This is a genomic window from Gordonia otitidis (genome assembly GCF_020735545.1).
Classification (GTDB): Bacteria; Actinomycetota; Actinomycetes; order Mycobacteriales; family Mycobacteriaceae; genus Gordonia; species Gordonia otitidis.
In genome coordinates this window covers 1,557,001-1,613,281 of the sequence record NZ_CP085974.1, presented here as the reverse complement: position 1 = coordinate 1,613,281, position 56,281 = coordinate 1,557,001, and the positions used below count along the sequence as shown (strand labels likewise).

The 56,281-nt window shown below is 65.9% G+C and carries 57 protein-coding genes, 4 tRNA genes and 1 other RNA gene (2 of these 62 running past the window's edge); 41 read left to right on the top strand and 21 right to left on the bottom strand.

The annotated features are described in order from the left end of the window. Window positions 1–300, bottom strand: the 5' portion of a protein-coding gene (locus LK459_RS07380; RefSeq protein ID WP_227922426.1) for a hypothetical protein. The gene continues 198 nt to the left of window position 1, outside the view; 300 of the gene's 498 nt are visible here — the first part of the coding sequence; its start codon is at window positions 298–300; its stop codon lies off the left edge, out of view. 142 nt (window positions 301–442) lie between these two features. On the opposite strand from LK459_RS07380, the gene LK459_RS07375 reads away from it, so the two are divergent. Beyond that, window positions 443–1,819 (top strand): IS1380-like element ISGbr1 family transposase, encoded by a 1,377-nt coding sequence (locus LK459_RS07375; RefSeq protein ID WP_064862420.1) that lies wholly within the window; start codon window positions 443–445, stop codon window positions 1,817–1,819. A gap of 1,095 nt (window positions 1,820–2,914) precedes the next feature. On the opposite strand, the gene LK459_RS07370 is transcribed toward LK459_RS07375, so the two are convergent. Further along, window positions 2,915–3,400 (bottom strand): SRPBCC family protein, encoded by a 486-nt coding sequence (locus LK459_RS07370; protein ID WP_227922424.1) that lies wholly within the window; start codon window positions 3,398–3,400, stop codon window positions 2,915–2,917. 2 nt (window positions 3,401–3,402) lie between these two features. Further along, the gene (locus tag LK459_RS07365; RefSeq protein ID WP_227922423.1) at window positions 3,403–3,759 is read right to left on the bottom strand and encodes an ArsR/SmtB family transcription factor; all 357 of its coding nucleotides are present in this window, start codon (window positions 3,757–3,759) and stop codon (window positions 3,403–3,405) included. A gap of 52 nt (window positions 3,760–3,811) precedes the next feature. Between LK459_RS07365 and LK459_RS07360 the strand changes: the two genes are divergently transcribed. After that, on the top strand, window positions 3,812–4,324 hold the full coding sequence (locus LK459_RS07360) for an Rv2732c family membrane protein (protein ID WP_227922421.1): 513 nt from the start codon (window positions 3,812–3,814) through the stop codon (window positions 4,322–4,324). Here the strand turns inward: LK459_RS07360 and LK459_RS23225 are convergent. Continuing rightward, window positions 4,312–4,944, bottom strand: a complete 633-nt coding sequence (locus LK459_RS23225; RefSeq protein ID WP_322590816.1) for a hypothetical protein — start codon at window positions 4,942–4,944, stop codon at window positions 4,312–4,314. The two genes, LK459_RS07360 and LK459_RS23225, sit on opposite strands and share 13 nt — an antisense overlap. A gap of 157 nt (window positions 4,945–5,101) precedes the next feature. Between LK459_RS23225 and LK459_RS07350 the strand changes: the two genes are divergently transcribed. After that, the gene (locus tag LK459_RS07350) at window positions 5,102–5,452 is read left to right on the top strand and encodes a hypothetical protein (protein ID WP_227922420.1); all 351 of its coding nucleotides are present in this window, start codon (window positions 5,102–5,104) and stop codon (window positions 5,450–5,452) included. A 188-nt stretch (window positions 5,453–5,640) separates the two neighbouring features. On the opposite strand, the gene LK459_RS07345 is transcribed toward LK459_RS07350, so the two are convergent. Together LK459_RS07345 and LK459_RS07340 are read right to left on the bottom strand one after the other, a co-directional pair. Then, on the bottom strand, window positions 5,641–6,258 hold the full coding sequence (locus LK459_RS07345) for a hypothetical protein (protein ID WP_227922418.1): 618 nt from the start codon (window positions 6,256–6,258) through the stop codon (window positions 5,641–5,643). Between the two features lie 68 nt (window positions 6,259–6,326). Next, entirely contained in the window at window positions 6,327–7,406 is a 1,080-nt protein-coding gene (locus LK459_RS07340) for a magnesium transporter CorA family protein (RefSeq protein ID WP_227922416.1), read from the bottom strand. Window positions 7,407–7,475: 69 nt separating this feature from the next. Between LK459_RS07340 and LK459_RS07335 the strand changes: the two genes are divergently transcribed. Continuing rightward, a complete protein-coding gene (locus LK459_RS07335) occupies window positions 7,476–8,597 on the top strand; it encodes an acyltransferase family protein (RefSeq protein ID WP_227923608.1) in 1,122 nt (373 codons plus the stop codon). A gap of 82 nt (window positions 8,598–8,679) precedes the next feature. Further along, entirely contained in the window at window positions 8,680–9,924 is a 1,245-nt protein-coding gene (locus LK459_RS07330; RefSeq protein WP_007236510.1) for a hypothetical protein, read from the top strand. Between the two features lie 33 nt (window positions 9,925–9,957). Here LK459_RS07330 and LK459_RS07325 read toward each other — a convergent pair whose 3' ends face one another. Further along, window positions 9,958–10,473, bottom strand: a complete 516-nt coding sequence (locus tag LK459_RS07325; protein ID WP_407648785.1) for an acyl-CoA thioesterase — start codon at window positions 10,471–10,473, stop codon at window positions 9,958–9,960. A 211-nt stretch (window positions 10,474–10,684) separates the two neighbouring features. Here LK459_RS07325 and LK459_RS07320 point away from each other — a divergent pair, with 211 nt between their 5' ends. Beyond that, window positions 10,685–11,731: an alpha/beta hydrolase gene (locus tag LK459_RS07320; RefSeq protein WP_227922414.1), complete on the top strand. Its 1,047-nt coding sequence runs from the start codon at window positions 10,685–10,687 to the stop codon at window positions 11,729–11,731. Between the two features lie 142 nt (window positions 11,732–11,873). Here the strand turns inward: LK459_RS07320 and hisC are convergent, their stop codons facing one another. Then, window positions 11,874–12,947, bottom strand: coding sequence for a histidinol-phosphate transaminase (hisC, locus tag LK459_RS07315; RefSeq protein WP_227922412.1), 1,074 nt, complete (start codon window positions 12,945–12,947; stop codon window positions 11,874–11,876). 202 nt (window positions 12,948–13,149) lie between these two features. Here hisC and LK459_RS07310 point away from each other — a divergent pair. From LK459_RS07310 to LK459_RS07290, 5 genes are all read left to right on the top strand, one after another. Then, a tRNA-Ser gene (locus LK459_RS07310) sits at window positions 13,150–13,241 on the top strand. Window positions 13,242–13,279: 38 nt separating this feature from the next. Continuing rightward, window positions 13,280–13,352 (top strand) — tRNA-Arg (locus LK459_RS07305). A 336-nt stretch (window positions 13,353–13,688) separates the two neighbouring features. Next, a complete protein-coding gene (gene aqpZ, locus LK459_RS07300) occupies window positions 13,689–14,450 on the top strand; it encodes an aquaporin Z (protein ID WP_007236506.1) in 762 nt (253 codons plus the stop codon). Window positions 14,451–14,625: 175 nt separating this feature from the next. Further along, window positions 14,626–15,402, top strand: a complete 777-nt coding sequence (locus LK459_RS07295; protein ID WP_227922410.1) for a hypothetical protein — start codon at window positions 14,626–14,628, stop codon at window positions 15,400–15,402. 151 nt (window positions 15,403–15,553) lie between these two features. Next, entirely contained in the window at window positions 15,554–16,102 is a 549-nt protein-coding gene (locus LK459_RS07290) for a putative glycolipid-binding domain-containing protein (RefSeq protein ID WP_227923605.1), read from the top strand. 92 nt (window positions 16,103–16,194) lie between these two features. On the opposite strand, the gene LK459_RS07285 is transcribed toward LK459_RS07290, so the two are convergent. Continuing rightward, window positions 16,195–17,199 carry a prephenate dehydrogenase gene (locus LK459_RS07285; RefSeq protein ID WP_227922409.1) on the bottom strand — a complete coding sequence of 335 codons (1,005 nt, stop codon included), beginning with the start codon at window positions 17,197–17,199 and terminating at the stop codon, window positions 16,195–16,197. A gap of 110 nt (window positions 17,200–17,309) precedes the next feature. Between LK459_RS07285 and LK459_RS07280 the strand changes: the two genes are divergently transcribed. Both LK459_RS07280 and LK459_RS07275 read left to right on the top strand, forming a co-directional pair. After that, window positions 17,310–17,852, top strand: a complete 543-nt coding sequence (locus LK459_RS07280) for a tRNA adenosine deaminase-associated protein (RefSeq protein ID WP_039992988.1) — start codon at window positions 17,310–17,312, stop codon at window positions 17,850–17,852. A 27-nt stretch (window positions 17,853–17,879) separates the two neighbouring features. Further along, entirely contained in the window at window positions 17,880–18,371 is a 492-nt protein-coding gene (locus LK459_RS07275; protein ID WP_007236501.1) for a nucleoside deaminase, read from the top strand. Between the two features lie 57 nt (window positions 18,372–18,428). On the opposite strand, the gene LK459_RS07270 is transcribed toward LK459_RS07275, so the two are convergent. After that, window positions 18,429–19,388, bottom strand: a complete 960-nt coding sequence (locus LK459_RS07270; protein WP_227922406.1) for a zinc-binding alcohol dehydrogenase family protein — start codon at window positions 19,386–19,388, stop codon at window positions 18,429–18,431. A gap of 70 nt (window positions 19,389–19,458) precedes the next feature. On the opposite strand from LK459_RS07270, the gene LK459_RS07265 reads away from it, so the two are divergent. The 4 genes from LK459_RS07265 to LK459_RS07250 all read left to right on the top strand — a co-directional run bounded on the left by LK459_RS07265 (window position 19,459) and on the right by LK459_RS07250 (window position 21,037). Then, entirely contained in the window at window positions 19,459–20,094 is a 636-nt protein-coding gene (locus tag LK459_RS07265; RefSeq protein WP_227922404.1) for a TetR/AcrR family transcriptional regulator C-terminal domain-containing protein, read from the top strand. Window positions 20,095–20,212: 118 nt separating this feature from the next. Beyond that, complete coding sequence (locus LK459_RS07260; protein ID WP_007236498.1) at window positions 20,213–20,482, top strand: hypothetical protein; 270 nt, start codon at window positions 20,213–20,215, stop codon at window positions 20,480–20,482. Window positions 20,483–20,659: 177 nt separating this feature from the next. Further along, window positions 20,660–20,869: a CsbD family protein gene (locus LK459_RS07255; protein ID WP_005178602.1), complete on the top strand. Its 210-nt coding sequence runs from the start codon at window positions 20,660–20,662 to the stop codon at window positions 20,867–20,869. Window positions 20,870–20,946: 77 nt separating this feature from the next. Continuing rightward, window positions 20,947–21,037 (top strand) — tRNA-Ser (locus tag LK459_RS07250). Window positions 21,038–21,378: 341 nt separating this feature from the next. Here LK459_RS07250 and LK459_RS07245 read toward each other — a convergent pair. Continuing rightward, on the bottom strand, window positions 21,379–22,455 hold the full coding sequence (locus LK459_RS07245) for a D-alanine--D-alanine ligase family protein (RefSeq protein WP_227922402.1): 1,077 nt from the start codon (window positions 22,453–22,455) through the stop codon (window positions 21,379–21,381). Window positions 22,456–22,540: 85 nt separating this feature from the next. On the opposite strand from LK459_RS07245, the gene LK459_RS07240 reads away from it, so the two are divergent. Next, complete coding sequence (locus tag LK459_RS07240) at window positions 22,541–23,851, top strand: UDP-N-acetylmuramoyl-tripeptide--D-alanyl-D-alanine ligase (RefSeq protein ID WP_007239059.1); 1,311 nt, start codon at window positions 22,541–22,543, stop codon at window positions 23,849–23,851. A gap of 2 nt (window positions 23,852–23,853) precedes the next feature. On the opposite strand, the gene LK459_RS07235 is transcribed toward LK459_RS07240, so the two are convergent. Together LK459_RS07235 and LK459_RS07230 are read right to left on the bottom strand one after the other, a co-directional pair. Then, window positions 23,854–24,636: a MerR family transcriptional regulator gene (locus LK459_RS07235; protein ID WP_227922400.1), complete on the bottom strand. Its 783-nt coding sequence runs from the start codon at window positions 24,634–24,636 to the stop codon at window positions 23,854–23,856. A gap of 51 nt (window positions 24,637–24,687) precedes the next feature. Continuing rightward, complete coding sequence (locus LK459_RS07230) at window positions 24,688–25,140, bottom strand: hypothetical protein (protein WP_007239057.1); 453 nt, start codon at window positions 25,138–25,140, stop codon at window positions 24,688–24,690. Between the two features lie 91 nt (window positions 25,141–25,231). Here LK459_RS07230 and tgt point away from each other — a divergent pair, with 91 nt between their 5' ends. The 3 genes from tgt (at window position 25,232) to LK459_RS07215 (ending at window position 29,131) form a co-directional block, all read left to right on the top strand. Next, window positions 25,232–26,524 (top strand): tRNA guanosine(34) transglycosylase Tgt, encoded by a 1,293-nt coding sequence (gene tgt / locus LK459_RS07225; RefSeq protein WP_227922398.1) that lies wholly within the window; start codon window positions 25,232–25,234, stop codon window positions 26,522–26,524. 236 nt (window positions 26,525–26,760) lie between these two features. After that, entirely contained in the window at window positions 26,761–28,110 is a 1,350-nt protein-coding gene (locus tag LK459_RS07220; RefSeq protein ID WP_227922395.1) for a hemolysin family protein, read from the top strand. Then, entirely contained in the window at window positions 28,103–29,131 is a 1,029-nt protein-coding gene (locus tag LK459_RS07215) for a hemolysin family protein (protein WP_007239713.1), read from the top strand. The genes LK459_RS07220 and LK459_RS07215 overlap by 8 nt, the downstream gene beginning before the upstream one ends. Window positions 29,132–29,155: 24 nt before the next feature. Here LK459_RS07215 and gluQRS read toward each other — a convergent pair whose 3' ends face one another. Then, window positions 29,156–30,091 (bottom strand): tRNA glutamyl-Q(34) synthetase GluQRS, encoded by a 936-nt coding sequence (gene gluQRS / locus LK459_RS07210; protein ID WP_007239714.1) that lies wholly within the window; start codon window positions 30,089–30,091, stop codon window positions 29,156–29,158. Window positions 30,092–30,215: 124 nt separating this feature from the next. On the opposite strand from gluQRS, the gene LK459_RS07205 reads away from it, so the two are divergent. Genes LK459_RS07205 through LK459_RS07195 form a run of 3 tightly spaced genes read left to right on the top strand, consistent with a single transcriptional unit; the run spans window position 30,216 to window position 33,297 of the window. Then, entirely contained in the window at window positions 30,216–31,277 is a 1,062-nt protein-coding gene (locus tag LK459_RS07205; protein ID WP_227922392.1) for an ATP-dependent DNA ligase, read from the top strand. A gap of 1 nt (window position 31,278) precedes the next feature. Continuing rightward, window positions 31,279–32,364 (top strand): DNA polymerase domain-containing protein, encoded by a 1,086-nt coding sequence (locus LK459_RS07200; protein ID WP_227922390.1) that lies wholly within the window; start codon window positions 31,279–31,281, stop codon window positions 32,362–32,364. Between the two features lie 39 nt (window positions 32,365–32,403). After that, entirely contained in the window at window positions 32,404–33,297 is an 894-nt protein-coding gene (locus tag LK459_RS07195) for a DUF5996 family protein (protein ID WP_007238210.1), read from the top strand. Between the two features lie 78 nt (window positions 33,298–33,375). Here LK459_RS07195 and LK459_RS07190 read toward each other — a convergent pair whose 3' ends face one another. Further along, the gene (locus LK459_RS07190; RefSeq protein WP_007238209.1) at window positions 33,376–34,224 is read right to left on the bottom strand and encodes an NmrA/HSCARG family protein; all 849 of its coding nucleotides are present in this window, start codon (window positions 34,222–34,224) and stop codon (window positions 33,376–33,378) included. A 112-nt stretch (window positions 34,225–34,336) separates the two neighbouring features. Between LK459_RS07190 and LK459_RS07185 the strand changes: the two genes are divergently transcribed. The 8 genes from LK459_RS07185 to LK459_RS07150 all read left to right on the top strand — a co-directional run bounded on the left by LK459_RS07185 (window position 34,337) and on the right by LK459_RS07150 (window position 42,947). Then, window positions 34,337–34,421: transfer RNA gene (locus tag LK459_RS07185), tRNA-Ser, on the top strand. 281 nt (window positions 34,422–34,702) lie between these two features. Beyond that, on the top strand, window positions 34,703–35,341 hold the full coding sequence (locus LK459_RS07180) for a hypothetical protein (RefSeq protein WP_227923603.1): 639 nt from the start codon (window positions 34,703–34,705) through the stop codon (window positions 35,339–35,341). A 147-nt stretch (window positions 35,342–35,488) separates the two neighbouring features. After that, window positions 35,489–35,583, top strand: an RNA gene (gene ffs, locus LK459_RS07175) — signal recognition particle sRNA small type. Between the two features lie 68 nt (window positions 35,584–35,651). After that, window positions 35,652–36,938: an aminotransferase class I/II-fold pyridoxal phosphate-dependent enzyme gene (locus tag LK459_RS07170; protein ID WP_227922388.1), complete on the top strand. Its 1,287-nt coding sequence runs from the start codon at window positions 35,652–35,654 to the stop codon at window positions 36,936–36,938. Between the two features lie 29 nt (window positions 36,939–36,967). After that, window positions 36,968–38,269, top strand: coding sequence for a glycosyltransferase 87 family protein (locus LK459_RS07165; RefSeq protein ID WP_227922386.1), 1,302 nt, complete (start codon window positions 36,968–36,970; stop codon window positions 38,267–38,269). A gap of 81 nt (window positions 38,270–38,350) precedes the next feature. Further along, entirely contained in the window at window positions 38,351–38,812 is a 462-nt protein-coding gene (locus tag LK459_RS07160) for a hypothetical protein (protein ID WP_227922384.1), read from the top strand. A gap of 111 nt (window positions 38,813–38,923) precedes the next feature. After that, window positions 38,924–40,492: an acyl-CoA synthetase gene (locus tag LK459_RS07155; protein WP_227922382.1), complete on the top strand. Its 1,569-nt coding sequence runs from the start codon at window positions 38,924–38,926 to the stop codon at window positions 40,490–40,492. Between the two features lie 166 nt (window positions 40,493–40,658). Then, window positions 40,659–42,947, top strand: coding sequence for a DNA polymerase III subunit gamma and tau (locus LK459_RS07150; protein ID WP_227922379.1), 2,289 nt, complete (start codon window positions 40,659–40,661; stop codon window positions 42,945–42,947). A gap of 76 nt (window positions 42,948–43,023) precedes the next feature. Here the strand turns inward: LK459_RS07150 and LK459_RS07145 are convergent, their stop codons facing one another. Continuing rightward, window positions 43,024–44,349 (bottom strand): class I SAM-dependent methyltransferase, encoded by a 1,326-nt coding sequence (locus LK459_RS07145; RefSeq protein ID WP_227922377.1) that lies wholly within the window; start codon window positions 44,347–44,349, stop codon window positions 43,024–43,026. Continuing rightward, window positions 44,346–45,737 (bottom strand): FAD-binding oxidoreductase, encoded by a 1,392-nt coding sequence (locus LK459_RS07140; protein WP_227923598.1) that lies wholly within the window; start codon window positions 45,735–45,737, stop codon window positions 44,346–44,348. Before LK459_RS07140 ends, LK459_RS07145 begins: the two co-directional genes overlap by 4 nt. Before the next feature lie 80 nt (window positions 45,738–45,817). Between LK459_RS07140 and LK459_RS07135 the strand changes: the two genes are divergently transcribed. From LK459_RS07135 to LK459_RS07105, 7 genes are all read left to right on the top strand, one after another. Beyond that, window positions 45,818–46,258 carry an SRPBCC family protein gene (locus LK459_RS07135; RefSeq protein WP_007238116.1) on the top strand — a complete coding sequence of 147 codons (441 nt, stop codon included), beginning with the start codon at window positions 45,818–45,820 and terminating at the stop codon, window positions 46,256–46,258. Window positions 46,259–46,301: 43 nt separating this feature from the next. After that, window positions 46,302–47,270 (top strand): pseudouridine synthase, encoded by a 969-nt coding sequence (locus tag LK459_RS07130; RefSeq protein ID WP_083835875.1) that lies wholly within the window; start codon window positions 46,302–46,304, stop codon window positions 47,268–47,270. A gap of 159 nt (window positions 47,271–47,429) precedes the next feature. Beyond that, window positions 47,430–47,768 carry a hypothetical protein gene (locus tag LK459_RS07125; protein ID WP_007238114.1) on the top strand — a complete coding sequence of 113 codons (339 nt, stop codon included), beginning with the start codon at window positions 47,430–47,432 and terminating at the stop codon, window positions 47,766–47,768. 23 nt (window positions 47,769–47,791) lie between these two features. Continuing rightward, the gene (locus tag LK459_RS07120; RefSeq protein WP_007238113.1) at window positions 47,792–48,160 is read left to right on the top strand and encodes a YbaB/EbfC family nucleoid-associated protein; all 369 of its coding nucleotides are present in this window, start codon (window positions 47,792–47,794) and stop codon (window positions 48,158–48,160) included. A gap of 6 nt (window positions 48,161–48,166) precedes the next feature. Next, window positions 48,167–48,778: a recombination mediator RecR gene (gene recR / locus LK459_RS07115; protein WP_005171392.1), complete on the top strand. Its 612-nt coding sequence runs from the start codon at window positions 48,167–48,169 to the stop codon at window positions 48,776–48,778. A gap of 85 nt (window positions 48,779–48,863) precedes the next feature. Further along, window positions 48,864–49,361: a uridine kinase family protein gene (locus LK459_RS07110; RefSeq protein WP_227923596.1), complete on the top strand. Its 498-nt coding sequence runs from the start codon at window positions 48,864–48,866 to the stop codon at window positions 49,359–49,361. Window positions 49,362–49,379: 18 nt separating this feature from the next. Continuing rightward, window positions 49,380–50,099: a uracil-DNA glycosylase gene (locus LK459_RS07105; RefSeq protein WP_007238111.1), complete on the top strand. Its 720-nt coding sequence runs from the start codon at window positions 49,380–49,382 to the stop codon at window positions 50,097–50,099. Window positions 50,100–50,404: 305 nt separating this feature from the next. Here the strand turns inward: LK459_RS07105 and LK459_RS07100 are convergent, their stop codons facing one another. Together LK459_RS07100 and LK459_RS07095 are read right to left on the bottom strand one after the other, a co-directional pair. Continuing rightward, window positions 50,405–51,127, bottom strand: coding sequence for a type 1 glutamine amidotransferase (locus LK459_RS07100; RefSeq protein WP_007238110.1), 723 nt, complete (start codon window positions 51,125–51,127; stop codon window positions 50,405–50,407). Further along, on the bottom strand, window positions 51,124–52,449 hold the full coding sequence (locus LK459_RS07095; protein WP_007238109.1) for a Mur ligase family protein: 1,326 nt from the start codon (window positions 52,447–52,449) through the stop codon (window positions 51,124–51,126). Before LK459_RS07095 ends, LK459_RS07100 begins: the two co-directional genes overlap by 4 nt. A gap of 81 nt (window positions 52,450–52,530) precedes the next feature. On the opposite strand from LK459_RS07095, the gene LK459_RS07090 reads away from it, so the two are divergent. After that, window positions 52,531–53,589: an alpha/beta hydrolase gene (locus tag LK459_RS07090; protein ID WP_227922375.1), complete on the top strand. Its 1,059-nt coding sequence runs from the start codon at window positions 52,531–52,533 to the stop codon at window positions 53,587–53,589. Window positions 53,590–53,661: 72 nt separating this feature from the next. Continuing rightward, a complete protein-coding gene (locus LK459_RS07085; protein ID WP_227922373.1) occupies window positions 53,662–54,072 on the top strand; it encodes a DUF732 domain-containing protein in 411 nt (136 codons plus the stop codon). Window positions 54,073–54,074: 2 nt separating this feature from the next. Here LK459_RS07085 and LK459_RS07080 read toward each other — a convergent pair whose 3' ends face one another. Together LK459_RS07080 and LK459_RS07075 are read right to left on the bottom strand one after the other, a co-directional pair. Beyond that, window positions 54,075–55,808, bottom strand: coding sequence for a MinD/ParA family ATP-binding protein (locus LK459_RS07080; protein WP_373279012.1), 1,734 nt, complete (start codon window positions 55,806–55,808; stop codon window positions 54,075–54,077). A gap of 105 nt (window positions 55,809–55,913) precedes the next feature. Then, on the bottom strand, window positions 55,914–56,281 hold the 3' portion of the coding sequence (locus LK459_RS07075) for a hypothetical protein (protein WP_039993317.1). It continues 163 nt past the right edge of the window; 368 of the gene's 531 nt are visible here — the last part of the coding sequence; the start codon falls outside the window, past its right edge — the gene reads right to left on this strand; it ends in the stop codon at window positions 55,914–55,916.

Sequence of the window (56,281 nt, the reverse complement as noted above, 5' to 3'; positions counted from 1 at the left end):
GAGCTCGTGGGCTTGGCGGCGCAGCAGGCCGTAACCGGCGGCGGCCAGGGTGCGGGCGGCGGCATCGCGGACGAGTGGGACGCGGTCGGGAGCGATGAGGGCGAGCTCGGAGACCAGGACGCCCAGGTGCGGCGATTGGAGCGGCCACGCGAACAGCTGCTCGATGGTCGCCGCAGGGTCGTCGGCGTCGGCGATCTGCCGGGCGGCGTGGGCGATGAGAGGTGCCGCGCCGGTCACGGCGAGCTCGGCGGGGTCGTCGTCGGTCTGCTCGATCAGCGTGTCGACTCGCTGCCGGATCAAGTAGGCGAGCGGGGGTGTTTTAGCCTCGATCCACCGATTTGCTTGTGATCGGTCGGTGAGGGATAAACGAAATGCCCTGTCTGAGTGACAGAATGGGACTTCTCTAGGGTTCCATCCACACACACAGGAGGGCATGTCGTAGATGCGATTGTCTCACACTCACCCGGTCCGGTCTGCATCCTGTGACGATCCGAATCTCCTCGCCGCTGCGGGGGTGGTGCCGGTGATGGCGCTGGCCGAACGCGCCAGCCTGTCGGAGTTGGCCCGCGAGCATCTGAGCGTGCCCACCGACAAGGGCGCCCATCCGGATCGGAAAATGTTTTCCCTGGTGGCGGGGATGGTGGCGGGCGCCGACAGCATCGACGACATGGCCGTGTTGCGACACGGCGCGATGGGCAAGGTGTTCGACCATCCTTACGCCCCGTCGACGTTGGGATCGTTTCTTCGCGAGTTCCGGTTCGGGCATGTCCGCCAAGCCGATGCGATCGCCACCCGGCTGTTGGCGGGACTGGCTCGCCATACTCCGGTGCTGGCGGGGATCGACGGGCCGGTGATGATCGATATCGACGACTCGATCATCGAGGTCCACGGCCCGGCCAAGCAGGGCGTCGGATTCGGCTACACCCGAGTGCGTGGGCTGAACTCGGCGATCACCACCCTCACCTGTGGTGACGGTGCGCCGGTGATCGCCGCTCAACGCCTGCGCAAAGGGGCGTGTAACTCCGCGCGCGGGGCGCATCGGTTGATCGCCGACACCCTGGCCACCGTGCGGCGGCTACGGTCGTCCGATGCGTCGGGACCGATACTGCTGCGAGCGGATTCAGCGTTCTACGGCCATCGCGCGATCACCACCGCGCTCCGGGCCGGTGCGCAGGTGTCGGTCACCGTGCGTCAGGATTCCCACGTCCGAGCAGCGATCAGCGAGGTACCGGCAGATGCATGGACGCCGATCGAGTACACCGACGCCGTCTTCGACGAAGACAGCGGCCAGTGGGTCTCGCGGGCCGAGGTCGCCGAAGTACCGTTCACCGCGTTCACCTCCAAAGCCAAGCGCCTGCAGGTATCCGGACGGCTGGTGGTGCGCCGTATCCCTGACTTCGCAGCCGAGGGAGACGGCTTGTTCGACGTGTGGCGGTTTCATGCGTTCTTCACCACCAGCGACCTGGACACCGTGACCGCCGACAAGACTCACCGCGGTCATGCGATCATCGAGCAAGTCCACGCCGACCTCAAAGCCTCCGCATTGGCGCATCTGCCCTCGGGAAAGTTCTGCGCGAACGCCGCATGGCTGGTGTGTGCGGTCATCGCGTTCAACCTGACCCGCGCCGCAGCCTGTCTCGGTGGACAGCGTCTGGCGAAGGCGACTACCTCCACCATCCGACGCACCCTGATCTGCATACCCGCTCGAATCGCGTCCTCAGCGCGGCGCATCACGATGCATCTACCCGCCCGATGGCCGTGGGAACGCGAGTGGAACCTGTTGTTCAACAACACGATCAAACGACAACACTCAGCCTGACCCCTAACCATCGGCCAGAACCGGCCCCGACACGAAACCCAGTGAAACACGCCGACACCAGAGATCGGCGACTCACCCACGCCCACCGCCACCCCGAACATACACAACACATTTCACGAGACATCAAAAAGCCGATCGGTGGATCGAGGTTTAGGCGGGGGCGTTTCGGGCACGGTGAAGCTCCAGTGGTGGCGGAGTGACGGTCTGCAAGCGTCACGGTGGTGCGCCAGATCCATGCCCTTGGGCTGTGCAGGATGCGGGGTCCGGCGAATATCGCGGTCGGGCCGCCCCTCGGCGACACCTGACACAAATCTGACACGCATGACTCTGCCATAGAGCTGCGACTCCGTCGCTCAGACGTGAGAAACTAGCTGACCAGCGAAATTACTGCCTCGAAAATGCGTTATATGCCGCGCTCGTCTTGAAAGCGAGCGTGGGTAAAACCACCGGGGGTTCAAATCCCTCCGCTTCCGCAGCAGGCACTCACTTGTCCACACGGGTGAGAGCTTTGCGCGCACGATCAGCGGCTGACACCGAGGTCGTGGTCGAGGCTTGAGCTCCTCGATGACAACCGAGGTGCGCAGGATCGCCAACGCTTCGTCAGAGGTGCGCGCTACTGTCCACCTGTCGTCGGGTGGGTCGCGGAGATCATCGACAAACAGGCGCACGCGTGGCAGGTTACGGGCAGTGCGTGACGGCGCTCCACCGAATCTCGGCCATGAGGCTCACGCCGCCCTCACGGACAGTCAGGAGCGAACTCGTTGCGAACCAGACCGCAGGAAAACTCGAAGGCGTTCTCGATGCTCCGCATCGCGGCGGGGCTATTCATAGTTCTATACCCGATCAATAACTGGACGGCGCTGTTGCGTGGGACAATTGACGCTTCGGTCCTCGCCGTGACGTACTTGATGACGACTCTCGTCGTCGGAATATGGCTTGTGGCGCTCGGGTTCTAGGAGTCCGCAGGTCCAAAAGAACTGGGTAGCCGACGTCTGGCACGAGTTCGCTCCGTGAAGACGCTGATGGCAAGTGCGTTGATCGGTAGGTACGAGTGCGTCGACATGGGGGAGGGCGTATTCGCTGAGTCAATCGTGGTCAGCTCGTCAGGAACTCGTCGATCTGGTTGATCGACTGGGTAGCTCCCTCTTCGACTCCCATCTCGATGACCTTCTCGAGTGCCTCGAGGGTTTCGTAGGTGCTCACGTAGGTTGCTACGGTTCGTGTGTCCTTCTCGACGAAGGAATACGCGTTGTGCGACAACGGGAGTGACTCGATGGGAGTGAAGTCCTCATTGGCGAAGCCGTCGCGGAACGTGAAGCTGTTCGGTTCGTCGACGGAATCGACGAGCCAGTAGCCCGCGTACTTTTCGCCCTCGGGCCCGGTCATGTAGTAGGTGACACGACCGCCCGGTGATAGTTCGTGGTCGACGAACGTGGCGGGATACTCCGGTGGCCCCCAGATCTTTTCGAGTTGGCGTGGGTCTGCGTAGATCTGCCAGATCCGCTCGACGGGAGCCGCGAACTCGGCTGTGATGGTGAGGGATCGGTCGTCCAGATCCTTGGTGACGTCGATGACGGGCATGTTCACTTCTCCTGATTGGTTCTCGGGTGCGGCGAGTCCGCGGCGATCAGTTCGTCGATTCGGTCGATACGGCTGCGCCAGATTTGTTCCAGGTCGGTGAGCAGCTGTGCCACCGCGTGCACCGCAGTCACCTCGCCCGACGCCAACTGTTCGCGGCCGTGGCGCCGCTTGGTTAGCAGTCCGGCCTGCTCGAGCACGGCGACATGCTTCTGGACGGCAGCAAAACTCATGTCGTATCCGGCCGCCAATGTCGACACCGAATGCTCCTCGGTCAGGACTCGGCGCATGATGTCGCGCCTCGTCCGGTCGGCGAGGGCGTGGAAGAAGGCGTCTGCCTGATCCTCTGTGGTGGCGATCACGTTCCAAACGTACAACCAATCAGTTGTATGTGTCCAGGGCTCGACTACCGACATGACCCGCGTGGTCGCACTTTCGGTGCGTCGGAGGACACTGGACGTCGTGCTCGACGATCGGAGAAAGGTGCCGCGACCCGAACTGGACCCCACATTGGCGAGTTCGCTGCGCAAGATCGAGCGCAGAGTGCTCGCCGAAGTCCCCCTGCGCAGACGTTCGGTTCTCGTGATCTGGGTGGCGATGCTGGTCTTGGCATGCATGAGCATCGTCACAGCCTTCACAGGGGCGTCGACGCCGCTCTCCGCACTGGCCGAGGCCTTCGGCGTTGCCGCCGTGGTGTTTTCGCTGGTGGCGGTTCGTCTACGACGCTTCGGAGCGTGCTGGCTCGCGGCGGCGACAAGTGCTGTCGGCACCCCGATTTCGATCCTGGGCTACTGGTCGGATCAGACCGCAGAGCACCAGACATCGCTGGGACTGCTCGTGGCTACCGTCTGCCACGTCGTTCTGCTGGCCAACTGGGTGCAGTGCGTCCGGCCGCCCGCGGGGCATGGTTCAGGTCACGCGCCATAGCTGAACCGCAGGTCGGCGAAGAACACGTGATTGGTGCGCTTGCGTAGATGTCCGGTCAGGCTGTCGTCGGGTACCGGGTCGTCGGTGGTGAGCGTCCAGTGAAGGCTGGTTCCGCCCCTGCGCTCGGCGAGTTCGATCTCGAGAACCGCGTCGGGCCGTCGAATCCACAAGGACGACCAGCTGACGTACGTGAACTCGTCAGTGCGGAGAACGCGGGGCGGCACCTCGTCGTCGAGCAGCAGAAGCCATGGCCGGGTGGGCTGACGGTTCGGAGCGACGAGGTCGCCGAACACGACCGACGGTGGCGCGGGCAGATCGCGTGTACGTGAACCGACGACGGGCATGTCGAAACGGTACGGGGCAGGCGCGCGGACGTGCGAGCGGGTTTTACGTGTGCGCGTCATTCGCGCGGTCGAGGGCGGTAACCGTGCGGGGGTGCGGGTCGAATAGGCCAGCATGAGGGCTTGGTCGTCCGACAGCCCCGAAGAAGGAGTCATCATGCGATACCGCTGGACTGCAACGACTTTGGCCGCCGCCGCAACGGTGCTCGCGCTGGCGGGCTGCCATGCGAACGACGACGCGTCGTCGGCCGCCACGTCGACACCGTCGGTCGTCGTCACGAAGACGGCACCGTCGTCTCACCTACAGCCGAGCGGGGCGTCGGCCGCCGATTCCGGGGTAGCTGACGATGCGGGTGCACCCGAAACCGAGCAGAGTCCCCCGCGTGTAGAGGGCCGCCCAGTCACCGCCGCACCAGCGCCTACCGGTGAGCGCGGGGTGGACGCATCGGTGTTCTTCGGGACGTGGACGCGGCACGCGAGTCATCTCGAACTGACGTCGGATCTGACCGGCACCCTTGTCATGGGCTCAGGCGCCGTCGATGTCGAGACGTGGACCGTCACCTGGTGGAGCCCGAAGCAGAACGAGATCAGCATGACCCTCGGCTCACAGATCTCGAAGACAGGCGACGGTGTTGACGGTCTGTACTCCGGAAAGACCGTCACCGGAGAACTCTCGGCCGGCGCACACGGCGGTGCGACCCTGCTGACCAACGGTCTCGGCAGCACCGGCGGTCCGTTGACGTGGTGCGGCGCGTCGTCTGCAGGAACCCCGGAGTGTGGGGCGTGATTGTCGACGCTATCGATCAGCAGACATGATCGATCGGGACGCGCGATCGGCGACCTGCGGGCTTTGCTGGCAGGGGCGCAGCGTCGCGCTCGGTGTGCGTACACAACTCGACCCTCAGCGCATCGCCGAGGAGATTATTTCGATGCCTTCGCGCTCACGACCGAGTTGTGTACGTACACGAGCGAGTGTCAGGCCGAAGCCATGGCCCGTTGGGCCTTTTCCAAGGCGGCGAGCGTCCGCAGCACGTAGGACCGTCGCGAGGTCAGGTCGGCCACGCGTGCCTTCGCCGACAGTCCGCCCTCGCGCTCGGCCTGCGTGAGACGGGCGTCGATGTCGGTCAACTCATCGAGCAATGCTTCGGCCCTGCTGACGAGTTCGTCCCGATCGGGGCGCGAGACGTCGGCCTGGCGCGCCGGACTGCTGGTGGTGCGCGAGGCCTTGGCGCCCACCGGCTTGGGGGTGCTCGCGCTGACCGATCCGGCGGTGGCCTTCCGCGCCGACGTCGACCGCTTGGGCCGCGCGACTGGCGTGCTGGTGCGAATCCGGTTCAGTTCCGCGTAGGCGTCGCGGGCGCCGACGCGGTGCTCACGCTCCTCCTCGTCGTCGCATTCGACAGATCCGCCGAGCGGTCGTAGGCCGTAGAACCCGAGAAACTTGCGAGCTTCGGTGATGGTTTCTTCCAGATCGCGGCACTTGCTGCAGCGCGGTTCGTCACGGAAGTCCGCGACGTCGTCGGTGGAGGAGCACCACACACACGCGGTGGCAGTGGTTTCGGTCACGAGAGCATCGGCAGTTCTGGAGAGCACGTTCGAAAACAATACGGGACAAGAGGTTTCGAGATCCAATTCGAGCGTGTCGCGCGAGGTCGACCGGCCTAGAGCCAATCGCGTTTGCGGAAGTTGATGTAGAGCACGATCACAGACCCGACGATGAGGATGGCGCTGACGGCGACACCCCACGACGAGTTGTATCCGGGAAAGAGCACATTCTGCCCGTAGTAGCCGGTGATCAGTGTGGGCACCGCGATGATCGCCGCCCACGCCGTCAGCTTCTTCATCACGGTATTGAGCCTGGCGTCCATCAGCGACAGGTTGGTCTCGAACGCGCTGCTGAGCATGTCGCGTAACGACTCGGTCCATTCGGCGGCACGCAGCACATGGTCGTAGAGGTCGGAGTAGTTGGGGTCGAGTTCTTTCGCGTGTTCGTCACGGTCCTGATAGCGGTGTCGCTGGATGGTGCCGACCACGTCGCGCATCGGAAGCACCACTCGCCGCAGCACGACGAGATCCTTGCGCAGGTCGTAGGTGCGCCGCTGTAACTGCACGTTGGGAACGGAGTCGTCGAACAGGTAGTCCTCGAGCTCTTCGATCTGGTCATCGAGCACCTGCACAGCGTTGAAGTGGCCGTCCACCACGACGTCGAGCAGCACGTAGAGCAGTCCACTGACACCGAACGACGCCGCGTGTGTGTCGTCGCAGCGCTCCACCACGGTCTTGATCCCGTCGTCCGGATGCATCCGCACGGTGATCAGCGCGTTGTCCTTGATGAAGATCGAGATGCGATGCAGTGTGAACGAGTTCGCCCGCCTGTCCTGTTTTCTTCCTTCGATGGTGCCCGATGTCGGCGGCGGCGCGTCGTCGGAGTCGTCGTCGGGCTGACGTTTCGCCTGCAGCGCACGTGCTTTCATCTCTATCGCGTACACCATGATGAACGTGTGGTCGCTGTAGCTCACCGTCTTGACACGCTCGGCCGCGGAGATCGTGTCCTCGATGGCGAACGAGTTGAGACCGAGTTCGGTGGCCAGTGATCCGAGCGTTTCGTGGCTCGGGCACTGCAGGTCGGCCCAGACGAGCGTGTCGGACTCGCCGATGCAACTGGAGATCGACGCGAGCGAGAACCCGTCGACTTTCTCGCCGTGTCGCCAGATCTGGCCGGTGATCTGCTCGTCGCCCATGGCGTCATCCTGCCACGCGGCCGCGGTCCTCGACGCCGCCTCGCGCACCCGGCCTGGCAGGATCGGCCCATGGCCCACCGCATCCCGTCGCTCACCGGCGTGCGTGCATTCGCGGCCGGCGCGGTGTGTCTCACCCATGCGGCGTTCTGGACCGGCCACTACACCGACGACTACGTGGGGCGACTGTTCTCACGATTCGAGGTCGGCGTCGCCGTGTTCTTCGTGCTGTCGGGATTCCTGCTGTTCTCGGAGTGGATACGTCCCCTTCGACAGAAGCAGGAGTTGCCATCGAGTCGGCGCTACTTCTGGCATCGCGCACGACGCATCCTGCCCGCTTACTGGATCACGGTGATCGCCGTCTACCTCGTGTACGGCTGGTACTCACCGGGCGGTGAGGCGGTGGTGACAGGCACAGGCTGGTCGGGCTTCTGGCGCAACATGACCCTGACACAGGTCTACGGCGTCGGACATCTACATGCCGGACTCACCCAGATGTGGAGTCTCGCAGCAGAAGTGGTGTTCTATCTGCTGCTCCCGCTGATCGCCTGGCTGTTGATCGTCGTGGTGTCGCGACGCCGCTGGCGGCCTGACCTGCTCATCGGTGGTCTGCTCGTCGTCGGTCTGGTCAGTCCGGTGTGGGCGGTCCTCGTCGACGGCAACCCCGACGCGGATCCCACGGCTCGGCTGTGGGCGCCTGCCTTTCTCGGCTGGTTCGTCGCAGGCATGGTTCTCGCGGTGTGCGCGCCGTTGATCCGGAAGTGGAACACCTGGTGGTGGCTCGGCGCCGCGGCGCTCGCATTCGTCGTGTCGGGCCTGCCGCTGGCCGGGGAGCCGACGATCACGCCGAGTACGGCATCGGCGACAATCGTCAAGCACCTGCTCTACCTCGTGATCGCGGTCGGCATGGTGGGACCACTCACCGCCACGGATCAGTCGTCGGTCTGGACTCGGCTGTGTGGCAGCCGACCTGTTGTGTGGCTCGGCGAGATCTCGTACGAGTTCTTCTGCGTCCACGTACTCGTGCTCGAGGTCGTCATGGACCTGCTGGACTATCACGTGTTCACGGGAAACGTGGTGGTGGTGTTCGCGGCGACGACGGCGATCAGCATTCCGATCGCCTGGTTGTTGCACCGCGTAACCCGTCCGCTGTGGCGCGCTCCGACGCCCAGACCACACGAATTGCGCAGGTAGAATCGTCGTTGTGCTCCGGGCGAGGGGGAGTGCCGAGAACATCCCGCTCGCCAGACAGTCCCGAATCGAAGGCGTTGCAACGATGATCGACAAGCGTTCGGCCCAGCAAGGTGGCGACAGCAGTGCGCAGATCCGCGCGTGGTGCGATCGGTCGGCGATAGCGGGCGAACGTCCCGAACTCTCCGATACCGCAGCGCTGCTCGTGGCCTCCGGATATCTGACCCCGGCCGGCCGTGCGATCCTGGTCCGCCGCATCTCTTCCGGCCTTCCGGTGCCGACGCTACCTGCGGGTTTCGGTGAGCTGCGCCGACTGCAGCGCGCCATTGCCCAGCTGGAGAGCCAACTCGAGGCCCCCATGGTCCCGGGCATGGTCGCCACGTTGATGCGCGGACGCCTCAACGGGCTGCTGCGTCGCCGTGACGACGCCCGCAAGCTGATCGTGACGGCGAAGGGCGTGTTCGCCGGGAGCACTCGCGCCATCCGACGGGAACGCCGAGAGAACGTGTACCTCGAGATCGAGGAGCGCGAGCGGCTGTTCGCCGGGCTGCTCTGCACGCCGACCCCGAATGTGAACACGTCGAACCCCATGCGCAGGGCCGGGACGGCGGCTGTCGAGCGCATCGCAGGCGTCGTCGGACAGGTGGCCGCGCGGTCGGGATATCCACAAGCCGGGGAGTGGGCCAGCCGGGTCGCAGCCACCGACCCGGCGGCGGTCTCGGTGCGGGCTGCGTCGACAACTCCGCTGACGGGCACCGCGAACTTCGTCGACGGCTACGAGACGTTGATGTTCCTCGCGGCGCACTACTACGACCGCATCATGCGCAACCCTGCCTGGCGGTCGGATCACTTCGCGGTACAGCGCACGCAGGTCAACCTCCACGCCGAGCTCGCGGAGATCGTCGCCGACGTCATCGCGCTGCGTTCGGTCAGGATCGACCTCGACCGCGCCAAGCGCAACGGCGGATTCGACGCCGCGTTCGCAGCCCAGATCGATCGTCGTGAAACGGCGTTGCGGCCCGTGTGGACCGAACTGATCGATCGTGTGCAGGCGATCGGTGACGTCGCGCACGTCGTTGAGTCGGCCGCTATCGAGTTGCAGATCCTCTCCGAATACAACAGGGCCGCGACGATCGACGATCGCATCGACGCGCTCATCGCCAGGTCGGGCGACAGGGAGATCTCCGTCGACAACGCCAAGCGCCTGAGCGAGCAGGTACGTAGCGGTGAGGAGCAGTTGCGCATCTATCGCGACGTACTCGACGGCAACATCGCCCGGATCTCGCCTGCGGTGCCGCGCGAACTCCCCGCGCGCTACGAGCCGTCCTGACCGGCGGGCGTGGAAACCCGTATCCTCGGCAGCTCAACCGGCGCGTGACCAAGCGCGCAGGTGATCCTTCTCGACGGCTGTGAGCCGCCGCAGGGAGTGCGCATCGACGTCGACGACGGCCATCTGGGTGCTCGCCACGCAGGCGGGTTTTGAATCGTCCGGTGCACGGGCGCTGCGGACCTCGTAGCCGATGGTGAAGTCGACCGAGCGAAAACCTTTGATCCACATGCCGATTCGCAGTGGTGAATCGTCGTGCCGGAGCTGGCTCTGGTACCGGATCTCGACGTGCACGATCATCGCGCTCTTGATCAGCTCGGCCTGAGACTCCGAAGGGGTGTCGGCGTCCGCAGCCAAATCGGCTGCCATCACCAACCACTGGATCCTGGCCTCTTCCATGAGCGTCACCATCCGTGCGTGGTTGATGTGACCAAACGCATCCATGTCCGACCATCTCACGGGGACCTGCGCGACAAAAGCGAAGTCTCGGGCACCGAGAGCGCCGTCACCTGCTGACTTCGCCGACCTGTCCGGATCCTTTGGTGTCGTCACGAATAACAACCTTATGTCGACGACGCGGGATCGTGATTCGGGGATGTCGCGCGCCGTGCTCGGCACGTACCCTGTGATCGACACCGGTCGCGGCGAGAGGGGAACTCGCCGATGCAGGCCGTCGAGAAGCTGACAACGCGCCGTGGGCGTGGTCGATGAGTGCACGATCCGATGGTTCCGTGTGCGTGAAGGTAATTCGAGGAGAGCGTGCATGGGTGTGCGTTGCATGATCGCAGGAGTGCGTCGACGTACGAGAGACACCGGATCGGTGGTCCGTCGCTCGACGGTGCTCGCGACCGCTTTCGTCGGATTCGCCGGCTTGCTCGCGGGAGTTCCCGCCGCGGCTGATGCCGCACCGGTCCCCGTCGCGAAGATAGCGAAAACCCAGAAACTCGGACCGCTGCGCACCGACATCTGGGTCACCTCGCCAGCGATGAAGACCAAGATCAAGCTGTCGGTCCTGACCCCCGCAGACTCGGCGGGCCCGCGTCCTACCGTGTACATGCTCGACGGCGCCGGCGCCGAAGGTGACGTCAGCGATTGGATCACCAAGGGCCACGCCGGCCGCTTCTTCGCTGGCAAGAACGTCAACGTCGTGCTGCCGACCGGGGGTAAGGGTAGCTTCTACACCGACTGGCAGAAGCGCGATCCCAAAGTGGGACAACCCATGTGGGAGACGTTCCTCGCCAAGGAGCTGCCTCCGCTGATCGACAAGCGGTTCGACGGCAACGGCCGCAACGCTGTGATCGGTCTGTCGATGGGCGGGCAGGCGGCGTTCGCACTCACCATCCGACACCCGTCGGTCTACAGCGGACTCGCCTCGCTGTCGGGCTGCCCGCCGGTCTCGGGACCGGCCAACGAGGCCTATGTGCGCACGACCGTCGGACGTGACGGCGGCGATGCGACCAACATGTGGGGGCCGTTCGGCTCTGCCGGCTGGGACGCGCACGATCCCGCCAAGCATCTCGATGCACTACGCGGCAAGAACATCTTCCTGGCCGCCGGATCAGGCGCGATCGGCCCGCTCGACCTGCAGCGGCGCATCGAGCCCGACGAGGGCCCACCGGAAGCCGTGACGGCGTCGTCGTCGGCTCTCGAACTGGGCGCCTACCGCTGCTCGCTCGAATTCGCCGCGACGATGCGCGCCAACAACGTTCCGTATACCGACGGCTTCCGGCTGATCGGCACGCACACCTGGGCCTACTGGGAACAGGACCTACCCGCGGCGTGGCGGACGGTCTCGCGCGGGCTGTACTGACCTCCGCCCGGGCGCTCTTCTGCGCCGACCGTGCGTCCTGTGCCGTCGAGAGTGCGCCCGGTGCCGGCGGCTGTGCGTGCTAGGCGGTCGACTGAGCGCCACGTGCCGCCGAGTGTGCGTTCTGTGTCGGCGGCTGTGCGTGCTAGGCGGTCGACTGTGCGCTGGCCCAGCCTGCCGCGAAGGCCAGGAAGGCGTCGTTCTCGTCGGGTTCGGTGACGGTCACGCGCACTCCGTCGCCTGCGAACGGTCGGATGATCACACCGGCATCGCGCGCGGCGTCGGCGAAATCGGTTGTCGAATCACCGAGTTCGATCCAGACGAAATTGGCCTGGCTCTGCGGGACGTGGTAACCCATGGCGCGCAATCCGTCTGCGACCCTGGTGCGCTCCCCGACGATCGCATCGGTGCGTGCGAGCAACTCGTCGTCGGCGTCGAGGCTGGCAACGGCGGCGGCCTGCGCCACGGAGTTGACCGAGAACGGCACGTGGGCCTTGCCGAGCGCGGTGATGATCTCGGGGTGTGCGATCGCATACCCGACACGCAGCCCGGCCAGACCGTACGCCTTCGAGAAGGTCCGTAGCACAACAAGATTCGGGAACTGGCGATGCAATTCGATCGCGTCGTACGCCTGAGTCTCCGTCGGTCGGACGTACTCGAAGTACGCCTCGTCGAGCGCGACGATCACGTCGGCGGGAACCTTTGCCAAGAAGGTGAGCAGGCTGTCGGCGTCGACGATGGTCCCCGTCGGATTGTTCGGGTTGCAGACGAAGATCAGGCGCGTGCGGTCGGTGATCGCGTCGGCCATCGCGGGCAGGTCGTAGCTGAGTTCGTCGGTCAGCGGAATCTGCACCGGCACCGCGCCGACGAGCCGGGTCGCCAGCGGATAGGTCTCGAACGACCGCCAGCCGAACAGCACCTCGTCGCCGGGCTCGCAGGTGATGGTCACGAGGTTCTGGCACAAGCTGACCGAGCCGCAGCCGACCTGGATTTCGTCCTCGGTCACGCCGTACCGCTTCGCGAGCGACGCCGTCAGCTCGACCATGCCGTTGTCGGGATAGCGGTTGATGGTTCCGAGCGAATCGACGATCGCCCGCTGGACGCTGGGGAGCGGCCCGAACGTCACCTCGTTGCTTGCGAGCTTGATGGCACCCGGGAACGTCGCACCGGGCACGTAGACAGGCAGTTCTTCGAGATGGAGGCGAAGGCGGAAACTCACACGTCAAATGTAGGACGCGGGTCTTCCTCGACCGAAATCGACTCCCGGTGGCGAGCGCGCAGAGCGTCGTCGAGGATCGGAGTGGAGTGTCGTCGTCCGAGAGCCATTCGTGCAGGTCGTCGCATCTGCGAGCTCGCGGTTTGCTTCGGACTACTCACCGTGTGTAACCTTTCCACTCGGCAGTTCGAAAGGACTCCGCCAAGGAGGCGTGCCAGAGCGGCCGAATGGGACTCACTGCTAATGAGTTGTCTCGCTAAAACGGGACCGGAGGTTCAAATCCTCTCGCCTCCGCCACCGCAGTCGCCTCGACCGCGGAGAACTGAATAACGCACGCGCCCGTAGCTCAACGGATAGAGCATCTGACTACGGATCAGAAGGTTTGGGGTTCGAATCCCTACGGGCGCACTTCGCAGACACCCCGCTACCTGTTCGCTCAGGTAGCGGGGTGTCTTGTTGTGCGTGAGCGGAGCGGAAAAAACCAGGGGAAAGGCCTCTTCCCCTGGTTTCCGACGTTTCCGCGTGTTGCTTCGCGGGGAAGGGGAAGAAACCCGCGGAAGGAGCCGTCGCCCGGGGTGGATTGCACAGTCAGAGGGTCCGCGCGGAGGTCTGCGCCCGGTCTCGCCCAGGTCACTGTTCCGAATCGAAGGGCTGTTTCTCGGCGATGAATGGTGTTTGCTGAAGTTGCACAAGTTTCTGATGTGACATTCGAACCCCCGCGAATCGCACGACGGAAGGAACTCCATGCCCTCACCCATCGCGAAGATAACTGCCGAGTTGTTCGGTACGTTCTGGCTCGTGTTCGGCGGTTGCGGTACCGCCATCTTCGCTGCGAAAGAAGTTGCTGTCGGAGACGACACCGGCACCAGGATTCAGGTCGGCGTCGGGTATCTCGGCGTCGCGCTCGCCTTCGGTCTCACCGTGGTCACCATGGCGTATGCACTCGGACACATCTCCGGCGCCCACTTCAATCCCGCCATCACCCTGGGCGCGTGCGTGGGCGGTCGGACACCGTGGCGTGACCTCCCGGGGTACTGGGTCGCGCAGATCGTCGGCGGTCTGCTTGCGGGTCTGGCGCTGTGGGGGATCGCAACCGGCAAGCCGGGCTGGACACGCGAAGGGAACATGGCGGCCAACGGGTACGCAGAGCACAGTCCCGGCCACTACACACTCGCCGCGGTGATCGTCGCGGAGATCCTGCTGACGGCGTTCTTCCTGATAGTCGTACTCGGCGCGACCGACGTCCGTGCCCCAAAGGGGATGGGAGCCTTGGCAATCGGCTTAACGCTGACCCTCATCCACCTCATTTCGATCCCGATCTCCAACACGTCGGTCAACCCCGCACGTTCGACAGGTGTCGCATTCTTCAACGGCAACGGGGCGCCCGGCCAGCTCTGGGTGTTCTGGGTTGCGCCACTCGTCGGCGGGATCATCGGAGGGCTGCTCTACCCGCTGCTCTTCGAGGACGGACGTTTCAAGTTCATGCCCGTGCAGAACACTGTCTGACCCGCACACCGCAGGCTGATCCTCACATCGCAGCGACGTCGAACAACGGCGTTCGACGCGACGGCCGACCCGGGTAATGCCCGTGGCCGGTCGTCGCTTGTCTGCGTCGGTCCGTATCGTCGGAATCGGGACGGCCGTGATGCTGGCCGCACCGTCGGCGAGACAGGAGTAGGGCATGGGACAGCAGGAGGCGGGGCCGCGGCCCGAAGACCTCTATCGCGCACCGCTGATGCCCGGGCTCTACCCGCCGCTCGGATTCGCCCCCGATGGGACGCCGCTCTTCCGACCAGACCAAAGACAGCCCTCGACGACGCAGACTTCGCGGGCCGAGTGGCCCCAATCGACGAACGATCCCGCCGGTATGCCATACCCGGGAGACGGCACGGCTCCTCCGGTGCCCCCGGATGCGCCATTCGACGACGCCGCGCCAGACGAGCAGCGGCGTCAGCCGCAGTCGCCAGGCAGGTTCGGCGTCGGGTTGGTGTTCGCGCTGGTCGCCGCGGTCGTCGTCGGGCTCGTCTTCTACGGGTTCTCGCTAATTCGCCAATCCAGCGCGCAGTCGCAGGACGCCCCCACCACGCTGACGATCGTCGACCCCACCACACCCGACATCCCGAACGGACAGCAACAGCCGGGCAACCCGATGCCGCCGCCGGGCGCCACCGGAGCACCCCGCGACAGCGACACGACGGGGCGAGCGGTGACCTACGACGCGACCATCGAGGGCAGCGGCACCATCCTCTACGTCGACGACGTCGGGTTGCGCAGCGAGTTCACCCCGCCTCCGACGTGGCATCTCGAGTTCACCGCCGGGTCGGCGCCGTTGCGCCTGCTGGTTCTCGCCGGGGTGAACAGCTCTGCGTCGTGTGAGATCCGAGTCGACGGGCAGACCGTGTCGACCGATCGTGTGGGTCCCGAGTCCACTCGTCGAACCGCGACATGCCGCGCGTGACCGTAACGAAGTGGTGGAGACCGCCGTCCGATGTGTGCCCGGGCCGCTCGATCGCTACCGTAGACGCGTGAGTACAACCCCAGCCCCCGACCACGACGCCGCGTCGAGCGGCGGAGCGGTCGACACCGCTCCCGTGCGGGAGTACAAGACGATGATCACCTGGCGCGGTGTCGGAGTCGATCGGCTCGAGCAGGTGCGCATGCACGTGTCCGGGCTTCGTATCAAGGCATACGGTCGGATCATCGCGGCCGCCACGGACGAGAGTGAGGCGTTCTCCGCCTCCTACGAGCTAATCACCAACGAGGTCGGAGTGACCAAACGACTCTCGATCCATCTGCTTCGGGAGAGCGGTGAGAGCCAGCTCGGTCTCTCCCACGACGACGAGAACCTGTGGCTCGTGCGCTCCGACGGAGACACGATCCGCAGCGACTTCGACGGCGCGCAAGACGTCGACCTCGCCATGTCGCCGATGTTCAACGCGCTGCCCATCCGTCGATTCGGAATGCGCACTGAGCCGACCGACATCGACATCCCGGTGGCCTACGTCTACCTGCCCGAAGGCGACGTGAAGCCCGCGCGGATGCACTATACGTCCGGGCCCGACGGCATCGACGTCGTCTCGCCGGTCGCCACGGCGAAGATCGCCGTCGACGAGAACGGTTTCGTCGTGAACTACTCCGGACTCGCCGAACGCGTGTGATGTCGGCACGGCTGCTCGCTTCGGTGGCGGCCTGCTCGATCAGCGGCGGCTGGCTGTGACCGTCGAAACCACCGCCCCGGCGGGTTCGGTGCTCAACCCAGCCAGACCCTGCCCTCGTGCGCCTGTCTCCGCATCTCCGACGCCCAGCCGTGCGCGCCGACGGTGACTCCGACGATCGGCTCCCGACCGCGCGCTGCCATCTCCTCGTAGGCCATGCGAGCGCGGTGGCCGTCGTCGATCAGGGCTGCGACGCTTCCCGAGTCGCGTAGCTCGTCGCGTGCCTGGGTCAGCCGGTCGATCGCCTCGCTGAGCGCATTGAGGACGGCCACGTCGTTCGCCTCGATCATCGCCCGCTGCAAAGCGGGCTCGGTCGCGGCCACCCGTGTCCCGTCCCGAAAGCTGCCCGCCGCGAGACGCAGGGCGAGCCTGCTCTCTCCTGCGCCGACAGCCGCGGTGTCTGCTGCCAGTAGGTGCGGAACGTGGGAGATCGCCGCGACGGCCCGATCGTGTGCGTCGGGTGCTGCGGGCACCACGACGGCGGACACCTCGAGCGCGAGTCGCGCGACAGTGGTCCAGTCGGCGGGATCGGTGTGATCCTCGGTGGTGACCATCCACATCGCATCACCGAACAGGGTCGGATCGCAGGCTGTCCATCCTGAGCGGCTCGTTCCGGCCATCGGGTGCCCGCCGACGTAGCGCGCATGCGGATGCAGGCGCGAGACCTTTTCGGCCACCGCCTGCTTCACGCTGATCACGTCGGTGAGCAGGCAGTCCGGCGCGGTCTGTGCGACGGCACTCAGCAGCGGATCGATCGTGGTGACCGGCGTGGCCAACACGATGAGCGCGTCGTCGTCTGCTGCGCGGCGCAGCGTCGACACCAGGTCGTTCGAGGCGTCGTATCCGGCGCCGAGCGCAGCGTCGACCGTCGTCGTCGATCGGTTGTATCCGTAGACGTCCCGCCCCGCCGCGGCCAGCGCCTGCATGAGCGACCCGCCGATCAGTCCGAGGCCGACTATGCAGACCGGTCGACGGTCGTCGGCGGACGTCTGCGATTCCGGAATGGTCTGCGAGCTGCTGTCGCGGCTGTCTGCGGTCACAACGTCCAGATTCGCACATCTCGCTCGTCGGCCGCCGTGGTGAGGGTGCCGGACGGTCGGAGTCGGGAGGGGATTGGGGCGGGCGTCACTTCTGGACTACCGTGAGCGTCATGGCAGGTGCCGGCGCTGGGGTTTCGGGCTCCAACAAGCAGCAAGCGAACGACGACATCGAAGGCTTCGCGGTAGCCGTGGTCCGCGAGGACGCCGTGTGGAAAGTCAAAGCACTCGACGCTTCTGCATTGAGCGATCTGTCTGCCGCCGAGACCCAACTCCGTGAACTCCGCGCCGCAGGCGCCATCTTCGGACTCCTCGACATCGACGACGAGTTCTTCATCGTCGTCCGTCCCGCACCGGGCGGTGCCCGACTGTTGATCTCCGATGCGACCGCCGCGATCGACTACGACATCGCCGCCGACGTGCTCGACGCCATCAACGTCGACGTCCCCGACCTCGACGACGATGAGCTCGACGACATCGACCCCTGGGAGGAAGGCGACCTGGGCGTGCTCTCCGACCTCGGATTACCGGACGCGGTGATGGGGGTGATCGTGGGCGACACCGATCTCTACGCCGACGAGCAGATCGGGATGATCGCCGCTCGACTCGGTTTCGCCGACGAATTGGCGAAGGTGCTCGACTCGCTGGGTCACTGAGTCGTCCGACGGACGGGACGGGCATTCATGGAGCGGCACCGCGACGTCGACTGGGGGCCCGTCGTGTGGGATCAGATGATCGGCGAAGCGCTTGCTGCGGCAGTCGAATCCTCCGGACCCGACGACGTCCCGATCGGTGCGGTCGTCTTCGATCCCGCGGGCGTCGAACTGGCGCGGGCCGGAAATCGTCGCGAGCTCGACGCCGACCCGACCGCCCATGCCGAGATCCTCGCCCTGCGCGCTGCCGCCCACGCCTACGGCGACGGATGGAGACTGCCCGGCTGCACACTCGCCGTGACCGTCGAGCCGTGCACCATGTGCGCGGGCGCGATCACGCTGTCCCGCGTCGACGCACTGGTCTTCGGGGTGTGGGAACCGAAGACAGGTGCCGTCGGGTCGCTGTGGGACGTGGTGCGTGACCCGCGGTTGACGCACCGGCCACAGGTGCGTGGTGGGGTGCGCGAAACGGAATGTCGGGAGCTGATGATCGGTTTCTTCGACACTCGTCGCGACGGCTGATCGTCTCCCACGTCGAGCGCCGATCGCGCATCGCAGTGCTGTCAGGGTGTGACGCTGTCAGGGTGTGACGACGACCCGCTCGGGTCCGTCGTACGACCACGCCTTCTCGATGTCGTCGATCCCAAACCCGACGTAGGGCACCTGAAGGTCTCCCGAGGCGATCGCGTCGATGACCGCGGGGATCGAACGCATCTGCTGTGCTGCCGTCACCGATCCCGCTCCGCTACCGGAGACCGTGATGTTCCGTGAGCGCAACAGGCTCGACGGAACTGAGGCGTCGGCGCCGGCAAGGGAACCGATCTGCACGTACGAGATCTGGGCGTCGTCGTCGTGCAGACCCCGACGTCCCAGCGACGCGAACGTTGCTTCGGCGACCGGGCCCCAGACGTAGTCCAGGACGAGATCGGGCGTCGACGTGGAGATCGCCGCAGCCAGTGCGTCGGTGGGGTCGTCGACGTCGAGTCCGACGACCTCGACGTCGGGTGCCTGCAGGGTGCTCAGAACTGCCTGATTACGTCCCGCCGCGACGATGCGTTCGGCTCCGAGCAGTCGCGCGCTCTGTACTGCGAGCCGACCCGACATCCCGGTCGCGCCGAGGACCAGCACGGTGCCCAGCGCGCCGCGCGCATCGAGATGAGCGTGCAGCGGAAGCCATCCCGAACCCGCGGGATTGACCCCGGCGGCGACCGCGAGAGGATCTGCGTGGGGCGGGACCGCGAACCCGGCCTGCGCTGCCATCCGCTCGGCCATCGTCCCCCACGGTGCCGCGACACGGCCTGTGTACCGCAGCGACCCGTCGGCGGATCGGACGACCGCATCGATGCCCGGCACCTGCGGATAGACGCCGGAACTTCCGTAGTGGCGACCTGAGGCGAGTGACCGAACGACCTGGTGCAGACCCGCGCCGACGAGTTCGAAGAGCTCGGTTCCCTCGCTGACCTGCGGTTCGTCGAATGTTCCCCGCGTCGGTGTCTGCCCGGCTTCGCTGATGATCGCTGCGCTCATGGGTGCTCTCATGGGTGCTCTCCTTAACTTAGTTAAATCAGATACGGCTCAAGCGTCCCTTAACTTTGTTAAGCTGTCAACCGTGCCGCCAGGACGAGCCAAGGGGTTGACCCGCGCCGACATCGTGCAAACAGCGTTGGATCTACTCGACGAGAAGGGGATCGACGCGGTCACCGTTCGCGCGGTGGCGACGCGGTTGGGGGTGAAGGCGCCCGCGCTTTATTGGCATGTCGAGAACAAGCAGACGCTGCTCGACGAGATGGGCACCGAGATACAGCGTCGGGTCATCAATCGACTGCGCGATCAACCGATGCAGGCGTGGCCGGACTCGGTGGCGGCCTATGCGCGCGTGCTCCGTCGGGAGTACCTCGCGCATCGCGACGGTGCGCGGACATTCAGCGGAACGCGGCTGACCGATCCCGACGTCTTGCGCGCGCAGGAACCGTGGCTCGAGCAGATCGTCGACTCGGGGATTGCACTCGAAAAGGCGGTTCGTGCAATCGAATTCGTGACCGCGTTCGTCGTCGGGTTCGTCATCGAAGAGCAGGAGCGGCTACAGTCCGGCGAGCCGCGCTACTCGCTGGCGGAGCGGACCGCGATGCTCGGCGACGACGTCCCCCTCGTTGTCGAGGCTGGAAAGATCCTCTTCGGGGACCGTGAGCAGCGGTTCGAACGAAACCTCGAGGCCGTCGTCGACGCTCTGCGTGTCGATTCGTGAGGTCTTACGTCCCGATCTGTGTACTCAGGGTCTTCACCCAGAGACAGCGTCGACCTGCTGTGGCAGGTTGGTAATCGAGCGCGGAGCATCCGGCTCTGCATGGCGAGGAGTCGAGACCATGTCTGAATCGAGCGACAAGATCAACGAGGCCGTCGAGACGGTCAAGGGGAAGTTCACCGAGTTCACCGAGAACGAGAAGGTGCAGGACGCCGTCGGCACGGCCAAGGAGAAGTTCACCGAGTTCACCGAGAGCGAGAAGGTGCAGGACGCCGTCGGCACAGCCAAGGAGAAGCTGGGCGAGCTTGCCGACAACGAGAAGGTGCAGGAGACCTTGCACACAGCGAAAGAGAAGTTCGACGAGTTCAAGGGCAAACTGCTCGGAAACTGAGGCGGTAGCCTGGCTCAGTTTTTCGGCGTCGCTGCACGTCGGACGCCATCTCGATCGTTGAGAGAGTTCTGAGCCCAGGGATTCAGATCTGTCACTGCCACTTCGATGATGTGTACGGTGGATTTCAGGAGCCGCGAAAACCGCGCTCTGGTTCGCACACGCGAAGGAGAGAGTTCTATGGCAACCAGTGATGATGCTCAGAACAAGGCAGAAGAGCTCAAGGGTCGGGGCAAGGAAGCCGTTGGCAGCCTGACCAACAACGACGACCTCAAGGACGAGGGCAAGGGCGACCAGGCTGTTGCCGAGGGCAAGCAGAAGGTCTCTGAGGTTGCCGACAAGGTCAAGGACGGCGTCGAGAACATCAAGGACAAGCTCACCGGCCACTGAGCGTTGCGCTTCGAGCTGCCACCCTCCGCTGACCTGCTGATTTAGTGTCAGACGCCAGCTGCGGTACAGTCTTCCGCGGTGGCGTGTCCGAGCGGCCGAAGGTGCAGCACTCGAAATGCTGTGTGCGGTAACCCCGTACCGAGGGTTCAAATCCCTCCGCCACCGCCAGATACACCCCCTCATCTGCTCAGGTGAGGGGGTGTTTCGCTGTCTGTGGTCAGGAGGCGGGCGCGCAGAAAGTCGCGGAAGGAGCCCTTCCCCTGGTTCCCGACGTTTCCGCGTGAAGTTTCGCGGGGAAGGGTACGAAACCCGGGGAAGGAGCCCTTCCCCTGGTTCCCGACGTTTCCGCGTGAAGTTTCGCGGGGAAGGGTGCGAAACCCGGGGAAGGAGCCCTTCCCCTAGTTTCTGCGCGGCAACCGCCTGCCCCTCACCCCCTGCGCCGCCGCCCGTCGCAGGCACCCTGGTCGACGCCGCCCAGTCCCCGCGCCCCGGGGCCGGGAACCCGCCCCTCAGTGCTCCGTCGAGAACCCGACGCGCCGACGGTGCGCTTCCAGCGCGAGGGTGACCAGGCGGTCGATCAGGTCCGGATACGCGATGCCGCTGGCCTCCCAGAGCTTCGGGTACATCGAGCCGGGGGTGAATCCCGGGATCGTGTTGACCTCGTTGAGCAGCCAGCCGCGTCCGGACTCCTCGTAGAAGAAGTCGACGCGGGCCATGCCTGCACACCGCATCGCGAGGAATGTCGCGGCGGCGAGCTCACGGACCTCGCGCGTCGCCTCCTCACTCAGCGGTGCCGGGATCACCAGCTTGGCTGCGCCGGTGACGTACTTGTCCTCGTAGTCGTAGAACTCGCTGCCCGGGCGGATCTCGCCGGGTACCGACGTCTCGGGATGCTCGTTGCCGAGCACTGCCACCTCGACCTCGCGGCCCGAGACGAACTCCTCGATCACCACGACGTCGTCGTAGCGGAGGGCGAGGTTGATCGCCGCATCGAGCTCTGTTGCGTTGTGTGCCTTGCTGATTCCGACCGACGACCCGAGATTGGCCGGCTTGATGAACAGCGGGAGGCCGAGTTCCTCGATAGCGCGGAACGCCACGGTGCGCGGGTCGTCGACGCCGTCGCGGTACTCGACCCAGCGGCACTGCGGGATTCCCGCCTGGGCGGCGATGATCTTCGCCATGCCCTTGTCCATACAGGCGGCGGAGCTGAGCACACCGGCTCCGACGTAGGGCAGCTTGAACAGCTCGAGCATCCCCTGGATGGTGCCGTCCTCGCCGTGCGGGCCGTGCAGCAGCGGGAGGACGACGGTGATCGATTCCTCGGAGTGGGCCTGCAGCTCGCGCAGCGGGTCGACGACGGTGCCCGCGATGTCGAGGGCGTCGGGCAGTGGGGTGTTGTCGGCCAGCGACGCGATCACCTTGTCGTTGCGTACCCAACTGCCGTTCTTCGCGATACCGATCGGGACGAGGCTGTACTTGGCCGGGTCGGCGGCTGCCAGCACGTGCGCTGCGGTCACACGGGACACATCGTGCTCGGCGGACACGCCACCATAGAGAACAACCAGGCGCAGCAGGGGAGTCGACATGGGTCACACGATACGGCCACGCCGAGCCGCACTCTCCCCGGCGTGCGTGGTGTTTCGTGCCTTCCTCTAGCGTTGAGGCGTGCACATGCAGGCAAGTGAGCTGGCGGACGAGGTCGGCGGTCAACTCGTCGGAAACGACGTGACGGTCGACGGCGCGACGATCGACTCGCGCGCGGTGCGGGCGGGACAACTGTTCGTCCCGCTCGTCGCGGCTCGTGACGGCCACGACTTCATCGCGAGCGCTGTATCGGCGGGCGCGAGCGCGTACCTCACCTCGACGGGACCGGCGAGCGGCGTCGACGTTCCCGCCATCACGGTCGACGACACCGCTCTCGCCCTCGCCGACCTCGGGCGTGCTGCGCGGCGTCGACTCCCCGAGCGGGTCGTCGGGATCACCGGGTCGGTCGGCAAGACGTCGACGAAGGATCTTCTGGCCGGGTTGCTCTCCACGACGTACCGCACGGCGGCGAGTGAGAAGTCGTTCAACAACGAACTCGGTCTTCCGCTGACACTGTTCAACGCGCCCGACGACACCGAGGCGGCGGTGGTCGAGATGGGTGCGCGTGGCGTCGGACACATCGAGTTGTTGTGCTCGATCGCGCATCCGACCGTCGGCATCATCACCCGGGTCGAGGGTGTTCACCTCGAACTCTTCGGCAGCATCGAGGCCGTCGCGCGAGCCAAGGGCGAACTGGTCGAATCACTTCCCGCCGACGGGATCGCCGTCCTCAACGCCGACCACAAGCACGTGGCCGCGATGGCGTCCCGGACCTCGGCGCAGGTGCTCACCTACGGGCTGGCCCCGTCGGCCGACGTCGTGGCCACCGACATCACCGTCGACGATCAACTCCGCGCCTCGTTCCGGTTGCACACGCCCTGGGGCAGCACAGACGTGACTCTCGCGGCGCGTGGTGAGCACCAGGTGTCGAACGCGCTCGCGGCGGCCGCCGCCGCAGGTGGACTCGGGGTTCCCGTCGACGACATGCCCGCGGGTTTCCTCGGTGCCACCCTCTCCGGTCTCCGGATGGAACTGTCGACCACGCCGAACGGCGTCGTCGTACTCAACGACTCCTACAACGCCAACCCGACCTCGATGTCGGCGGCGCTGCGCTCCCTCGCAGCGCTCGACGCTCGACGACGCTTCGCCGTGCTGGGGACGATGGCCGAGTTGGGGCACGATTCCGACGCAGAACACGAGGCGATCGCGTTGCAGGCCGATTCACTCGGTGTACAGGTGATCGCCGTCGGCGAGCCGACATACGGCTCGACCGCCACCCACGTCGCCGACATCGACGCCGCTGTTGCCGCCCTCGACGGACTCGGCAACGGCGACGCGGTGCTCGTCAAGGGCAGTCGCGTCGCCGCGCTCGAACGGGTCGCCGAGAAGCTGGGCTGAACCTACCTGTCCTGCGCGTTCGCGCGGATCACGTCGCGCAAGAACACGGCCAGACCGGGCGCGACGTCGTCGTAGTGCTTGGCGAATCGAGGATCGTCGACATACATGTCGCCGAGACAGACCTGCATCTCGTAGCTGCAGTCGTAGAACTTCTCGATACCCGCGCGGTGCGCCTCGGCGAGCTCGTTCGCCTCGGCAGAACCGGGTTCGACGCCGCGCCGCATCGCTTCGGCGAGCTGTGATTCGAGCGCGTCCGCCTCTGCCTTGATCTGTCTCCAGTCGTCTTTGCCGTACTGCGCGGCCCGTTGCTGACTCTGCTTCCACTGCTCGGTGCCGCCCCAGCGTTGCTGCGCTTCGTCGGCGTACTCCTCGCCGAGCCAGTCATCGCCGAAGATCTCGGTCTGTTCGGCAGCCGACAGCGCAATGCCGTTCTTCTTCGCCTTCATCATGTCCTCCACAGCTGCAACCATTCGGTGCAAGCGGGCGATCCTCTCGGTGAGCAGATCACGCTGGGTACTCAAGTGACTCAGCGCATCGGCGTCCGGATCGTCGAGCAGGGTCGCTATCTGCTCGAGCGGAAAGCCCAGCTCCCGGTACATCAGCACCTGGTGAAGACGCTCGACGTCGGCGTCGTCGTACACGCGATAACCGGCGAGTGTTCTGCCCGACGGCGCGACCAGCCCGATCTGGTCGTAGTGATGCAACGTGCGGACACTGACGCCGACGAGCCCGGCGACCACACCGACGGTGAGGTCGCCCGACCTCGGGGCATTTCCTTCGCTCACACCGATGACCTTGCTGCCTGACGTCGCGTGAGGGTCAAGTCGGCGTGCACGTCAGGGCGCGAAGCCGACCCGGTCCGAGCCCTTCTCGCATGCCGCGAGCAGTCCGTTGCCGGTGGCAGGCGCGCACGTCCAGCCGTCGACGTCCTGTGGCTCACCGCTGGCGATCTTCGGGCCGTACGACTTCGCGAGCGTCATGGCCTCGGAGCAGCTCAGGTCACCGGCGAGGATCTGCACCCGCAGCGCGCCGTCGGGTCCGGAGATCTTGTCGCACACCTTGGTCCCTGCGGCGGTCTCGTCGGGTATCGACGTCGTCGGCGATGCCGGACGGGGGCCACCGACCACGGCGGGACTGGTGGATTCGCTCACCGACGTCGCTGCCGGGCTCGCAGTGTCCGCTTGCTCTTCGGAGCCGCAGCCGGTCAGCACCAGCGAAGCTGTTCCGAGGGCTCCGCAGCAGGCCAGCACGATCCGGGTGGGTACCTTGAGATTCGTTCCGCGCATCATGGACTCACCGTAGCGAATCGGCTGTCGAGTCCCGGTCGGCTCGTCGGGAGCTCATTTGAGCTCAGGCTGCTCGAACTGCGAAGATCGGGCTGTGACCCCGCCCGATACCGCCGACACCAATTCGACCGGCCTGCACCTGCGTCCCGACCACTCGTATTCGGTCGGCACGCGCCTCGACGGTTCGCTCGGCCGCACCGGGGTCATCACGACGCCCCACGGCGACATCCGGACACCTGCCTTCGTGCCGGTCGGAACGAAGGCAACGGTGAAGACCGTCCTGCCCGAGGCGGTCGAAGCGCTCGGTGCGCAAGCCGTGCTCGCCAACGCCTACCACCTCTATCTGCAACCGGGACCCGACATCGTCGACGCTGCGGGCGGGCTCGGCGCGTTCATGAACTGGTCGGGTCCTACGTACACCGACAGCGGTGGGTTCCAGGTGATGTCGCTCGGCGCCGGTTTCAAGAAGGTCATCTCGATGGACGTGACCGGTGAACAGGACGACGAGAAGATCGCCGAGGGGCGCGAACGACTTTCGCGAGTCGACGACGACGGCGTCACCTTCAAGTCGCACCTGGACGGATCGTCGCACCGGTTCACTCCTGAGCTGTCGATGCAGATCCAGCACCAACTCGGTGCGGACATCATCTTCGCCTTCGACGAGTTGACGACGTTGATGAACACCCGTGGCTATCAGGAGAATTCGCTCGAGCGAACCAGGCAGTGGGCGATTCGGTGTCTCGCCGAGCACAACCGGCTCTCCGTCGAGCGCGGCCACCGGCCACAGCAATCGCTGTGGGGAGTACTGCAGGGTGCACAGTACGAGGATCTCCGACGCAAAGCCGCGCGCGACCTGACCGACCTCTCGCGCCGTGACCAGGATGCGGGCGGAAAGGGCTTCGGCGGTTTCGGTATCGGCGGTGCGCTGGAGAAGGCCAACCTCGGCACCATCGTCGGATGGGTCAATTCCGAACTGCCGGAGGACAAGCCGAAGCATCTCCTCGGGATCAGCGAGCCCGACGACATCTTCACCGCCATCGAGAACGGCGCCGACACCTTCGACTGCGTGTCGCCGACCCGCGTCGCCCGCAACGGCGCCATCTATTCGCTCGACGGCCGCTACAACATCACCAACGCGCGTTACCGCAACGATTTCCGGTCGCTGGATCCCGAGATCACCAATTACACATCGCAGTACTCGCGTGCCTACCTGCATCACCTGTTCAAGGCGAAGGAAGGCCTCGCCGCGACACTGGCGACACTGCACAACGTCGCTTTCGTCGTGCAGATGGTCGACGGTGCCCGCCGGGCCATCGAATCCGGCGACTATTACGCCTACCGCGACGAGTTTCTCGGCCGCTACTACGCGGGCAACCGCGACAACTGAGCGCACGCCGGCCGAGCCGGTCACCACTGGTTCGAGACCGCCGGGAACCGACGCGGAGTCCGGTTCGTTCGATTCGCGTATCCTGGACGTATTCGTCCATCCCCGCAGCAGAAAGACATGATGAACCGCGCTCGGCGCAAAAAACGGAGACCTCGACGATCCTGCCCCCGTTCGGGGGCATTCACCACTTCTGACCGGTCGGTGCCCACCCCGACGGTTCGCGACGAGGTGTTCGCATGATGATCGTCCTCGGAATCGTGCTCGGCATCCTGGTCGTCTTCGCCATCACCGCCCTGACCGGGTACTTCGTCGCACAGGAATTCGCCTACATGGCGGTCGATCGCTCACGCCTCAAGGCGCTCGCCGCCGACGGTGACGCATCGGCGGCCAACGCCCTCAAAGTCACCCGCCGCACGTCCTTCATGCTCTCGGGTGCACAGCTCGGCATCACGGTCACCGGTCTGCTCGTCGGTTATGTCGCCGAACCATTGATCGGCAGTGGCGTCGGCGAACTACTCGGCGATGTGGGAATCCCGGTCGCGCTCGGTGTGGCGATCGGTACCGTGCTCGCCGTGCTCTTCTCCACCGTCGTGCAGATGGTGTTCGGCGAGCTGTTCCCGAAGAACCTCGCGATCGCTCGTCCCGAGCCGGTCGCTCGTCGACTCGCACTCTCGACCTCGGTCTATCTGAAGGTCTTCGGACCGGTCATCACGCTGTTCGACGCCGCGTCGAACCTTTTGCTCAAGGCCCTGCGCATCGAGCCGGTGCACGACGTCGAACACTCCGCCTCACCGCGCGACCTCGAACACATCGTCGCCGAGTCGCGGGAGGTCGGCGAACTCCCGGCCGAATTGTCGACGCTCCTCGATCGCGTGCTCGACTTCCCCACGCGCACAGCAGAACACGCGATGGTTCCCCGACCGCTCGTCGACTTCCTCGCCGCCGATACCGCGTTGCCCGAGATCCGCTCACTGATGGCGGCCGGGCACACGCGATATCCCGTCATCGGAGACACCCCCGACGACGTGGTCGGGATCGTGCACCTGCACGACCTCTTGGAGCGACTCGACGACACAGGTCTCACGGCAGCGGATCTCGCCCGACCTGCCGCGATCGTTCCCACCACGCTGCCGCTCCCGGCGGTGCTCGACCGTCTCGATCCGGCAACCGACGACGAAATGGCGGTTGTCATCGACGAATACGGTGGCATCGCGGGAATCATCACCGTCGAGGACATCGCCGAGGAGATCACCGGCGAGATCGACGACGAACACGACGTCGCATCGTCGGAGCCGATCCAGCGGGCCGACGACGGTTGGCTCGCCCGTGGTGACACCCACCTCGACGAGGTGTCACGACTGATCGGCCATGACGTGGCCGACGGCGATTACGAAACGCTGAGCGGACTGGTCATCGCGACGTCGGGCGACCTGCCCGAGGTCGGCGACAGTGTCGAAGTGCCGCTCGCCGACACGGCTTTCGGCGCATCGACCCCGACGGTGACCGCTACCGTGACGCAGCTCCGCCGCCGCGTTCCCGCGCAAGTGCATCTGGCCATCGCCGAGGAGGGCGACGCCGATGAGTAACCCCTGGGTCGTACTCGCCGCCACGATCGTGTTGATCGCGGCGAGTGCGTTCTTCGTCGCCGTCGAATTCGCGTTGCTCGCCGCACGCCGTCACCGCATCGAAGACGCTGCGCAGACCAGCCGTGCCGCGCGGGCCGCGCTGCGCAGCTCGTCGGAACTGTCGGTGCTGCTCGCCGGTTCGCAGTTGGGTATCACCGTGTGCACGCTTGCGCTCGGTGCGGTCACCAAACCCGCTGTGCATCACTGGATCACACCCGGAATCGAGGCGCTCGGCGCACCGCTGTGGATCGCCGACGTCGTCGGATTCGTGCTGGCGCTCATCATCGTGACCTTCTTGCACCTCGTGGTCGGCGAGATGGCACCCAAGTCGTGGGCCATCGCACATCCGGAGAAGTCGGCTGTGCTGTTGGCGATTCCGATGCGCGCGTTCATGTGGGCGGTGCGACCGGTTCTGCTCATGTTGAACCGTCTGGCCAACTGGTGTCTGCGTCGGGTGGGTGTTGAGCCGGTCGACCAGATGTCGTCGGGCCAGGACTCCGCGACGCTGCGACAGCTCGTCGATCACTCCGCCGAAACCGGGATGCTCGACGACGAGTACCACCATCGCCTCAGTGCGGCACTCGCGACCGAGGCACTCACCGTCGGCGACGTCGTCGGCGACAGCGCGCTCGACGCAGTGTCAGCGGAGGCGTCTCCGGCTGGCATTCAGCAGGTTTCGCGTCAGACCGGACACTCCCGACTCCTCGTCGTGCGCGGCGGTGAGGTCGACGAGAATCTCACCTCCGACTCGGTGATCGGGGTTGTCCATGTCCGAGACAGCCTCGACGCCGCCGACGATGTCACTGCGGCCGACCTCGCGCGCGACATACTGATCGTGCCAGCCGAGTTGCCTGCCTACGAGGGTATGGCGCGGATGCGAGACCGTCGCGCACACATCGCGCTCGTCTCCGCCGGCGACGAGGTTCTCGGCGTCCTGACCCTCGACGATCTGCTGGCCAGGCTGTTGGTCACCGCGTCCTGAAGACCGCGTGAAATCTGAGGGTGGTCAACGCCATTCATCGTCGGTGAGAATCCACGGCTGCGTCGGCAGCCGGGTCGGGTCGAATCGTCGCGCCAGATCGACGAGGGTGACCCGCTCGCCTGGATCGGCCAGGTTCAGCGACACCGCGATGTGGTCGAGGACCGTGGCGGTGTCGATCCCACGGTCCGCGAGATCGGCGAGTGTCACGGCTCCGTCGCGCTTCGACAGTCGAATGTTCTTGTCGTTGAGCACCATCGGAACATGTGCGTACACCGGGGGAGCATGCCCGAGGAGTGTCGTCAGATAGGCCTGGCGGGGCGCCGACGACAGTAGATCGTCGCCCCGCACCACCTGGTCGACGCCCTGCTCGCCGTCGTCGACGACCGCCGCGAGGTTGTAGGCCGGCGTGCCGTCGCCGCGCTGGATGACGAAATCGTCCACGGTGCCGGTGTACTCACCGTGCAGGACGTCGAGCACGCTGAACTCGTCGACATCCGCGATAATCCGGATCGCGGGCGGGCGCCCCGACGCCCGCTTCTCATCGCGCTGCGCGACGGTGAGATGTCGACAGGTGCCCGGGTACGCGCCCGGCGGTGAATGCGGCGCCGACGGCGCCTCGAGGATCTCACGTCTCGTGCAGAAGCACTCGAAGGTCCGGCCCCGCGCGGTCAGGTCGTCGATGACGCTGCGGTACCTCTCGATCCGGTCGGTCTGATAGAGCACCGGCGGATCCCACTCGATCCCGAGGACATGCAGATCGTCGATTTGTCGCTGATCGGAGCCGACCGCGGTGCGGTCCAAATTCTCCATCCGGAGCAGAAAACGGCGCTGCGAGGTCCGTGCGAACAGCCACGCGAGGACAGCTGTGCGCAGATTCCCGACATGCAGATCGCCCGATGGCGACGGCGCATACCGCCCGGCCGGGACCGCCGGGTCGACGGGGGAGTGGTGCGCGCACATCGTCGACGACACTACCGCCGATGGTCGACGGGTTGATCGATCCGGTCCCGGTCGACCGAGTGAGCGGCCGGGCCGGCGTCGCATCATCATTGCGGGATCGTCGCGCAATGGGGAGTATGGGGGCGTGGACCTACCGGTCATGCCTCCCGTCGCGCCGATGCTCGCCAAGGCTGTCACAGCGGTGCCCGATCAACCGGACACCGAATCTGCGCCGACGTGGTCATACGAGCCGAAGTGGGATGGCTTTCGCGCGTTGGTCTTTCGTGACGGCGACGAGGTGTACATCGGTTCGCGCGGCGGCAAAGACCTCGCCCGGTACTTCCCCGAGATCGTCGACGCCGCGCGTGCCGAGCTACCCGAGAAGGTGGTGCTCGACGGCGAGATCGGAGTTCCGTCGACCATCGACGATGTACAGCGTCTCGACTGGGATTCGCTCGCGCAACGCATCCATCCCGCTGATTCGCGGGTACAGATGCTCGCCGAGAAGACACCGGCGATCTTCATCGGATTCGACGCGCTGGCGCTCGGCGAGAACAGCGTGGTCGACGAACCGTTCGCGCTTCGACGCGACACCCTCGTCAAGGCTGTCGGACCGAGTGGCGCCGATCGTCGATTCCATGTCAGCCGTGTCACGACCGACGCCGCCACCGCGCGCACCTGGTTCTCGGCGTTCGAGGGCGCGGGACTCGACGGTGTGGTCGCCAAACGCCTCGACGCCCACTACCTGCAGGGCAAGCGCGAGATGCTCAAGATCAAGCACAAACGGACCGCCGACTGCGTGGTCATCGGCTACCGGGTACACAAGAGCGGCACCGGGCTCGGCTCGATGTTGTTGGGCCTCTACAACGATTCGGGAGACCTTCACATGGTCGGTGGCGCCGGGGCGTTCACTGACAAGAAGCGACTCGAACTCGAAGAGATGTTCTCGCCGATGCGCACCGATCCCGACAAGCCCGCACCGGGCGAGCCGACGCGGTGGAGGTCGGAGAAGTCCGGCGAGTGGATTCCGATCCGACCGGAATTGGTTGCCGAGGTCGCCTACGACCAGATGGAGAACCATCGTTTCAGGCACACCGTGAAGTTCCTGCGCTGGCGCCCCGACCGTGATCCGCAGAGCTGCGGATACGACCAACTCGAGGTTCCGCTGACCTACGATCTCCACGATGTGCTCGAGGGGGAGGGCTGACATGGCATCGCGCTCGCCCGCAGAGGAGCTCGACGTGGACGGCGTGGCCGTCCGGATGAGCAATCCCGACAAGATCTACTTTCCCGAGTTGGGCGAGAACGGTGGCCGTAAGAGGAATCTCGTGGGTTATTACCAGCGCATGGCGCAGTCCCGCGACGATGGCTCCGATGGGCCGGTCTTGACCGCCTTGCGCGACCGCCCGACATTTCTGCAGCGCTTTCCCGACGGCATCGACGGCGACGAGATCTACCAGAAGCACCTGCCGAAGAAACGTCCCGACTTCGTCGAGTCGACGCGGATCACCTTCCCGTCGGGCCGCACCGGTGACGCACTGCGTCCGACGAGCGCGGCGTCGATCGTGTGGGCGGCCAACCTCGGGACCGTGACGTTCCACTCGTGGCCGACGGTCGCCGCCGACAACGATCACCCCGACCAACTGCGCATCGACCTCGATCCGCAGCCCGGCACCGACTTCGACGACGTGCGACGCGTTGCCGTCGACCTCCTCGCGCCGCTGCTCGACGAGCTGGGCTATGCGGGATACCCGAAGACCTCGGGTGGCAGGGGAATTCACGTCTTCGTCCCCATCGAGCCGCGCTGGGATTTCATCGCCACCCGGCGCTGCGGTATCGCGCTCGCACGCGAACTCGAACGTCGTGACCCCGACGCGGTGACCACCTCCTGGTGGAAGGAGGATCGCGGCGAACGGATCTTCATCGACTTCAACCAGAATGCGCGTGACCGCACGATGGCAGCGCCCTATTCGGTACGACGCACCGCCATCGCACGCGTGTCGACTCCGGTGACCTGGGCCGAACTCGCCGACGTCGAGCCAGACGACTGCACAATCGCCACGGTCCCCGAACTCGTTGCGCGACGTGGTGATCCGATGGCCGACATCGCCACGCACCGTCGAGGTCTCGAACCGCTGTTGGAGATGGTCGAACGGGATGACGCACAGGGTCTGGGGGACATGCCGTACCCGCCGAGCTACCCGAAGATGCCGGGTGAGCCGCCGCGGGTGCAGCCCAGCAAGAAGGTGGGAGCCCACTGGGACGCGGAGGGGAACAGGATCGGTCCGCCCTGAGCGCCGACGATGGCGCCGCACACAGGAAATGAGTAGCACATGACAACACGCACCACCTTCGAGTCGTGGCCGGAGCTGCGGGTCGCCGACTGGGAGCAGACGCGCGACACCGTACACATGTGGAGCCAGATCGTCGGCAAGACGCGACTCGCGTTGGCGCCGCCGGAGAACCATTGGTGGAACATCGCGCTCTACGTGAACTCGGTGGGACTGACCACATCCCTGATGCCGTACGACGGCTACGGCGTCGAGGTCGTCTTCGACTTCGTCGACCACGTTCTGAACATCACCACGACCAAGGGGCAGCGACGGCAGGTCCGTCTCGAACCGCGCACCACCGCCGACTTCTACGCCGACTATGTGGCGCAGCTGCAGTCGCTCGATATCGATGTCCCGATCTACGATCGGCCGGTCGAAGTGGCCGAAGCGATTCCGTTTCCGGAGGACACGAAGCATGCGTCCTATGACGCAGACGCCGTTCACGCATTCTGGACGCAGCTGGTGAGCACCGCGCGAGTGTTCGCGGAGTTCCGTGGTAAGTGGCGCGGCAAGTGCAGTCCGGTCCACTTCTTCTGGGGCTCATTCGATCTCGCGGTCACGCGTTTCTCCGGACGGCCTGCGCCACAGTTCTCCGGCGCCGTGCCGAATTGTCCGGCCCACGTGATGATCGAGTCGTACTGCGAGGAGGTGTCGTCTGCCGGGTTCTGGCCCGGAGGGGCCGACGAGGGGTCGTTCTACTCGTACTCCTACCCGGTGTATGACGGTTCCGCCGATGCGCCCGTGCACCCCAAGGGTGCCGGCTACGACGCCGCGCTCGGTGAATACCTGCTGCCCTACACCGCGGTTCGTACCGCAGCCGACCCTGACGCTCACCTGCGTGAGTTCCTGCAGTCGACCTTCGACGCCGAAGCCCGTCTGGGGGAGTGGCCGTAGGTGGCCACAGAATGTCGGTCGACTCCCTGAATGTGTGTGCTGCAGCAGCCACATTCTCCGATCAGACCCACATTCTCGTCAGCCCAGCGCGTGCCGAGCCCAGTCGGAGAACGATTCCCACTCGATCTGCGGGTACGCGGCGTGGAGCGCCGCGACGTCGACGCTGTATCCCTCGGTCGCCAGAAAGGTGAACATCGCTCGCATGTCGGGCGACGAAATGCGTTCGGGATCAAAGGATTCTGCCTGCACCTTGTCGCCTGTGGCGGCACTGACGGCCTCGGCCATTGCATTCGGGGTGATCTCGTCGGACGCGAGGTCGATGCGTCGGCCGGCGAAGTCGGCAGGAGCGTCGAAGATCATTGCGACGAACCGTCCAAGGTCTCTGCGAGAGAGTTGTTGCAGGGGCTTCTCGGCGGGCATGCCCATCGGGATGACCCCCGCCTTGAGTGCGTCGAGGCCGCCGAGCAGGTTGTCGTAGAAGTAGGTGGGTCCGACGATGGTGTGTGAGAGACTCGACGCCGCGAGCTTCTTCTCCACTTCGTATTTCGAATCGAAGTGCGGGATGCCGGTGTTGCGATCGGCGCTGGCGACCGACGAGAACACCAGATGGGGCACGCCTGCGCTCGTCGCCGCGGTGATGATGTTGTCGCCCTGACCGACCTCGGCGTCGGCGCCCGACTCGAACGGCGTCGTCAACGCGAAGACACCGGAAGCGTCGGCAAAGGCGTCGTCGAGGCCCTTCCCGGTGGCGATGTCGGCGACGGCCAGCGGGATACCACGGTCGGCGAGTTCCAGTGATCTGTCGGAGTCGGTGAACCGGACGACCGCGCGGACGGGTTTGCCCGCATCCTGCAGGGCGTGCAGGACGGCACCGCCCTGGTTACCGGTCGCGCCGAGTACGACGTAGGGGGATTCTGGTGAGGGCATCTCGGTTGGCCTTTCCGTCAAGTGGGGGCACCTTCGACGCTACTGCGCCACCTCCCGGCGTCGGCCTCAGATTTGGGTATGCCGTCGCGGGACCGTTATCATCGCCAAGCCTGGAGGATTCGCCTAGTGGCCTATGGCGCTCGCCTGGAACGCGGGTTGGGTTAACGCCCTCGGGGGTTCGAATCCCCCATCCTCCGCAGCAGACACGAGCCCGGTTCGCAGAACATGCGCCGGGCTCGTGTCGTCTCCACGCACCCGATGGGGTGCCGTCGACGACGGTCCACGGACTTCTCCTCACGCCGCTCCCGTGTTCACCCGCCGGACACCTGCGGCAGGCAGCGTGTCCCTCGCTATGTATCGACGACCGGTTGGAGTGAGTGTCATGGCAGCGTGTCCCAGTAGTAGTAGGCCGGAAGCGTCGCGGCCGCGTCCCAACCGTCCGTTACAACCGACGAGGTGGCCGACACTGCGTTTGGCGGTGTCAGTGGTCGCGCTCGTGCTGGCGGCGGGTCTGTCCCTGGCAGCCCCGGCCCACTCGGCGCCCCCAGCGCAGCGTGGAATCGATCCCGTGCACACCCCGACCCGCGCAGCCACCGACTTCACGTTCCTCATCGCCTACAGCTTCGGCAACCGAATCCCGTCGGGCGTCGACCCGACACGCACAGTCGGGGAGCCGGGACCGGTCAATGAGGCGCTCGCCGACGCCGCTGTCCGCACGCGCGGCGATCGGAGCATCCCGATCTACGCCCAGACCGAGATCGCCCGGGTACTGACCTCGAAGTACCACGCGACCGGCGTCGTCGAGATCCCACCGGACCGCAAGCCCGACGGCACCCTGGTCTACCTGTCCACCGATGGGGTCGCAGCCAAGGTCGCCGCGCTGCGCGGACGGTCTGCACACACGGACGTCGCGGGCGTCGTGGCGTTCTCCGACCACCTCTGGCGGGCGGTCTACACGACGCGTGCCAACGGACTCGACGCCTACGCACCCGCAGAGATCGCCATGCCGTCGACCTACGATCCGCAGTCCGGCCAGGACTGGACACGAAGCCGCGCCGCCTACCTTCCCCGCGACTACGCGGCGCGACTCGCGCTGGTGCCGCGATTGGTGCGTTGATCGCGGAGACACCGCGGCGCGACTCGCGCTGGTGCCGCGATTGGTGCGTTGATCGCGGAGACACCGCGGCGCGACTCGCGCTGGTGCCGCGATTGGTGCGCTGATCGACCCGCTGTCGCTCCGTCGCGGTGACTCGCTACAATTGACGACGGATCCCGCGCGGCGTGCATCCTGTGAACTCCCCCAGGGCCGGAAGGCAGCAAGGGTCAACGGGCTCTCTCGGGTGCGCGGGGTCCTCTAATCTGTTCAGATCCGCAAGCGTGCCGAAAGCCGCCATCGAGCCTGGCGTCGGTTCGGCGAGAGGTTTCCGTTGAACTACCACTCGATGAGTGCAGACGAACTTCGCGCCACCCAGGACGACCTGCACAAGCTCTACGAGGGCTTGCTCACTGCGGGGCTGAAGCTGGATCTGACCCGCGGTAAGCCGTCACCGGAACAGCTCGACCTCTCCAACGAGTTGCTCTCGCTGCCCGGCGCCGACGACTACCGTGACGCCGCCGGAACCGACTGCCGCAACTACGGCGGGGTCGCCGGGTTGCCCGAGTTGCGGGCGATCTTCGCCGAGCTCCTCGCCGTCGACGCCGAGAATCTGATCGCGTTCGGCAACGCCAGCCTCGACCTCATGCACCAGGCAGTGGTGACCTCGCTGCTCAAGGGCACCCCCGACTCGTCGCAGCCATGGGCGTCGACGGGCGAGACCATCAAGTTCCTGTGCCCGTCGCCCGGATACGACCGCCACTTCGCGATCACCGAGCACTACGGCATCGAGATGATTCCGGTACCGATGCTCCCCAACGGGCCCGACGTCGACGTGTGTGCGCAGCTGGTCGCCGACGATCCGTCGATCAAGGGTCTCTGGGCAGTGCCCACCTACTCCAATCCGACGGGTGCGACGTACACCGAAGAGGTGGCACGCGCCCTGATGGCGATGCCCGCGGCACCCGACTTCCGAATCTTCTGGGACAACGCATACGCCGTCCACACGCTGGTCGACGCCCCGCCCACGCCGTTGCCGATCGTCGACATCGCTGCCGAGGAGGGACACCCGAATCGGGTGTACGTGTTCGGCTCGACGTCGAAGATCACGTTCGCTGGTGCGGGCGTCGCATTCTTCGGGTCGTCGGCGGCCAACGTTGCCTGGCTGACCGACAACCTCGCCTTCACGACCATCGGCCCGGACAAGGTCAATCAGCTCCGCCATCTCCGCTTCTTCGGAGACGCCGACGGCGTGCGTGCACATATGGCCAAGCATCGTGAGATCCTCGCGCCCAAGTTCCGGTTGGTGCTCGAGATCCTCGAGGACAGGCTCGCCGAGTCGAAGGTCGCCGCGTGGTCGGAGCCGGAGGGCGGCTACTTCATCAGCCTCGATGTTCTCGACGGTGCGGCGAAGCGAACCATCGAGCTCGCGAAAGATGCGGGCATCGCGCTGACGGCAGCAGGATCGACCTACCCGTACAAGCATGATCCGTACGACCGCAACATCCGACTCGCGCCGACCTTCCCCAGCACCGACGACCTTCGTGTCGCCATGGACGGCGTCGCCACCTGCGTACTCCTTGCCGCGACGGAGAAGCTCCTCGCCGACGTCGAATCCTGACGGAATGGCGCGCGTGTGACAGTTCGGCCATGGTGAGGGTCCCGCGACGTTGGGTCGTGGCCGTCGGGTTCCTGCTGCTCGCCGTGTTGGCCCTGTGGTTGCAGGACGTGATCGTTCCCTATACGACGCCGTTCTGGGGACTGTTCGACAATCAGCTCGACCTCGACGTGTACCGCGCGGGCAGCCAGACCGTACTCGACGGCGGCAGTCTCTACGACGCCAAACTGCTGGGCCAGATGGACTACACCTACGCGCCCATCTCGGCCATCATCTTCATCCCATTCGCGCTGATGTCGTTCGAGGCAGCCCGAATCGTGTGGACCGCAGGCATTTTCATCGCGCTGTACCTGGTGATCATGCTGTGCTTCCGCTCTCTCGGAAGACAGGCGAGCTGGCCGCTGCGCATCGTCGCGCTGTCGCTGGTTGCCGTCGCGCTGCTGCTCGAGCCGGTACGCACGACGGTCTGGTACGGCCAGATCAACGTCTTCCTGCTGCTCATCATCCTGGCGGACCTGCTGCGCGTCGACGGGCCGCGGGGAGACAGCAGTCGCGGCATGGGGCTCGGTACGGGCATAGCCGCGGGCATCAAGCTGACCCCGTTGATCTTCATCCTGTATCTGGCCGTGCTGCGACGGTGGCGGGCGATGTTCGGCGTCGTGGCAGGTTTCCTCGGCACCATCGTCATCGGATTCATCGCGCTGCCCCGCGAATCCTGGGCGTACTGGACCGACAAGATCTTCGACTCGAACCGGGTCGGGGCGCCGCAGACCGTCGGCAACCAGTCGATTCGCGGGTGGCTGGCCAATCTCATCCACACCGATGCGCCTAACTCGCTGCTGTGGCTGGTGCTGGTGCTCGCTGCGCTCGCCCTCGGCATGTTCGCGGCGGTCCTCGCGCATCGCAACGGCCAGGAACTGCTCGCGTTGAGCATCGTCGGAATGACAGCCTGCGCGATCTCACCGATGTCGTGGGGACACCACTGGGTGTGGTTCGTGCCGATCATGGTGATCTGCGTGAACCTCGTGTTGCGTACCGACCTCTCACCGCTTCGCCGCGTCATGGCGGGCGTGTCAGTGGTGTGCCTCGTCCTGGTGTCTTTCTCGTGGCGGACCTATCTCGCGCACCCGATCTGGTTCGTCAACAAGACGGTTCCCGACGCCTACCTCATCGGACTGTTCTTCAAACACGGCATCGTCTGGCTCGAGTGGTTCACTGTCTACCCCTACAACGCGGTCTTTCTCTGTACGACCATCGCGACCATCGTCGTCTATCGGAGACCACGGGTGTCCGTTGTGCCCGAGTCTGATCACGTGCGGGACACGATCGGCTAGCTGAGCTAACAGACACTTCGCCGTCGTCGACGTCACCTGTAGCGGGCTCAACCCGGGGCCGCCCGACGCCAGGGGATCACAATGCTTCGACGTTCGACGCTTCGCAGACTGATCGCAGGATTTGTCGGTGCGGGGGCACTCGCCGCCAGCACGATCGCAGCGGGGGCTGCCGCAGCCGACCAGACGGTCAACGACCAACTCGGAATGCGGTGCTACAGCCTCAACCCCAATATCCTCGACTTCCCGTCATTTCAGGGCGTCAACGTGCAGCGGGACGCAGGCGACAACACGTTCTGGCTCTCCGGGGACAGCAAGAGCTTCTTCCCCTACGCGTCGGACACGAGGATCACCGTCACGCAACTGCCCAACGGGCCGACGCACACCTACTACCGGCACTGGACCCACTCGATCGGCGACAACAGTGGCTACCAGATTTACGGCATCCCAGGCCGGGGCAAAGTGAAGATCACCATCAACGCCGTCGACCACGGACTGCTCACCCTGCGTGCGCCGGAGTGCTCTGCCGTGACCGACCTGAAGTGATCGACTATTCGGTTATCGCCAATTCACTGAACTCGGACACCTCGTCGTCCTACGCTGATGCCATTCTCGGCGGAGTGCACCGTGCCTCCGCACCGACGGTGGGAGTCTGTGATGGCCGGACGAGTGGCGGTACCCGATTCGATGGATCTCGGCTCGTGGACGGCACGACGCGCCGCGATCGGACCCGACCATCCGGCGGTGACCTACGGTGACGAGACGCTCAGTTACGCACAGTTCCAGCACCGAATCGATTGTCTCGCTGACCAATTGGTCGCCGGTGGTGTCGGGTCGGGTGACCGGGTGGCCTACCTCGGACCGAACCACTCGGCCTTTCTGATCTCGCTGTTCGCCTGTGCGCGGTCGGGCGCGACGTTCGTGCCACTCAACTTCCGACTCACCGGGCCCGAACTGGCCTACATCCTCGACGACTGCGGTGCGACGACACTGATCGCCGACGCCACGCTCACCAGCGTCGTCGACGAGGTGCGCTCCGACCTGTCGATCGCGCGGTACGTCGCGGTGGGGGAGGCATCGGGGTGGGAGAGCTTCGACGACCTCCTCGCTGTCGGCACGCCGATCGCGGAGCCGGTGTTCGCCGATCCCGCGGATGTCGCCGTCATCATGTACACCTCGGGTACCACCGGTCGCCCGAAGGGGGCGATGCTGACACACGGGAATCTGTTCTGGAACAACATCAATGCGCTTCTGAGTTTCGACACCGTCTCCTCCGACGTCACCTACACCGCGGCGCCGCTGTTTCACATCGGCGGCCTCAATGTGACGACGCTCGTGACGCTCCAGAAGGGCGGCCACGTCATCCTGTCGGGTGCTTTCGATCCGACGCAAGCACTCTCCGACATCGAAAAGTATCGCGTCACAACGATGTTCGGTGTGCCGGCGATGTTCTTGTTCATGAGCCAGGTGCCCACCTTCGCCACCGCCGATCTGTCGTCGCTGCGCTATTTCATCTGCGGCGGGGCGCCGGTCCCCGAACCGCTGATGCGTGCCTACGCCGACCGGGGTGTCACCTTCGCGCAGGGCTACGGCCTCACCGAGACGGCACCACTGGCCCTCGTGATGGGCATCGACGAATCGGAGAAGAAGATCGGTGCGGCAGGAAACAAGGTGTTGCCGCTGTCGGACGTCCGCCTCGTCGACGCGACCAACACCGAGGTCGCGGCAGGGCAGCCGGGCGAGATCTGCGTCCGCGGCCCGCAGGTGATGGTCGGCTATTGGAACAACCCGGCCGCCACCGACGCCGCGATCGACGACGACGGCTGGTTCCACACCGGCGACGTCGGGCGTGAGGACGACGACGGCTACGTCTACGTCGTCGACAGGGTCAAGGACATGGTGATCAGCGGCGGCGAGAACGTCTATCCCGCCGAGGTCGAAAGCGTGCTCTACAGCCATCCCGCGGTCGCGGAGGTCGCCATCGTCGGACTCCCCGACGCCAAGTGGGGCGAGGCGGTGACCGCTGTCATCGCCACGGCGCCCGGGGAGACCGTGACGCTGGAAGAGCTGCGCGAGTTCGCGGCCGACCGACTCGCCCGCTACAAGCTCCCGCTGCGCCTGGAGTTCGTCGACGCCCTGCCGCGCAATCCGTCGGGAAAGGTGCTCAAGTTCCAGTTGCGCGAGGAGTTGGGCGCGCAGAGCCCGTCCGCCTCCCCGGTCGTCTGAGCTGGCGGGGCGCATGCGCCGACAGTGACGGCTGTGGGGCCCGTGACCTGTAGCGGTACGTGCGCACCGTAGGTTTCTGCCGGCTCCGTCTGGCCGCGGTGTGGGGGCTGTGCACAGGGGTGGGGCAGCGGGTCGCGCTGTCGGTGTCCGCCGGTACTCTCGACGCGTGGCTCTGTATCGCACCTATCGTCCGGCAACCTTCGCCGAAGTCGTCGGTCAGGAGCACGTCACCGATCCGCTGAGCCGTGCTCTCGACGGAAACCGCATCAATCACGCGTACCTGTTCTCCGGGCCACGTGGGTGTGGCAAGACGTCGTCGGCTCGCATCCTGGCGCGCTCGCTCAACTGCGAGCAGGGCCCGACGTCGACGCCGTGTGGTGTCTGCTCCTCGTGTGTCGCCCTCGCCCCGGGCGGGCCGGGCAATCTCGACGTCATCGAACTCGACGCCGCGAGTCACGGCGGCGTTGACGACACCCGTGAGCTGCGCGACCGCGCCTTCTACGCCCCGTCCGAGTCGCGGTACCGCGTGTTCATCGTCGACGAGGCGCACATGGTCACCAACGCGGGCTTCAATGCGTTGCTCAAGATCGTGGAGGAGCCGCCTGAGCACCTGATCTTCGTGTTCGCCACCACCGAGCCGGAGAAGGTCCTGCCCACCATCCGCTCACGTACACACCACTATCCGTTCCGGCTCCTCGCGCCGCCGGTGATGCGCGGGCTGCTCGAGAACATCTGTGCCAAAGAGGGCGTCGTCGTAGCACCCGACGTCTACCCGCTGGTCATCCGTGCGGGCGGTGGTTCGCCACGTGACTCGCTGTCGATCCTCGATCAGCTACTTGCCGGAGCATCGGACGAGGGAGTCACCTACGACCGCGCCCTCGCACTCCTCGGCGTCACCGACATCGCCCTCATCGACGACGCCATCGACGCACTCGCCGCCTCCGACGGCTCCGCGCTGTTCGCGACGGTCGAGAAAGTCGTCGACGCCGGACACGATCCCCGGCGCTTCGCTGTCGACCTACTCGAACGACTGCGCGATCTCATTCTGCTGCAGGCAGTTCCCGATGCCGCCGAGCGCGGCCTGGTGGAGGCGCCCGGCGATCAGCTCGCACGAATGCAGGGCCAGATCGAGCATCTCGGTCCCGGCGGCCTCACCCGCTTCGCGGAGATCGTGCACGAGGCGCTCGGCGAGATGCGTGGCACCACCTCGCCTCGCCTGCTCCTCGAGGTGATGTGCGCGCGGATGCTGCTCCCCGCCGTCTCCGCCGACGACGCCGCGCTGCTCCAGCGCCTCGAACGACTCGAGTCGGGCGTCGCTCCGGCAGGTGGTAATGCCGGTGGTGCAACACCTTCGGCATCCGCGCGCGCCGAGGGTGCCCCCACTGCGGCGCCCGCCCCGCCGCCGGTCGATCCGCCCAAGTACGTGCGCCCCTCGCAGCGAAAGACAACCGACGGGGCGCCGCAGCCTACTCAGGCCGCCGCGACGCCGACCGGCGCGACCCGCGCGACCGGCGCGGCTGCCCCGACGCCTGCGGCAGCTCCGGCCGCTGCGCAGCCGCCGACTGACCCGACCACTCCGGTTGCCCCGACCGCCCCGCCCGCTGCGCAGGAACGACCCGTCGTCGCCGAGCCGACGCGCCCGATACCCAAGCGCGAGGATGCGCCTACCTCCACATCGCCTGCAGCAGCTGAACCTGCGGCTGACACGGTGACTGCGCCTGAACCGGCTGTGGTGCCGGCGCAGACACCGCCGGTATCGATCGTCGACGACGACATCCCACTGCCGGATGAGCCCGTCGACGATTTCGAGGCACCCATCCCCGACGATGGTCGTTCGGCGACGCCGCGGACGGTCGAACCCGAACCGCAGTCAGAACCCGAGCCCCAGACGGGCCTCGACGTCGAGTCGGCGCGCAAGCGTTTCCAGGAAGTCCGCGCTGCGGTTCGAGAACGTTCGAAGAGCCTCGAGCCGATGCTGTCGAATGCGGTGATCGACGAGATTCGCGACAACACAGTCGTGCTCGCACATCCGATCGAGGTGCTCGTTGGTCGGCTGTCGGCACCGCACGCCGTCGGCATCATGCGCGAGGCATTCGCCGAGGTGTTCGGCACCGATCTCGACGTAGCAACAGTGCACAAGGTCGTCGACGTCAGCGCGCCGGCGAAGAACGCTGCTGCGCAACCCGATCGACAGCAGCGTCGGACTCAGACGTTCGCGCGGCCGAGTCGTGCACGCTCGACGTCAGACGGTCAGGCAGAAGCGGCCGCGGCGCCGGAGGTTCCGGACGAGCCCGAGGAGCCCGAGCCGCCCCGCTCCGACGACGAGATCCCCGACTCCGAACGCGCCGAGATGGTCGCCGAGGTGCAGAACGCCACGCCCGAAGGTCGATTCGACCCCAACAAGGTCGCGATGGAGCTACTGCAGACCGAACTGGGCGCCCGGCCGCTGGAGTGACCCGCGATCCGTCGACGGCATCGGGTTTTCCGTCGACGGCACCGGAATCACCGCCGACGGCACCGGCGTGCAGCCCTTACGCGGCCCACCACGGGCGCAGCGGGAGGTTGCTGGTGCCCTTGTCGTCGAGCTTCGTGGCGAGCACGTGATGCAGCTGGACGATGTTGCGCTCGAAGCCGATTCGACATCCGGCCATGTACAGGCCCCACAGCCGCGCAGTGCCTTCGGTGACCTCTTCGACGGCCTCGTCCCAGTGCTCGACGAGGTTGCGGTTCCAGTCACGCAGGGTCATGGCGTAGTGCGGGCGGAAGTTCTCCTCGTGCAGTACCTCGAGTCCGCCGATGTCCTGGATCTTGGAGATGATCTTCCCTGAGCCCGTGAGCTCCCCATCGGGAAACACGTAGCGGTCGATGAACGACCCGGCGCGCGCGTTCTTGAAGTTGTCGGGGCGGGTGATGCAGTGGTTCAGCATCATTCCGCCGACCCGGAGCTTGTCGCGGATGAAGGTGAAGTACGCCGGGTAGTTGTGCACGCCGATGTGTTCGGTGAGTCCGATCGACGAGACGGCGTCGAACTCGCTCTCGGTGACATCGCGGTAATCGCTGAACCGCACCTCGGCCAGGTCGCCGAGCCCCTCATCGACGATCTTCTTCTGCGCCCACTCGGCCTGTTCTGCGGAGAGCGTGACGCCCAGTGCCTTGACTCCGCGCGATGCGGCGTAGCGCACCATTCCGCCCCAGCCGCAACCGATGTCGAGGAGGCGATCGCCCGGCTTGAGCCGTAGCTTGTCGAAGATCAGGCGGTACTTGTTCTCCTGAGCCGTCTCCAACGACGCCTCGAGGTCGGGGTAGACCGCGCACGTGTAGGTCATCGACGGTCCGAGGACCCACTCGTAGAAGGTGTTCGATACGTCGTAGTGATGATGAATGACCTCGGCGTCACGGGATTTGCTGTGCCGCAGACCTTCTGCGAATCGACGCCACCGCGGGAGTGCCTCCTGGGGCGGGGGTGCGATCGGCTTGAAGTGTTCGATCCCGAGTGAGCGGGCCACATGCGCCAGTGTCAGGGGTGAGGGGCGCTTGAACTCGAGGTCGGCGGCCAGCGCGCGCAGTGCCTCGTAGGGGTCGCCGGGATGGGCGCCGATCAGCTCGAGATCGCCAGACACGTACGCGCGCGCCAGGCCGAGATCGCCGGGCGCGGTGACGAGATATGTTGTGCCGCGCGAGTTCTTGAGGTTCAGGCCGTACTCGGCGTCGGCCGGGCCGGCCGAGCTGCCGTCGTAGGCGGTGATTCGGATGCTCAGATTCCCGCCGACGAGCGACTCGAAGATCTGCGCGAGGCTCATCTTTCCCTGCGACATGTCGGGGGAAGATGCGGGCGCGTTGTCCTTGAACGTGGTCATTGCCGTTTCACCGCTTTCGCATAGAGGTCGAGAAGCCGCCCGCGGGGGTCGTACCGCTTCTTGAGGAGCCGATAGTGTTCGCCGCCGTAGAGTTCGTCGAACTCGTCGGGGGAGTAGAAGGATTCCGAATACAGGGACTTGTGGCCGTCGAGATCGGCCACCTTCCGCTCGATGAGCTTGTTCGCGTGGCCAGGATCGTCGGGCGTCACCGGCACCGCCGACCAGAAGCCGACGTTGACGTAGGTGCGGTCTGGTTCGAGCGGGTACAGCGGCCACGGACGAACGGCGTCGGCGACGGGCAGTGCAGGCTCGCGTAAGCGCAAGGGACACAACCACACCGGTTCGATCGGGATGTTCTCGAGAAACCAGTCGAGATATGCGGTGGTGTTCTCGATCGGGACCTCGATGTCTTGCACCACCCGCTCGTTGGCGGGTAGCCCCTTGCGCTTGTTGAGGCGGTCGGCGATGTCGAAACGCTGGTCGTAGCCGATGAGCTTCCAGTAGAAACTGCTGCGCAACAGCTTCTTCGGCCAGACACGTCGGATCTTCGGGATCTGCGCACCGAAGGCGCGCGAACACCAGAACCAGTCGGTGTCCCACCGCCAGAGGTAGTCGTGGATGGTGAGGCGGTCGCGCTTGACGCCTGACTCGTGCTGGATGGACCGGTAGTAGATGTCCATGCCGGTGAAATCGCTCACCGGGCCCGCTTCGTCGGTCTGTCTCCCGACCGTGAGGTATGCCTCGTCAGCGGTGAACACCACACCGTCGAGATAGTCGACGCGCTCACCCTCGTAGCTACGCTCCTCGACTATGGCGTTCATGGTGGTCTGCAACGTCGGGAGATCGTGAAATCGTATGTGGCGCAACGACACATACGGCTGGACCTCTTCGAGCTCGATCTTCAACCGAACCGAATAACCCAGTGTTCCATAGGAATTGGGAAATCCGAAGAAGAGGTCGGCGTTCTCGTTGGTGGGCGTGGCGGTGACGATCTCGCCGTCGCCGGTGAGAATGTCGATCTCGAGAACCGACTCGTGCGGCAGACCGTTACGGAACGAGGTGCTCTCGATCCCGAGACCGGTGACGGCACCGCCGAGTGTGATGGTTTTGAGCTGGGGCACCACGAGAGGCGCCAGGCCATAGGGCAGCGTTGCGGCCACCAGATTCTCGTAGGTGCACATGCCCGCCACGTCGGCGGTCCTGGCTGCCGGATCGACGGAGACAACCCGGTCGAGACCCGACACGTCGAGTCCGGGATGCGGATTCTTCGCTCGTGCTCGAAAGAGATTCGACGTCTTTTTCGCCAGACGGACCGTCGCACCGGGCGGAATCGCCCGATAGCTGGCCAGGAGGGTGGCAACCCCGTCGTCGAAAGCCTCTGCCCCCATCTCCAACTGTCCAGAGCTCACTTGGCTAGCCTAGGACCTTGTCAGCACGCCCGCCAATCTGCCATGAAGGAGTACACGTCGTGGGTGAGATTTCCGCCAGCCAGTCGATCGATGTCGCCGCAAGTCCCGACCAGGTGATCGGAGTGCTCGCCGACTACGTCGACGCGCGCCCGGCGATCCTGCCCGAACAATACCGCGATTACCAGGTGATCAGCGGAGGTCAGGGCGACGGGACCGTGGTGCATTGGATTCTGCAGGCAACCTCCAAGCGTCAGCGCGACGTCAAGGCGACGGTCACCGTGGTTCCGGACACGATCACCGAGCGCGACGAGAACTCCTCGATGGTGACGACGTACAAGGTCGCTCCGGCCGGTAGCGGATCGAAGGTGACCACCACGACCACGTGGAATTCCAACGCCAGCGGTATCGGCGGATTCTTCGAGAAGACATTTGCGCCGAAGGGTCTCGCGAAAATCCAGGCGCAGCTGCTCGCCAACCTCAAGAAGCGGGTCGAGAAGTAATACAGCAGAGCAGCGGCGATAGCGGTTTCCGGGACCTCGCGCGGTGACCAGGGGCGATGAGCCTCGTCGCCGCGGCCGTGCCCGGCCGTCCCCGCTGCCGCCGCGCAATGGAGTCGACGCGACCCGGGTGGTGTTGCGCGGGAGCACCGAAGGCGCAGAGCGGACGGTCGGTGAGGCGTTGCTCGCCAGCCCGTCGTTGACTGGGCTGACCGTCGCGGACCTCCAGGAGCAGGTGTCCCGCGGCGAGCTCGTCGATGCTGCCGGCGCCACCGCCGACCTCGACGCCCCTGCCCGGGTCAACACGTCGTACTACCTCTATCGGGGTCTGCCCGACGAGATCGAGATTCCATTCGACCTGCCGATCCTGTACGTCGACGACAACATCGTCGTGGTCGACAAACCCCCCTTCCTCGCGACCATGCCCCGTGGGCGCCACGTCACGCAGACCGCGCTCGTGCGGCTGCGTCGTGCACTGGGCAACGACGCCCTCGCGCCTGCTCATCGACTCGACCGGTTGACGTCGGGCGTGCTGCTTTTCACCGTGAGGCCGCAGGTGCGCGCCGCCTACCAGGATCTCTTCGCGCGGCGTCTCGTGCGTAAGGAGTACCGCGCGGTCGCGCCGCTCGACCTCGCTCTGCGTACCCCGGTCACGGTGCGCAATCGTATCGAGAAGACCGCGGGTGATCTGCGCGCACTCGTCGTCGACGGCGACGTCAATGCGGTCAGCGACATCGAGCTCCTCGACGAACTCGGTGACGAAGTGGGGCTCTACCGGCTCCGACCACAGACCGGACGTACCCATCAACTGCGCCTGCACATGGCACTGCTCGGCGTACCCATCGTCGACGACCCGCTCTACCCCGACGTCCGGCCCGACCTGGCCGAGCTACCCGATCACGGCGACTTCAGCCGGCCGTTACGCCTTCTCGCCCACACGTTGGAATTCGATGACCCGCTGACCGGCGAATCGCGCAGCTTTGTCAGCGGACGGCGCCCCGAAGGCTCGTCGTGAGGGGTTGACCCGTCGTGAGAGGTTGATACGTACACAACCGTGGCGTCAGCGAATGGCCATCGAAATAATTGTGATGGCCTCTCGCTGACGTACGAGTTGTGTACGTAAGCGGGGCCCGCGGCCGTGGGATAGCTGCAGTCGCATCGTTAGGCTGGAATCGTGACCATCCACGCCTCCTACGAGCGCCACCCCGACCTGGGGTGCGAGGCCGTCGTCTTCATCGACGACGAATCGATGGGGTGCTTCCAGATCCAGCGCGACCTGGTCAACGCCGACACTGCTGCCCGTGACGGGTACTGCGTCACCACCGGTGCCAGCGCGCCCGTGTACGGAGGGGTCGTCGAATGGCGTCGCGTCGGCGACGACAGGCTGGAATTCGCGCTCACCCCGAAGGCCGGGCGACTCTTCGGAGACAACGTGCTCTCCTTCGAGATCACGCCCGCGGGCGAGGAGAGCGTCGACGAGATCGTCGAGCATGTCGAGCGTCTGCTGCGCTGACCACACCGACTACCCTGGAGCCCGTGACTCAACCTTTTGACCCCAGTTCCCTGTTCGGCGGCGGTGACGGCGGCGAGAATCCGATGGCCGGCCTGCTCGCCCAGGCACAGCAGATGCAGGAGAAGCTGCTTGCGGCGCAGGAGGAGATCGCGGCAACCGAGGTCACCGGCTCGGCGGGCAATGGGCTCGTCACGGTGACGGGCACGGGGACCGGCGAGGTCACCGCGGTGACCATCGATCCCAAGGTCGTCGACCCCGACGACGTCGAGACCCTGCAGGATCTGGTCCTCGGGGCGCTGTCGGACCTCGCGTCCAAGCGTGACGCGCTGACGAGCGAGAAGATGGGTCCGCTGGCCGGCGGTCTCGGCGGCGGACTTCCGGGTCTCGGCTGACGCCTCATGTACGAGGGCCCCATCCAGGATCTGATCGACGAGCTGGCCAAGCAGCCAGGACTCGGTCCGAAGGGTGCGCAGCGCATCGCTTTCCACCTACTCGCGGGCGAGAAGTCGGACATCGACCGCCTCATCGCGGCGCTCGGTCACGTGCGCGACGACGTCACATTCTGCGCCGAATGCGGCAACGTCTCGGCTGAGCGATTGTGCCGCATCTGCGCCGACGCCCGACGGGATGCCACCAAGATCTGCGTCGTGGAGGAGCCGAAGGACGTCCACGCGATCGAGCGGACCAAGGAGTTCCACGGCCGCTATCACGTGCTCGGCGGTGCGCTCGATCCGCTGTCGGGGATCGGACCCGACCAGTTGCGTATTCGCGAGTTGCTCCGACGACTGGCCAACCAGGAGGACGGCGTCGACGTGACCGAGGTGATCGTTGCCACCGATCCCAACACCGAGGGCGAGGCTACCGCGACCTACCTGCTGCGCATGCTCAAGGACTTCCCCGGACTGTCGGTGACACGCCTGGCGTCGGGTCTGCCGATGGGCGGCGACCTCGAGTTTGCCGACGAGCTCACACTCGGCAGGGCACTGTCGGGGCGGCGGGTCCTTGCCTGACACCAGCGCTCTGGGAAACGGTGCCCATGCGCCGTGCTCGCTGACGCCCGAACTCGACGTCCAGCTCGACGAGTTGGCCGCGGAGATGGTCTCGGGGATCGTCGCGATAGACGGGCCGTCGGGGTCGGGTAAGACGACCGTCGCCGATGCTCTGGTCGACAGGCTACGTGCACGAGGAACCGGCGTCGTCCTGGTGCGTACCGACGACTTCGCCACCTGGGAAGACCCCGTTGCATGGTGGCCGGAGATGGAAAGCGATGTGCTGCATGCCTTTATCCGACGTCGCGACTACCGATATCGACCACGCGAGTGGGTCGACGGCGAGCCGAGGATCGGTAAGCGGGTCTGGTATCGCTGGGAGCCGCTGCTCATCATCGAAGGGGTGTCGGCGGCGCGACGTCGAGTAGCCGACCGATTGACCTATTCACTCTGGCTCGACGGGGGTAGCGCTGGCGAACGTCTGGACCGTGCGGTTGCGCGCGATGGCGAGTCGTCGAGGGCACATCTCGAGAAGTGGCAGCAGTTCGAGCGCGGCTGGTTCGCCGTCGATCGGACCCGCGAGCGGTGTCGGGTGTTGGACTGACGCGCGTAGCGTGAACCCATGGCCTATCGGAGCATCGCAGCCCTCGATGCCGCACTGATCGAGTGTCGGGCGTGCCCTCGACTGGTGGCTTGGCGCGAACAGGTGGCGCGCGAGAAGCGTGCGGCGTTTGCTGACCAAACCTACTGGGGTAGGCCGATTCCCGGATTCGGCCCGGCCGACGCGTCGATGCTCATTCTCGGCCTCGCCCCGGCAGCGCACGGAGCGAATCGCACAGGTCGCATGTTCACGGGTGACCAGAGCGGGGACGTGCTCTATCGCGCGCTCTACGACGTGGGGCTGGCCAACAGGCCGACCGCGGTCTCGATCGACGACGGCCTGGAACTGACTGGCGTGCGGATCACCGCGCCCGTGCACTGCGCGCCTCCGCAGAACAAGCCGACGCCGGCCGAACGTGACAGATGTGCGCATTGGCTCCACAACGAAATCGACCTGCTCGCACCGACTTTGCGCTCGGTGTTCGTGCTCGGCGCCTTCGGGTGGCGCGCCGCGCTGACGGGATTCGCCGATCTCGGGTGGGAGGTGCCACGCCCCAGGCCGAAGTTCGGCCACGGTGCGCAGGCCGTGATCCGACGAGGGGACCGTGAACTGACCCTCTTCGCGAGTTACCACGTGAGTCAACACAATACGTTCACCGGCCGTCTCACGCCCGCGATGCTGAGAGAGGTACTCCGCGCAGCCGGACGCCACGCGGGGCTGCCGGTGGTCGATGACGACTGACCAGCGGTGCCCACTGAGGTCAGCCTTGGTTTCCGACCCGCCCAACCTACGGATACGATCTGCCTGAACAACGGTGTCCGCGACGAAGCGGCGTGCTGCAGAACGGAAGTGACGGCCCACATGAGCGACCTGATACGACGTGTCGCCGGGCGTGCCCCTGATTCGCCGTGCCGTTGTGGCCACCCCCGCGCGGCGCACGAACACTTCCGGTCAGGCACCGACTGCGCCATCTGCGGGCCGGAGAAATGTCCCCGATTCCGGCGGGCGTGGTTATCCCGATCAGCGGATTAGGCTCGACGAGCGGGTCAGCCGCGACGGCCCGCGGCGAGGCGTTCCCGCCGCAGCCGATCCACCTCGGGCAACTCCAAGGGCGCCAACTCCTCGACGCCCATCGCGCGCGCCAAGAGCAGGTCGGCGAGCTGCGGATTGCGCGCCAACGCGGGGCCGTGCATGTACGTGCCGATCACCGATCCCTGCACCACCCCCTCGGTGCCGTCGCCGACACCGTTGCCAACGCCGTGCGTGACCTTCGCCAGCGGAGCGGCGTCGGATCCCAGAGTGCTGCCGCCACGGTGATTCTCGAATCCGGTCAGCGGATCGGTCAGTCCGGCCATCACCGGCTCGGTGACGACCTCGCCGATACTGCGGGTCGCCTGTGGCGACGTGGTCAGGTCGAACAGGGAGATGCCGTCGACGCGTTCGCCCGCCGACGTTTCGTACCAATGACCGAGCACCTGGATCGCGGCGCAGATAGCCAGTACGGGCCTGCCTGCAGCGGCGGCACGCTGCAGGCCCGGGTACCGCGTGAGGTGTCGGGTGGCGAGACGCTGCGCATAGTCCTCTGCGCCGCCGAGCGTGTAGACGTCAAGCGAGTCGGGTACCTCGTCGTCGAGGGTGATCTGCACGATCTCGGCCTCGATACCGCGCATTCGCGCTCGTTGCCGGAGGATCAATGCGTTGCCGCCGTCGCCGTAGGTGCCCATGACGTCGGGCAGCACCAGGCCGATGCGCAGCGTCGAGGTGCTCATTGCTGCCCCTTCCGTGCGCGCTCGGCGCGTTCGATCGCGACGTTGAGATCGCGGAACGCCGTGTAGTTCGCCAGCACCTCGACGCGCCCGGGCGGACACGACTCGATGGCCTTCATCGGATCGGGAATGGTGGTGTGCTCGGCGCCCGCGTAGAGCAGTCGTACCGAGAGATCCGCTGCGCGTTCACCCGCGGCGACCACCTGCATCGTCTCGAACGCCTCGAACCGCACGTCCCACAGCCAGGAGAGGTCCTCGCCGTCGGGTACCTGGCCGTTGACGGCGATGACGAGCCCGTCGGCGTCCTGGTCGATCATCGACAGCGCCTCCTGCCAACCCGCCGGGTTCTTGGCCAGCAGCGTGCGAACGGAGTGGTTACCGACCTGGTGAATGCCGTAGCGGCCGGCGACCTCACCGACGGTGCTGACTGCGGCGACAGCCTTGCCGGGATCGGCGCCCATAGCCACCGCGGCCGCCACCGCCTGGGCGGCGTTGCCGCGATTCGCGCGTCCGGGCACGCTCAGCGTCATGGGTGCCACGAATCCGTCAGGACCGTAGATCTTTTCGTCGTCGACCCACCACTGCGGCGTCGGCCGACGGAACTCGGGATCGCCGGTCGAATACCAGTCGACGCCGCTCTGGATCGACGGATCCGTGGGGTCGCCCGTGCTACGAGCGATCGGTTCACCGGTGCGTGGGCAGCTCACCGAGTCGCCAACCCAACTCGCTCCGGCCGCCACCCAGACGACCTTCGGTGCGTCGAACGCGGCGGAGGTGACCAGAACGTCGTCGCAGTTGGCGATCACCGTCGTCTCGGGGTGCCGCGCTACGCCCTCGCGGAGCCGTCGTTCGATCATGTTGATCTCGCCGACCCGGTCGAGCTGATCCCGCGACAGGTTGAGCATCACGACGACCTCGGGGTCGACGGCATCGCTCACGTGCGGCACGTGCAGTTCGTCGACCTCGAGTGCGGCGACCGGTGCCGAGCGCTGCAGACTCAGCGTCGCGATGATCCCCGCATCCATGTTGGCGCCGTCGGCCTGGGTAGCGACCTCGCCGAGTTCGGCGAGGGCCGCTGCGGTCATGCGTGTCGTGGTCGATTTACCGTTCGTACCGGTGATGAGCGCGGACCGTTTTCCCGCGGCGAGGCGTCCCATGATGTTCGGGTCGATCTTCTCGGCGACCAGTCCGCCGATCATCGATCCCTTGCCGCGCCCCGCGGTACGCGACGCCCAGCGGGCGGCCGACGCAGCTGAGAGGGCGAGCGACGTACGAAGGGGGACACGGGTGGTCGAGCCACCCGGGGCGGGTACGCGGTCGGGCATGGGGAGAGTCTGTCACAGCAGCCACCTCCGCGCCGCGACGCCCGGATCGGCAGTGACCCGCGTGCGGGTAGTCTCGCGGCCGTGAGTCGCGCCACCAATCCCAACCTGTCCCCGCCGCTACGTCCCGTCCGGTCGCTGTTGCGGGTCATCGGCCACGCACCGCCGCAGTTGTTCGGTGCAGTGTCGCGATGGTGTCCGGTCAATGCCGATGGCGAGCACGTCAGCATCGAGATGTTGACGGCGGCGATGGTCACGGCGGTACTCCCCAACGCCGACATGGGCGGAGCGACAATCGGCAGCGCACGCGCCGGACTCGAGCGGGTCAGCGCGCTGGTTGCCGAGAAGCTGCCGGTACTCGCCGTCGAGGAGGATCTGGAGTTCGACGGCCCGGCCGGCCCGCTTCCGGTGACGCGCTACCGCGCGGGTGTCGACACCCGGGGGTTGATCCTGTTCTTCCACGGTGGGGGGTTCACCACCGGGAGCCGCGCGAGTCACGACGCCCTCGCGCGCAGGCTCGCCGTCGACACAGGCGCCGACGTCGTCTCTGTCGAGTATCGACTCGCACCGGAGAACCCGTTTCCCGCCGCTGTCGACGACGCTCTGGCGGCGTGGCGCGGTGTGGTCGACGCCGCGCCGGGTTGGGGTGTGCCGAGCGATCGGATCGTCGTCGCCGGTGACAGTGCGGGCGGGAATCTCGCAGCGGTCGTCTCCCAGCAGGTTCGTGGCGAGGAGGTCACACCCGCATTACAGCTCCTGCTGTATCCGAAGGTCGATTCCGTCGGTGAGTACGGTTCGATCCGCGAATTTGGCAAGGGATACTTCCTGACGGCCGAGCGAATCGACCAGTTCACGGAGGTGTACGTGCCCGATCCGGCGCAGTTGGCCGATCCTCGTGTCTCTCCGCTACTGGCAGAGGATCTCTCAGGTCTGCCGCCGGCACACGTGGTGGTCGCCGGGTTCGATCCGCTGCGTGACGAGGGCATCGCCTACGCCGACGCACTCGGTAGTGCCGGTGTGCCTGTGACGTTGCAGCGAGAAGGCGCACTGATCCACGGTTTCGCCAACATGGCCGGGTTCAGTCCTGTTGCAGATCAAGCGATCTCGCGGTTCACCAGCGTGGTGTCCGACGCCCTGCGGTGACGCGGTGTCGTACCTCAGTAGAGTGATCAACGGTTCGGGGTGCGACCACACGTGTGACGTTTGGGGGATGGAATGAGTCGATTGAAAAGCGGGCGCGTGATGATCGGGTGGGCGATGGTCCCCGCCGCGGCCGCGGCGATTGTGGGACTCACGGGATGCGGTGGCGGCGGCAGTGATTCGGATTCGACACAGTCGAGTCCGCCCGCGCCCGACACTGCGGCGGCGGTCCCGCTGCAGGGTGATCAGCTCTACCTGGCGGGGCTCAAGCAACTCAACGTGCGGTTTCCCAGTGACGAGGCAGCAGTCGGTGCGGGCAAGCAGGTGTGCACGAACCTGACTGCGGGAGACGGGCTCGTCGATGCCATCGGCAAGGTGGGCAACGGCCTCGACGAGACCGACTCCGGCAAGGTAGTCGGCCTCGCCACACAGACCTACTGTCCAGACCAGATCGGAAAGCTCAGCGGCGTCACGCCGAGCAACTGAGTTCAGAAACGGTGGTCGGCCGGTGGTATGGCCTCCGGCGGCGCCGGCTCGTAATCATATTGGGGTGCAGCAGGATACTGCGGGGGAAGCCCGTCGGGCAGTCTTGTCGCCGGATATTCCTGCAGCCCGGGTGACTGCGCCTGGTAGCCGGGTGGTGGTCCCTGGTAGCCGGGTGGCGGTCCTTGATACCCCGGCGGTGGGCCCTGGTAGCCGGGCGGTGGGCCCTGGAACCCGGGCGGTGGTCCCTGGTAGCCGGGTGGCGGCCCCTGATACCCCGGCGGTGGGCCCTGGAACCCGGGGAAGCCGGGACCGGGTTGTCCCGGATTGAACGAATCCGACACCGTCGCAGCGAGTTCCAGGAACGCATTTCGGGTATCGCGATTCATCTGATCGAGATCGATCTGTGCGCCAGATGCGAGATGGTCGTCGAACGGGATGATCTGGACCGCACGAGTGCGACCCAGGAAGTGCTGGGTCAGCATGTCCAGATCGATGGGGGCGTTGCCCGGCTTCGACGCCGAGACCACCACCACGGCTTGCTGGACGAGTCGCTGGTAGCCGTGAGCGTTGAGCCAATCAAGCGTGGCCGCAGCGCTTTCGGCCCCGTCGACAGCGGGTGACGTGACAAGGACGATGGCGGTCGCCGAACTCAAGACGCCTTCCATGGCCGAATGCATCAGTCCGGTCCCGCAGTCGGTCATGATGATGTTGTAGTAGTTCTCCAGGATCCCGATGACCTCGAGGTAGTCATCGGCGCTGAACGATTCAGACACGGCCGGATCACGTTCGGACGCAAGTACTTCCAGGTGACTGGTGGATTGCGAGGTATGGCGCCGGACGTCGGCGTACCGCGTGATGCTCGGATCGTTGAGCAGCGAGCGGACCGTCGAGCCGGTCTGCTGCGGGACGCGCCGCCCGAGCGTACCGAAGTCGGGGTTCGCGTCGACCGCGATCACGTGGTCGCCGCGTAGCGATGCGAACGCCGACCCGAGCCCGACTGTGGTGGTGGTCTTTCCGACGCCACCTTTCAGCGATAGCACGGCCAGACGGAAGTCGCCCGCGATCGGTCGGCGGATGCGCGCGATCATGTCGTCGAGTTGCTGCTGCGACTTGCTCTGACCCAGGTTGATCAGACCGCCCGACACGGTACTGAGTGCTCGACGCCATCCGGCTCCACGTGCCGAGAATGGTATGGACGGTTCGGAACTCGGGTATCCCGGTGCAGTTGCTCCCGGGTACGCCCCGACGGCCCGTTGCCCGGCGATCGGGTACTGGCCAGAAGGTGGTTGCGTGGCGAAGTGTTCCTGTGCCGGATAACCGGCCTGTGGGGTCATCGATCCGGATGGGTACGGGGCTGCGGACCCCGGCTGGTACCGGTCGGCGACGGCGGGACCGGGTGGTGGCTGCTGCGGTGCGGTGTACTGGCCGACGGCTGCAGGTGGAGCACCTGCCGGCTGCTGGATTCCGCTGGTCTTGCCCGTATACCAGTCACGCTCGACGGGCGGTTGCGGCGTCGAGTGTGGCGATGGCTGAGATTCTGGCGATGACGGCCCGGTGACCGGAGGCTGCGGGGTTATCCAGGGCGGTGCGACCCGGTCGTCATCAGCGGTTCGAGAGGTGTGCGAGGAGAGTGGCTCGGCCTGCTCCTGGTTCTCGCTGATGTGGGGGCCGATCCGATGATCGGTGTTGCCGCTTGTCTGCAACGACGCTGGTTGCGAGTGTTCGGCATGCGACATCTCGTTCATCATCCCCTCAGGTGTCCGAAGACGTGCGTTGTGCGGTTCGACCACTGATAGTAGGGCGTTCCGCGTGGCGGGTCGCTGTGGCGTCGTCGCGGTCGGCTACGACGCCAGCAGAACGATGCTCACGATGCCGGCCACCAGCAGCGAACCGCCGATCATGATGGCGGCCCAGATGCCGATGACGAGTTTGAGCGTGCGGGCGGGGTGGTTCTCGGAGTGCAGGTGCCACCCGCGGAGGACGAGGTTGTCGTAGAAGTACTGCGAGAGCGGCCCGGTGGGTTGGATCTCCCACTTACCGGTGGCGGGCTCTCGCACGATGGCTGTGGACAGTTGGGTTCCGTGCCCGGCGAGGATGACCGATCGTGCGAACCCGAAGTCGCCGACTCGGGCGTAGCCGCCCGCGAAGTCGTCCCCGACACTGGTGACGCGTTGGACGAGGCCGTCGTAATCGGAGATGGTGAACTGAT

What these genes read in the sequence shown, in the direction of transcription:
- LK459_RS07375 (WP_064862420.1), top strand. Translation starts at nt 443, where the DNA reads ATGCGATTGTCTCACACTCACCCGGTCCGGTCTGCATCCTGTGACGAT.
- LK459_RS07370 (WP_227922424.1), bottom strand. Translation starts at nt 3,400, where the DNA reads ATGCCCGTCATCGACGTCACCAAGGATCTGGACGACCGATCCCTCACC.
- LK459_RS07360 (WP_227922421.1), top strand. Translation starts at nt 3,812, where the DNA reads ATGACCCGCGTGGTCGCACTTTCGGTGCGTCGGAGGACACTGGACGTC.
- LK459_RS07340 (WP_227922416.1), bottom strand. Translation starts at nt 7,406, where the DNA reads ATGGGCGACGAGCAGATCACCGGCCAGATCTGGCGACACGGCGAGAAA.
- LK459_RS07335 (WP_227923608.1), top strand. Translation starts at nt 7,476, where the DNA reads ATGGCCCACCGCATCCCGTCGCTCACCGGCGTGCGTGCATTCGCGGCC.
- LK459_RS07330 (WP_007236510.1), top strand. Translation starts at nt 8,680, where the DNA reads ATGATCGACAAGCGTTCGGCCCAGCAAGGTGGCGACAGCAGTGCGCAG.
- LK459_RS07320 (WP_227922414.1), top strand. Translation starts at nt 10,685, where the DNA reads ATGGGTGTGCGTTGCATGATCGCAGGAGTGCGTCGACGTACGAGAGAC.
- aqpZ (WP_007236506.1), top strand. Translation starts at nt 13,689, where the DNA reads ATGCCCTCACCCATCGCGAAGATAACTGCCGAGTTGTTCGGTACGTTC.
- LK459_RS07295 (WP_227922410.1), top strand. Translation starts at nt 14,626, where the DNA reads ATGGGACAGCAGGAGGCGGGGCCGCGGCCCGAAGACCTCTATCGCGCA.
- LK459_RS07290 (WP_227923605.1), top strand. Translation starts at nt 15,554, where the DNA reads ATGATCACCTGGCGCGGTGTCGGAGTCGATCGGCTCGAGCAGGTGCGC.
- LK459_RS07280 (WP_039992988.1), top strand. Translation starts at nt 17,310, where the DNA reads ATGGCAGGTGCCGGCGCTGGGGTTTCGGGCTCCAACAAGCAGCAAGCG.
- LK459_RS07275 (WP_007236501.1), top strand. Translation starts at nt 17,880, where the DNA reads ATGGAGCGGCACCGCGACGTCGACTGGGGGCCCGTCGTGTGGGATCAG.
- LK459_RS07270 (WP_227922406.1), bottom strand. Translation starts at nt 19,388, where the DNA reads ATGAGAGCACCCATGAGCGCAGCGATCATCAGCGAAGCCGGGCAGACA.
- LK459_RS07260 (WP_007236498.1), top strand. Translation starts at nt 20,213, where the DNA reads ATGTCTGAATCGAGCGACAAGATCAACGAGGCCGTCGAGACGGTCAAG.
- LK459_RS07255 (WP_005178602.1), top strand. Translation starts at nt 20,660, where the DNA reads ATGGCAACCAGTGATGATGCTCAGAACAAGGCAGAAGAGCTCAAGGGT.
- LK459_RS07245 (WP_227922402.1), bottom strand. Translation starts at nt 22,455, where the DNA reads ATGTCGACTCCCCTGCTGCGCCTGGTTGTTCTCTATGGTGGCGTGTCC.
- LK459_RS07240 (WP_007239059.1), top strand. Translation starts at nt 22,541, where the DNA reads ATGCAGGCAAGTGAGCTGGCGGACGAGGTCGGCGGTCAACTCGTCGGA.
- LK459_RS07230 (WP_007239057.1), bottom strand. Translation starts at nt 25,140, where the DNA reads ATGATGCGCGGAACGAATCTCAAGGTACCCACCCGGATCGTGCTGGCC.
- LK459_RS07220 (WP_227922395.1), top strand. Translation starts at nt 26,761, where the DNA reads ATGATGATCGTCCTCGGAATCGTGCTCGGCATCCTGGTCGTCTTCGCC.
- LK459_RS07215 (WP_007239713.1), top strand. Translation starts at nt 28,103, where the DNA reads ATGAGTAACCCCTGGGTCGTACTCGCCGCCACGATCGTGTTGATCGCG.
- gluQRS (WP_007239714.1), bottom strand. Translation starts at nt 30,091, where the DNA reads ATGTGCGCGCACCACTCCCCCGTCGACCCGGCGGTCCCGGCCGGGCGG.
- LK459_RS07200 (WP_227922390.1), top strand. Translation starts at nt 31,279, where the DNA reads ATGGCATCGCGCTCGCCCGCAGAGGAGCTCGACGTGGACGGCGTGGCC.
- LK459_RS07195 (WP_007238210.1), top strand. Translation starts at nt 32,404, where the DNA reads ATGACAACACGCACCACCTTCGAGTCGTGGCCGGAGCTGCGGGTCGCC.
- LK459_RS07190 (WP_007238209.1), bottom strand. Translation starts at nt 34,224, where the DNA reads ATGCCCTCACCAGAATCCCCCTACGTCGTACTCGGCGCGACCGGTAAC.
- LK459_RS07165 (WP_227922386.1), top strand. Translation starts at nt 36,968, where the DNA reads ATGGTGAGGGTCCCGCGACGTTGGGTCGTGGCCGTCGGGTTCCTGCTG.
- LK459_RS07160 (WP_227922384.1), top strand. Translation starts at nt 38,351, where the DNA reads ATGCTTCGACGTTCGACGCTTCGCAGACTGATCGCAGGATTTGTCGGT.
- LK459_RS07155 (WP_227922382.1), top strand. Translation starts at nt 38,924, where the DNA reads ATGGCCGGACGAGTGGCGGTACCCGATTCGATGGATCTCGGCTCGTGG.
- LK459_RS07145 (WP_227922377.1), bottom strand. Translation starts at nt 44,349, where the DNA reads ATGACCACGTTCAAGGACAACGCGCCCGCATCTTCCCCCGACATGTCG.
- LK459_RS07140 (WP_227923598.1), bottom strand. Translation starts at nt 45,737, where the DNA reads ATGGGGGCAGAGGCTTTCGACGACGGGGTTGCCACCCTCCTGGCCAGC.
- recR (WP_005171392.1), top strand. Translation starts at nt 48,167, where the DNA reads ATGTACGAGGGCCCCATCCAGGATCTGATCGACGAGCTGGCCAAGCAG.
- LK459_RS07110 (WP_227923596.1), top strand. Translation starts at nt 48,864, where the DNA reads ATGGTCTCGGGGATCGTCGCGATAGACGGGCCGTCGGGGTCGGGTAAG.
- LK459_RS07105 (WP_007238111.1), top strand. Translation starts at nt 49,380, where the DNA reads ATGGCCTATCGGAGCATCGCAGCCCTCGATGCCGCACTGATCGAGTGT.
- LK459_RS07100 (WP_007238110.1), bottom strand. Translation starts at nt 51,127, where the DNA reads ATGAGCACCTCGACGCTGCGCATCGGCCTGGTGCTGCCCGACGTCATG.
- LK459_RS07095 (WP_007238109.1), bottom strand. Translation starts at nt 52,449, where the DNA reads ATGCCCGACCGCGTACCCGCCCCGGGTGGCTCGACCACCCGTGTCCCC.
- LK459_RS07085 (WP_227922373.1), top strand. Translation starts at nt 53,662, where the DNA reads ATGAGTCGATTGAAAAGCGGGCGCGTGATGATCGGGTGGGCGATGGTC.
- LK459_RS07080 (WP_373279012.1), bottom strand. Translation starts at nt 55,808, where the DNA reads ATGTCGCATGCCGAACACTCGCAACCAGCGTCGTTGCAGACAAGCGGC.